Below are 57,413 nucleotides of genomic sequence, written 5' to 3' on the forward strand. Positions count from 1 at the left end.
CCTGCGCCCGCGCCCCAGCCCGCTGCCCCCGCCGATCCGCTGGCGGCCGGTCGGGCCGCGCTGATGCAGCGCGACTATGCGGGCGCCGAGCGGAACGGACGCGCAGCGCTGGCGGCAGCGAAGACGACGCCCGCCAAGGTGGATGCGCAGTATCTCGTGGCGCAGTCGCTTGCCGGCCAGCGTCAGTATCGTCAGTCCGCCGTGGCGTATTACGATGCCTACTCCAAGGCCCCGCATGCCCCGCGCGCGCAGGACGCGCTGCTCGGGGTTGCGGCAAGCATGCTGGCAATGGGCGACAAGCATTCTGCCTGTCAGGCGCTGGACAAGCTTCATGCGGAATTCCCGACGCCGCAACCACGGGTCCGCAGCGCCGCGCAGGCGTTCGCATCCCGCGCGTCCTGCCACTGATCGGGACGCCGACATCTTTTACCGACGCGGAATTCGCGCGTCTCATGGCGGCGGTCGGGCCCTGGGTGCCCGATCGCCCTCATCTGCCGGTTGCAATGGCGGTCTCCGGTGGGGCTGACAGTCTGTGTCTGGCCATCCTCGCTCGGCGCTGGCGGCGCGCCGTCATCGCGTTCGTTGTCGATCACGGGCTGCGGGAGACGTCGCGCACCGAGGCCGACCTCACATGTGCGCGTCTCGCAGCACACGACATTCGTGCTGTTCGGCTCGATATATACGGCCTTTCCTCCGGCGCCGGGCTTCAGGCGCGTGCGCGAAAGGCCCGGTACGACGTGCTCACCCAAGCCTGCGTCAGCCACGGTTGCATAGACCTGCTGCTCGGACATCACGCACGCGATCAGGCAGAGACGGTGCTGATCCGAAAGCGCGCAAAAAGCGGACCGGATGGTCTGGCAGGGATGGCGGTGGTGGCCGAACTGGCTTCGCTCCGCCTTGTGCGGCCGCTTCTTGGAGTTGCACCCGAACGGCTCAGGGCCCGGCTGGTGCAGGATGGAATCGAGTGGGTTGAAGACGCTTCGAACGCGAACCGCAAATTCGAGCGTGTCCGGATCAGGCAGCGTCTGACGCCTGCTCGGGTCCAGCGCGTCTGTTCCATCGCGTCCCGACAGGGACATCTTCGAATGAAACAGGCGGCAGACACCACGCAGGAGCTTGCGAACCACGTCACGGCGCACCCGGCCGGCTGGGTGCTTCTCCCTGCCACGGGCGTGTCGGCGGTCGGCTACAGTTCATTGATTCAGGCGATGACGGGGGCCAGTCATCGCATCAGCTCTGTGAGGATCGCAGACCTCATCAGGGAAGACGGGCGTCCGTTCACGATTGGAGGGGCTCGTATCGTCTCGGCAGGGCGATATTCCGCTGGCTGGATTATGCAGCCGGAACAGAGAGTTGATGCTGCCTTCCGCCCGGCTGCCGGGCGTATGTCGGCGGCGGACACGAAATTTCTGCCGGCCACGATCCGCGCCGTGCTTCCGACGTTCCGTGATTGCGGATTCGAAATTGCGGCATGCCGCGCTGCGACGGATGAATCGCTCTGGGGCTAGGAAAGGCGTGTCTTTGCCCTATGTTAACACTCACCGACTATTTTTGGCCTGATTGGGCCGAGCATGCGGTTCGTGCACTCCGGGTTATGGAACGATTGCCGATATGAACAACTTTGGCCGCAATCTGGCGCTGTGGGTGATAATCATCGTCCTGCTGCTGCTGCTGTTCAACGTGTTCCAGCCAGGCGGCAGCCAGCATGCGTCGCAACAACTGGCCTATTCCGATTTCGTCAGCGATGTGGATCACGGAAGCGTCCGCTCCGTCGTGATCCAGAACCAGAACATCTCCGGCACACTCAAGGACGGCACGTCCTTCGAGACTTATGCGCCGTTCGATCCTGGTCTCGTCTCGCATCTGACGGCGAAGGACGTCGAGGTCACGGCGAAGCCTCTGGATCCGGACGGCAGCCCGCTGCTGCGTTATGTCCTGAACTATCTGCCGATCCTGATGATGTTCGGCGTGGGTTTCCTGATCTTCCGCCAGATGCAGTCCGGCAGCGGACGTGCCATGGGTTTCGGCAAGTCGCGCGCGCGTCTTCTGACCGAGAAGCAGGGGCGTGTGACGTTCGAAGACGTTGCCGGCATCGATGAAGCGAAGGGTGAGCTTCAGGAAATCGTCGAATTCCTGAAGGACCCCCAGAAGTTTACCCGGCTCGGCGGCAAGATCCCGAAGGGCGCGCTGCTAGTCGGCCCTCCGGGCACCGGCAAGACGCTGCTCGCCCGTGCGATCGCCGGTGAGGCGAACGTGCCTTTCTTCACTATCTCGGGCTCGGACTTTGTCGAGATGTTCGTCGGTGTGGGTGCCTCGCGTGTCCGCGACATGTTCGAGCAGGGCAAGAAGTCGGCGCCATGCATCATCTTCATCGACGAAATCGATGCGGTTGGCCGTCATCGTGGCGCCGGTCTTGGCGGCGGCAATGACGAGCGCGAGCAGACCCTGAACCAGATGCTTGTCGAGATGGACGGATTCGAAAGCAATGAGGGTGTTATCCTGATTGCTGCAACCAACCGTCCCGACGTGCTGGATCCAGCGCTTTTGCGCCCCGGCCGTTTTGACCGGCAGGTCGTTGTCCCGAATCCGGATGTCTCGGGTCGCGAGCGCATCCTTCGCGTTCACATGCGCAAGGTGCCGCTTGCATCGGATGTCGACCCCAAGGTGATTGCACGCGGCACGCCTGGCTTCTCCGGCGCGGATCTCGCCAACCTGGTTAATGAAGCGGCGTTGCTGGCGGCCCGGCTGGGCAAGCGCACCGTTGCCATGCTCGAGTTCGAGAACGCCAAGGACAAGGTCCTGATGGGTGCCGAGCGTCGTTCGCTGGTCATGAGCGACGATGAAAAGCGGATGACGGCCTATCATGAAGGCGGTCATGCCCTTTGCGCCATCCTGACGCCGCTTTGCGATCCGGTGCACAAGGCGACCATCATACCGCGTGGCCGTGCGCTGGGCCTGGTCATGAGCCTGCCCGAAGGCGATCGCTATTCGAAGAGCAAGGCCAAGTGCCTTGCCGAACTGATATTGGCGATGGGCGGCCGTGCGGCTGAAGAGATCATCTTCGGCGCGGACAATGTGTGCACAGGCGCCTCGGCGGATATCAAGGCGGCGACCGATCAGGCGCGTCGCATGATCACCGAATGGGGCATGAGCGAGAAGCTCGGCATGATTGCTTATGGCGATAATGGCCAGGAGGTGTTCCTTGGACATTCGGTCACGCAGAACAAGAACGTGTCCGAGCAGACGGCCAGAGAGATCGACGCCGAAATCAAGGCCCTGATCGACAACGCGTATCGAACCGCTCATGCGCTGTTGCTGTCCCATATCGATGATCTTCATCGTCTGGCGAATGCGCTGCTCGAGTATGAGACTTTGTCGGGTGATGAGATCCGTCGCGTTCTGCGCGGTGAAAAGATCGAGCGGATCGTGGTTGACGACCTGGCTCCGGACAGCCGACGTGCATCGGTTCCAGCCACGCCGCCTCGCCCGTCGGGTGGTGCAGGCACAGGAGATTTCGGACCGGCTCCTGCGCCGGGCTGATGCGAGGGAGGCTTCGGCCTCCCTTTTTTGTTGAGCGATGGGCGCAAGCATAAATCGCATGGGCTGGGCATTGGATCAGCGGCGTCCGCGCGATACACCTGCGCCAGGGTTTTCGTCGAAAGGACGGTATGATGGGCGGCAGGCGCGCGTTGTTCGGGACAGATGGTATTCGCGGCACTGCCAATACCGCACCGATGACAGTCGAAATCGCGCAGAAGCTCGGTCAGGCAGGCGGCCTGCGTTTCACGCGCGGCTCCTACCGTCACCGTGTGATCATCGGCAAGGACACCAGGCTGTCCGGTTACATGATCGAATCCGCGTTGGTCTCGGGATTTCTGTCGGCAGGAATGGACGTGACCCTGGTCGGTCCTCTGCCGACACCGGCGATTGCAATGCTCACGCGGTCGCTCCGGGCGGATCTGGGTGTCATGATTTCGGCATCCCACAATCCGTTTGGCGACAACGGCATCAAGCTGTTCGGGCCGGACGGGTTCAAGCTCTCGGATGACGTGGAATGCGAGATCGAAGCGCTCATGGCGCAGGATCTGACGGCTCAGCTCGCTGAACCTTCCGCGATTGGACGTGCCTCACGCCTCAATGATGCGGCTGGACGCTATATCGAGAATGCCAAGGCCTCGTTTCCACGCGGGCGCCGTCTCGACGGTCTGAAAATCGTCATCGATTGCGCCAACGGGTCCGCCTATCGGGTGGCGCCTACAGCATTGTGGGAACTGGGCGCGGAGGTCATCCGCATCGGGTGCACGCCTGATGGCGTGAACATCAATGCCGATGTCGGCTCGACCCATCCCGAAGCGCTGTGTGCAGCCGTAAGAGAGCATAACGCGGATTTCGGTATTGCACTCGATGGCGATGCCGATCGCGTCGTGCTTGCTGACGAGACTGGCAGACTGATTGACGGTGACCAGATTCTCGGGCTGATTGCCCGTTCGTGGGCAGCGCGCGGCGCGCTGCGGACGAGGGACGTTGTGGCGACTGTCATGACGAATATCGGTCTGGAGCGAAACCTTGCCGAGCAGGGCCTGACGCTTCATCGGACGGCAGTCGGCGATCGCTATGTCGTCGAGCGCATGCGCGAACTGGGGGCCAATGTCGGTGGCGAACAGTCAGGGCACATGGTCCTGTCCGATTACGCTACGACCGGTGACGGCCTGCTGGCGGCCTTGCAGGTGCTGGCGGTGTGTGTCGAGGAGAATGCACCCGCGAGCCGGATCTGCCGGATCTTCGAGCCTTTCCCCCAGACGCTGCGTAATGTGCGTTACACGGGGCAGAATCCACTGAAATCGCCGCGCCTCGATCAGGCACGTGCATGGGCCGCAGAGAAACTGGGCGACCATGGACGCCTCGTCCTTCGTGCCAGCGGCACCGAACCTTTGATCCGGGTGATGGTGGAAGCCGATCAGCCGGATCTGGTTGAGGAAGTCGTCAGCGAGATCTGCTCTGTTGTCGAGGCCGTGGGGCGCGCGGCATGAAGGGGCGTATCCTGTCGATTGCCGGGAGTGACTCCGGCGGCGGTGCAGGGATCCAGGCCGACATCAAGGCCATTACGGCGCTCGGTGGCTATGCGATGACTGCCGTCACCGCTCTGACCGCGCAGAACACGCATGGCGTGCACGGCGTGGAGGTCACGCATCCGGATTTCGTGGCGTTGCAGATCCGCACCGCGTGTGACGATTTCGGTGTCGATGCAATCAAGACAGGCATGCTGGTCGACGAGGCGATCGTGGACAGAGTCGCCGATACGATCGAGGGATATTCCGGCGTTCCGCTCGTCGTGGACCCCGTCATGGTCGCGAAAGGCGGCGCGAAGCTTCTGGCGCCGGGCGCAATCGCGGCCCTGTTCGGTCGTCTGATACCGATGGCAACCGTGCTGACCCCCAATATTCCCGAGGCCGAGCTTCTGCTGGGGCGAACGATCCGATCGGTCGATGACATGATTGCTGGCGCTCATGCCCTTCGAGAGCGTGGCGCCAACGCGGTGGTGCTCAAGGGCGGCCACCTCGAATCTGACATGATCACGGACGTGCTGCTCGATGCTGATGGCGTGAAGACATACCCCGCGCCCCGCATCGCTACCCGCCATACCCATGGCACCGGCTGCACACTGGCCAGTGCCATCGCAACGGGGCTCGCGCAGGGACTTGATCTCGATGCGTCCCTGCGGCGTGCACGCTCCTATCTGCGGGCAGCGATTGAAGGGGCCCCGGGTTACGGAACCCTGGCAGGGCCGGTGGACCACGCCGCCGGCATCGATCCGAACCGCTTCGCCTAGGGCGCGTCAGGCAGCGACGGTTTCGGACCTCGTTACTGCTGCGGCTGCCGGCATGACAGGCGCGCCCTCCGCAACATCACGAAGGACATAGCCACGGCCCCATACGGTGCTGATGAGGTGTCCGGCGCCTTTGGCCTGAAGCTTGCGCCGAAGCTTGCAGATGAAGACGTCGATGATCTTCATCTCCGGCTCGTCGATTCCGCCATAGAGGTGGTTCAGGAAGGCGTCCTTGGTCAGGACAATGCCTTTGCGCAGCACGAGAAGTTCAAGGATCGCATACTCCTTGCCTGTCAGGTGAACGGAATTTCCGTCGATCATCACGACCTTGCCGTTCAGATCCAGTTCCAGGTTGCCGACACGGATGTTCGGTTCGCTGAACCCGCGCGACCGACGCAGGACCGCGTTGATGCGCGCCACCAGTTCCGCACCGTCAAACGGTTTGGTCATGTAATCGTCCGCTCCGACAGAGAAGGCCCGCACCTTCGCCTGGGGGCGTGTGAGGCTGGACAGCACCAGCATCGGGACATCGCTCCGCGCCAGCCTGGCCCGGCGGATGACCTCGTATCCTTCGATGTCGGACAGCAGAACTTCCAGAAGCACGACATCGTAATCATAGTGGCGGAGCATCTCGAGCGCGTCCTCTCCCGAGGGCGTCTGGTCAATTGTAAAACCTGCGTTGCGCAGCATGGAGCTGAGGGCGATCGCGGCAAAGGCATCGTTTTCAACGAGAAGGATACGCACGAGGTCAGCTCCAAGGTTGTTGACCATTGGTTACTACCTAAGGTTGTAAACGTCCAGTGCAAAAATATCGTTAAGCGAATCTTTTCGTATCCGGAGCGATCGTGTTGGCAGCCTGTTAACCTCTTCAGCGTAACGTAAGTCTATGAAGCGCGACGGAATTCGTGAAAAATACCGCCTTAACGAAGGGATATCTGCGGAGATCGCGACAATGTCGGCGACGCAGGCGACCGGGCAGGTGGTCTGCGTCTCAGGGTTGTGTGTCACGATCCGCGGAATTGCCTCGCTTCTGGTCATAGGCGATCGGGTCACACTCTGTCCCCTCGGTCATCAGGATGTGCTCGCGGAGGTTGTGGGGTTCAGTCATGACGGCGCGCGTCTGATGGTTTTTGGTGCCGTTGACGGCATCGGTCCGGGCACGCCTGCTACCTTACGTACGGTGACCGGTCGTGACCGGTCGGGGCTTGCCGTTCACGAGGGCTGGCTTGGCCGGGTCATTGATCCGTTGGGACGACCGCTGGATGCCGCGGGCCCCATTGTGCCCGGTCCGAACATGCAACCGCTCAGGCCCTCGCCGCCCGGTCCGATCGAACGGGCAAGACTCGGCCCCCGCATGGATCTGGGGGTTCGTGTTCTCGACGTGTTTACGACATGCCGTGTGGGCCAGCGGCTCGGTCTCTTCGCGGGCTCGGGTGTCGGTAAGTCGTCCCTGATGTCCATGCTTGCGCGACAGGCGAAATGCGACGTTGCCGTCATTGCGCTGGTTGGCGAACGAGGCCGGGAGGTCCGTGAATTCATAGAGGATGATCTTGGTCCCGAAGGGATGGCGCGCAGCGTGGTCGTCGTCGCAACCTCCGATTCCCCACCGCTGATGCGACGGGAGGCTGCCTATGCCGCGTTGTCCGTCGCCGAGTATTTCCGGGACCAGGACAAGTCCGTCCTGCTTCTCATGGACAGCGTGACGCGGTTCTGCCTTGCATTGCGCGAGATCGGACTGTCGTCAGGAGAACCACCGGCGACGAAAGGTTACCCGCCGTCGGTCTTCGCGGAACTGCCGCGTCTGCTCGAGCGGGCAGGCCCGGGACGGCGCGACGGGAACGGCAATGCCGGTCATATCACCGCGCTGTTCACGGTCCTCGTTGAGGGCGGGGACCACGACGAGCCTGTGGCAGACGCCGTGCGCGGTATTCTGGACGGCCACGTGGTCATGGACCGTCGTATCGGCGAGGAAGGCCGCTACCCCGCAGTCGATGTTCTGAAGTCTCTCTCCCGCACTGTGCCGGGATGCCTGTCCGCGGAGGAAGCCTCGCTGACACGTCTGGCGCGCCAATGTCTCGCAACGCACGAGAACATGGCCGACATGATACGGCTGGGTGCCTACAAGCCCGGAACCGACCCTGCGGTCGACGAAGCAGTGCGGGTTTATCCGGCCCTGAATGCAATGTTGTCCCAGGGCAAGCATGAGACCTCGACGATCGAGAGCGGCTTTGGGGCCCTGCAGGATGCCCTGTCGGACAACGCCGGTGCCCTTGCCGCATAAGTCGGGCGAAATTCCGAAATGGTGAGAAACCGTATTGATAATTCAGGAGTGTGCTGTCATGCCTACGCGACCTCTCGATAGCCTGTTGCGTCTGCGCAGACAGGAGAAGGCGGAAGCGGAACGCCATTTCGCCAACGTGCTGTCACTCGAAGTCTCGGCAACGGCCTGTGTTGCGGACGCTGAGGAAGCGTTGTTGTTCGAACAGCGCAAGGCGGCCGATCCGGGTTGCGACGATGCCGTCGTGGAAAGCTTTGCCCGTTGGCTGCCCCGTGGACGGGAAGTTCTGCTGCGTGCGCGCGAACGCGAGCGCGAGGCCTCGCTGGATACCGCCTTTGCGCGCTCGGCAGTCGCGATGGCGCAGGCATCCGTCAAGGCGGTCGAGACCATTATCGCCGAGCGGCAACGCAGCGCGGACATGATCCGCGCGCGCCACGAACAGCAGCGTCTGGACGATCTGTGGCCGGCCAACAGCGCCTTGTGAGTCAGACGGCCGCGCGCAGCAGCGTTCGTATATTGTCTTCCGTTCCCACAAGCGCACAGACGACGGGATGGGACCGGTCTCGGACGAGAGCCACGATGACCGTGCCGTCGTCGGCGAACAGGTCGCTCGGGCAGGTGAAGGTAGGAGGCGTTTGCCCGGTCTCGCTGGCGGCGGCTGCCAGATGTGCCATCAACCGCTGCGTCGCCTTTTCAAGACCGGTCACCACGCCCTGAACGCTGTCGGGATGGGTAGATGCGAACCGGTCCAGCAGCAGTTCCCAGTCTCCGGCGGTAATGAACGCGGGAAGGGCACCTGGTGCTGTTTCGCGCTCGGCACGCAGGATATGGCCATCGTTGGCCAGCGCCACGATGTCGAGATCCGGGAACTGGAAGGGATCGATTCTAACGGTGGTCATGATGGAAAAGCCGTCATGGCAATGGGCCTTATTCCTGTCCGCCCGGGGTTGCCTGCATTTGGCCCGGCGGAGCGCCGATCGCCTGAATCAGCGCCTGCACCTGATCGGGATGAGCATGAAACAGAGCCAGATTGGCGGGGTTGGGCGCGGGCATGCCTGGCGGCGGAGCGCGGCCCTGATCGGTTGCGAGTGTCATGCCGAACGCCGTCATGCCCAACACAAATGAGCGTGCATCGAAGCCGTTCGCACGCAGAATAGGCACGAGACCGGGGATTGCCTCGATCTGGGCGATCGTCTGTTCGAGGCTCATGCCCGTCGAATTGGGCGGCTGGAGACCGGATGAGTGCAAGGCGTTGAGGGTCGCGGCTGCACGCGGCAGAAAGTCGCCTGGCAGGCGATAGGTCATGCCCATCGTGATGTCCCGGCGCATCTGCGGCGTCATGGCGGGAGCCGATTGTGACGGGGCCGGTTGTTGCGGCATGGCCCCGGATCCCTGCACGCCGTCAACCGCTGTTGAGCTGCCCTGCTCACCGTACTGGCCGCCGTAGAAGCCGCCTTGCGGGGCAGGAGGAATGTCCTGCGCCGTTGCGACCAACGGTGCGGCAAGCATCGGCGCGGCTGTCAGGGCCGCAAGCAGTATTGCGCGCATCATGCGATGGCCCATTCGCCGCGGCGCATCAGCGGCGTGCGGCTGCCGTCCGGTGCAATGCCGTCCACATCGATCTCGGCCGAGCCGATCATCCAGTCGATATGGATCAGGCTGTCATTGGCGCCGCGCTCGGCGAGGGCGGCGGCGTCGAGGCCGTCGGTGTCGCGCAGGCACTTCGTATAAGCCTGCCCCAACGCAATGTGGCTTGCGGCATTTTCGTCGAAGAGCGTGTTGCGGAACAGCACGCCGGTCTGGGAAATCGGGGAGGAATGCGGCACGAGCGCCACCTCGCCCAGACGGGCTGCACCTTCGTCAGTCTCGAGAATACGCTTGAGCACGGCTTCACCGCTGCTGGCGCTTGCTTCCACGATCCGGCCGCCCTCGAACATCACGGCGATGTCGTCGATCAGTGTGCCCTGATGGAACAAGGGCTTGGTGCTGCGCACGCGGCCCGAGACACGGGCGCGATGAGGCGTGGTGAAGACTTCCTCGGTCGGGATGTTCGGGTTGCAGGTAATGCCATTTCCGGCAGCTTCCGACCCGCCTGCCCAGACGTGGCCATCTGCCAGTCCGACCACGAGATCGGTGCCGGGGCCCGTGAAATGCAGGCTCTCGAACTGTCGTTCGTTCAGATAGGCGGCGCGCGCGTGCAGGCGCGCATTATGTGCGGCCCAGTCGGCAACCGGATCGGCCACGTCGACGCGGGACGCATGGAAAATGGCGTCCCACAGCTTGGCGACGGCTGCAGTTTCATCGAGATCCGGGAAAACCTGCCGTGCCCACGCAGGCGTCGCGCAGGCCACGATGTTCCAGTTCACGGCGAAGCTCGTGATCAGTTCCATCGCCGGACGATTGACCTTCGAAGCCGCACGGCTGGCGCGCGCGACCCGTTCCGGATCCTGGCCCGCGAGCAGCGTCGGATCGGCACCCGTGATCGCCATGCGCGCAGCACCGCTCCGGAAGGCGGCCGCCATCCCTTCGGCGAGCCAGCCGGCCGCGGTGTCGAAAGCCGCATCTGGCGCGTGCTGGAAGCGCATCAGGGTCGTCGCGTCGTCCGAATAGAACGTCGTTACCAGAGAAGCGCCGGCCTTGTAGGCGTGTTCCGTGATGCACCGGACGAGCGGCACGGCGGCGAGGGGGGCCGTGATGACGAGTTCCTGGCCTTCCGCAAGGTTGAGGCCCGTCCGGACAGCGACTTCGCCGAGCTTGTCGAGCAGTACCGGATCGACCGGGTCCGCAATCTGCATGTCGGAATTTCCGGGCATGGGTCATCTCCTTCAAAACAATGGACAGGATCGTGGGACGTTGCCCGGTGGCGCGCAAGATGGAACACCTGCCTGCACGGGAGGTTCGCATCCGTGGCAGGGGCAGCGACGTCAAAAGAGTGCGGCCAAGAGGCCCGAATTGGAGCATATCTTGCCGGCGGATCGGGGCACGCGCTTTGACGGAAGGATATTCTGATGCTCGGAGATGCCTTGGAAGGGCGCGATGGATGACGCCGATACCCTGATCGTCCGCCGACTGCGTGCAGATGACGCCCACGCCGTGATCACAGCCGCAGTAGCGTCGCGCGCATCGCTCGGTCTCTGGGCGCGGCCGCCTGAAGACTTTGATGCATTTCGGCAATGGTTTGCGGCGCAGGACGGGCCGCGTGCGTGCCCGATGATCGCGACGCTTGGCGATGGCACGGTCGTCGGCTGCATCACGATCAGCGAAATCGTGCGTGGAAGCTTCGAGAGCGCCTATCTCGGCTATTGGGGACATACGCCTGCGCTCGGCCGTGGACTGATGACCAGAGCAGTGTCCCACGTGCTGGCTGAGGCCTTCGGGCCGATGGGTCTGCATAGGCTGGAAGCCAACATTCAGCCTGAAAACCTGCGGTCGATCGCTCTGGTGCGCAGAGTCGGATTCGTGCGCGAAGGCTACTCGGCGCGTTATCTCAGGGTCGATGGTGTCTGGCGGGACCATGAACGCTGGGCGATTCTGAGCGATATGCCTCGACGATGACACGATCTGGAAGGAAACGGGTCGTGGACAATGGCGAAACCCGGAGGGCCCGGAAGAACGGCATGATCACCTCGCTGATGACTCCGGGGCTGCACACATTCTCTGATGACGGTCAGGTCGCACAGACCGCGTATTCCGCGGCTGTCGTCATGCCGAGCGTCCTGCGGCCGAGCATCGGTCACGCCCTGCAGTCGGTTTTCCGACAACGCGACACGGGTCCTGTTCATATCCTGATCGGTGTGGATTGCAGCGCAGCTTCGGCCGATGCGCTGGACACGATCCGCGCGGCCTGCGCGTTGCGACCGTCGGGATGGGTCGTGCAGGTATTGTGGCCGGGTTATTCGACGTCGGAGCGGCACGGTGGCCTGGGTCGGGCCTGCGACGGGGGTGTCCTGCGCTGTGTGCTGTCCCATCTCGCCAATGCCGCGCACGTTGCCTACCTCGATGACGATAACTGGTGGGACCCGCGCCATCTCGCCAGTCTGCTTACCGCCTGCGAAGGGCACGACTGAGCATTTTCAGGGCGCTGGTTCGTCCATCCGACGACGATGCGGCCCGCTGCAGTGGATGTCTGGGAATCGGTCGGCGAGGGAGGGATGTTCGCTCAGAAATTCGGGGGCTTCGTCGATCCGAATTGCCTGATGATCGACAAGCGCCGCTGTGAGGCGGCCCTGGCATGCTGGAACATGCCGCTCGACAACGACGCGACACAGATGACGGCCGATCGTCGCGTCTATGCGCAGCTTCGAACCCAGCCGGGACGCGGCACGAATCTCGCAACTTCGTATTACGTCGCAGGGGCGTCCGACATTCTGGCGCCCGTGCGCGCCGAACTCATGGGAGAGGCCTGGACCCGGGCCGGGGCGCTGGCCGGATAGGCCAGCGCGATCGCCGGTTCAGAATTCGCGACGGGGACGGCGCGGGCCCTGGGGGCGCGGCTGGCGGGTTGCGGCTTCCGCCGCACGCGCCTCGTCCTTGCGCGCAGCCGTGCGGAGTTCCTGCTCGAGCGTCACGATTCGGTTGCGGATGCTCTCACGCAGCGATGGCGACGTGTGAGACTTCATGGACGCGAGCGTTTCCTTGAGGTCGCGAAGCTGCTTCTGCTTCTCCGCCGTATTGCGGCGGATGGGCTGGTTGTCGGAGAACTGGCCGTGATAGGCGCGCATGGGCGAAATCCATTCTTCGGGTACATGACAAGACGGCGCCCCCTGCGCGTCGTGGGGGCGCCGTCTGAACATCCATCAGGATAAGGGCAAAACTTTGCCTCGCAAGCCCGATGCTACAGGTCCTGACCGCCGCTCGGGTCTGCATTGTAACCGGCGGGATGCTCGATCGGAAAACGGATGAGCTGGTAGGGCGGCACGCGCATGTCATGCTTGTCGTTGAACGACGCCAGCCGGTTCCACTGGCCCAGCGTGCAGTAGATGTAGTCGTCCGTTGCACAGATTCCGTCCGGCGAGAGGATGCGCGGATCGCGCACCATCAGTTCGAAACTGCCGTCCGGATCGCGGCGCAGGATGCAGTCGTGCTCGTAGTTGGTGGTGTAGAGCCGCCCGTGCCGATCGAAGCACAGTCCGTCCGCCGTGCCTTTCTCGCCTTCATACCTGACTGCCTCGGCCAGCTTCTCTTCCGGAGTGTCCTGATCAGCGAGCAGATCGACCGGCAGCGAGTAGAGTTTGCGGCTGGTCAGCGGCGCATAGAACAGACGCGTCTCATCCGGGGTGATGGCGATGCCGTCGATGCCGCCCGACACCATCTGCGGGTGATGCGGGATGTAACGGCGCGGGACGCCCTCGATGATGGCCATGAAGCCCTCTTCCGGAAGGGCGGACGGATGCGTCGTCAGCACCCGTCGCTGACGGCCGGTCGCAACGTCGACGATCACGAGGCCGGGTTGCGTCCCGAAGGACGAATCGGTGACGAAGACCGTGCCCTGCGCGCCATGCTTCAACGTGACGCGAAGATCGTTCATGTGGCTGTCCGGCAGCATCACCGGCGTTTTCAGAACGATCTTGTGGACGATCTGGTCCGTCTTCGGATCAATGCAGATGATTTTCGCAGCACCGGCGGGGATGGAATGGCCGGCGAGCTTGCCGTCATCGATCGCCCAGAGCCGGCCTTGCGAATCGCGCGTCATGCCGTGGATCGACATCAGGCGATCGGCCGGCGCACGCCCGGACGGCATGCTGAGATCGGCGCTGGGATAGGGGACGACCTTGCCGCCCTTCAGCTCGCCGAGCGTTGCGCCGGGATGATTGACCGCATGGCGGGGGAAACCCACGAACGTGCGGCCATCCGGCATGACGACGATGCCCGAGGGACCGGGACCGAAGAACTGCGCGACGACTTCGAACGGGCCGCTGGGCTCGGTGCCGTTGTCGGCGTTGCCTTCAGCCCGGGCCGGGGTCACGCCGCCGCCCCCCAGGGCGGCACCGAGAGCGGCAGTTGTGGCGAGCGGTGTGGCGTGAAGGAACGCGCGTCGTTTCAAGGCCGGACCTCATCGTGCAGGAGCATCGCGTGTCAAACTGCGACAACCGGGTGCGGGATCGCAACACTCACCGGATCGTGAGGAAGCCTACCGTCCGAGTATCGTGCGCAGTGTCGTCAACAGACGGTCGCACTCCGCATCGGTTCCAACCGTGATCCGCAGGAAATCCGCGATGCGCGGATGACGCAGATGCCGCACGATGATCGCCTGTTCGCGCAGTGCGGCGGCGAGATCGGCGGCCGGGCGATCGGGATGGTGCGTCAGGATGAAGTTCGTGGCGGACGGCAGCGTCTCGAAGTCAAGTTCCGCAAGGCCCGCGACCAGTTGCTCCCGGCTCGCGATGACCCGCGCCGTCGTCTGCTGCAGCCATGCCTCGTCCTCGATCGCGGCGATGGCGCCGACCTGCGCCAGGCGGTCCAGCGGGTAGGAGTTGAAACTGTCCTTCACGCGGGTCAGACCGTCGATCAGATCCGGATGTCCGATGGCGAACCCGACCCTCAGGCCCGCAAGGGCACGGGACTTGGACAGCGTCTGGACCACGAGAAGATTGTCATGATCACGTACCAGCGGAATCGCCGAGGTGCCGCCGAAATCCACATACGCTTCGTCCACGATCACGGTGCAGTCGGGATGACGGGTGACGAGAGCCCGGATCGCATCGAGGGACAGGGGAATGCCCGTGGGTGCGTTTGGATTGGCAATGACGATCCCTCCGCAGGGCCCGGTGTAGTCGGCAACATCGATGCACAAATCCGGCGTCAGCGGAACCTCGCGCGTCTCGAGGCCGAACAATCCGGCATACACCGGATAGAAGCTGTAACTGACGTCCGGATACAGGACGGGGGCGTCGTCACGGATCAGCGCCCGAAACGCGTGGGCCAGCACCTCGTCCGATCCGTTGCCGACAAACACATGTGCCGGCGAGACATCGTGGTGGCGCCCTATCGTTTCGCGCAGCGCAAGGGCCGTCGGATCGGGATAGAGTCGCAGCGTGTCGCCGGTCTCGGCGCGGATGGCCTCCAGCACACGGGGGCTGGGGCCGTAAGGAAGCTCGTTCGTGTTGAGCTTGATCAGGCCCGACATGCGCGGCTGCTCGCCTGGGACGTAAGGCGAAAGGCCGTGAACGCGGGCATTCCAGAACCGGCTCATGGAAAGAGATCTGCCCGGTCCTGACGGGCAGCCAGGATGCGCGGGCTGGCACCCTCACCGTCAGTTGCGTCCGGATCGGCACCGGCTTCCAGCAGCAGACGTGCCATGTCATCGCGGCCGAACATGATTGCGAACAGCAGCGGCGTGCGACCGACTGTGTTGCGGGCATCGACCGTGGCGCCATGGCTGACAAGCAGGCGTGCCATGGACGGATCCCCCTTGAAGGCGACGCCGGCCAGCGCGGTCGCACCCTTGGCGTCCCTCTGGTCGGGGTCGGCGCCGCGCGTGAGCAGGAGCTCGGCCGCTTCGTGACGGCCGTTATAGGTGGCCACGATCAGGGCGGTGTAGCCGCGGCTGTCCTGCGCGTCGATGGCCATGCCGGCGTCGATGAACTCGGTCAGGAGCGGAAGGTCGCCCTCTCGCGCGGCATCGATGAACAGCGCTGTGATCTGCTCGGGCGTGTAGGTGGGGGTTGGGTCAGGGGGGCTCATGACGCATCCGGGGGTTGCAAGGGGTTCGTGTGCGAAGTCGGCAGCACCGTGACATCGCCGAGGCCAAGGGTAAAGCAACGGCCATGGGGCAGCCCCCTGGCTTCGGCGGCCATCGCGAATCGCACGGGCGGTTCGCCGATCGGTTCGTCGGTCAGGCGGAAAGTCCCGAAATGCATGCCGATTGCATGAACGGCGTCGAGTTCGATGCAGGCTTCGACCGCTTCCTCGGGGTTCATGTGGACACGGCGCATGATCGTCCGTGGCTCGTAGGCGCCGATCGGCAGCAATGCGATGTCCGGAGCGCCGAGCTTTGCGCGGATCGCGGACCAATGGGTGCCGTGACCGCTGTCGCCTGCGAAGAACACGCGAGTGGGCGAGGGCTCGTTCGCGTTTTCCGTCTCGATCATGAATCCGCCCCAGAGCCGCCTGTTGCGATCAAACGGTGTCCGGGCCGATCCGTGACGGGCTGGTGTCACGGTGATGCGCGTGCCGCAAGGCAGGCGTACGTTTTCCCACCAGTCCCGCTCGACCACCTGCGCCAGTCCCGCTTTGCGCAGCAGCGCGCCATTGCCGAGCGGCGTGATTGCGACCGGATCGTCCCGCTGCGCGATGCTCCGCAGGCTCTGCAGGTCCAGATGGTCGTAATGACAGTGGGACACCAGGACGACATCGATGCGCGGCAGTGCCGACAGGGGGCGGCCTGGCGGCACAACGCGTCTGGGCCCCCGGTTGCGAAAGGGAGAGCACCGTTCCGAAAATACCGGATCGGTCAGGATCGTGAGAGGAGGGCGGCCGATTCGACCAATTCTCAACAGGAAGGCGGCATGCCCGAGAAAGGTGATGGCCACTGTCCCTGGGGGCGGAGAGGCCTTCGGGTCACCAGCGGGGGTATGAGTCGGAAGATGATCGGGCCATTTGCCGATCCGGTCGCGCTGCCAGCGCCAGATCGTGCCGAAGCCGTGTGGATGGGGCAGGGGCTCGCCGGAGCGGCGAAAGGAAATCGGATTGAAGAAGCGGCGGCCATCGAAATGATCGGGATTCAGCGGGGGCAACGAAGATCCTTTCGCAGCAAGCCGGACGGAAAATCCGACCGTTCTGTCATATCGTCTAGGGGACGCGGCACCGTCGGGAAAGAGGCGGGGAACCGGCCGCAAACGACGTGTTTCGGCATAGAAACGGACCTGTCGGCCAGTCGAGGAGTCGTGATGTCATTCGGTCTGGCATGTGACGAACGATGAGCGCTTTATGGCGCCGCGATGTCGAGCCGTTGTCCTGGCCGCGTTGCCGCGATCGACGCCTCTTTGTGTCGTGCGTTGCATGTTCCGACGAGCGCTCCGGGGTTGTTCCCCTGTGGGTGCTTGCGGCCCCTGCGAGGGGCATGTGAATGTCGCGCCGAGCGAAAGGCCCGATCTCCCGGCGGTGCGCGCTTAGGCGCCAGCGGGGGATCGTCGGGCCGCGATCGGGTCCGGGGATCTGATCGGCGCAGACATTTCGGAGGATTGATTTCTAATGCGTTCTCTCATGCTCCAGGCCGCATGCGCGCCGGAAGGCGTATCCGGGGCGAGTGATATCGCCACGCTCAGCATCAACACCATTCGCACATTGTCGATGGATGGTGTGCAGAAGGCGAATTCGGGGCACCCGGGAACGGCCATGGCGCTGGCGCCGGTGACCTACACGCTATGGCAGGAGGTGATGAACTACGATCCGGCCGATCCGCTGTGGCCCGCTCGCGACCGGTTCGTTCTGTCCGTCGGCCATGCGTCGATGCTCCTCTACTCGACGCTCTATCTGACCGGCGTGCGCGACATCGCGCATGACAAGGTGCTCGATACCCCGTCGCTCACCATCGACGACCTCAAGCAGTTCCGTCAGCTGAACTCCAAGACCCCCGGGCATCCGGAATACCGCTTCACGGCGGGTGTCGAGACGACCACGGGCCCGCTCGGCCAGGGCTGCGGCAACTCCGTAGGTATGGCGATTGCCCAGAAGTGGCTGGCCGCGCGCTACAACAAGCCGGGCTTCGACCTCTTCGACTACAATGTCTATGTCCTGTGCGGCGACGGCGACATGATGGAAGGCGTCGCCTCCGAGGCGGCTTCCACGGCGGGTCACCTCAAGCTCGACAACCTGCTCTGGATCTACGACAGCAACCAGATCTCCATCGAAGGCTCGACCGATCTCGCCTTCACCGAGAACGTGGCTCAGCGTTTCGAGGCCTATGGCTGGCACGTGCAGGAGCTGCATGACGCGAACGACATCCCGGCGCTGAAGAAGGCGATCGAGGCCGCGAAGGCGGTCAAGGACAAGCCGAGCTTCATCAAGCTGACCACGGTCATCGGCTACGGCGCGCCGCACAAGGCCGGCACGGCCCATGCCCATGGCGAGCCGCTGGGTGAAGAAGAGATCGCCGGCGCGAAGAAGGCCTATGGCTGGCCGTCGACCGAGCCGTTCTTCGTCCCCGATGGCGTGATGGATCACTTCAAGGATGGTGTCGGCAAGCGTGGCGCAGAGAAGAGCGCAGCGTGGAAAGAGTTGTTTGCTCGCTACACGAAGGAATATCCGACGGAAGCGGCCGAGCTCGAGGACATCTTCCATCACCGCCTGCCGGAAGGCTGGGACAAGGCAATCCCGACCTACGAAGCCAGCGCCAAGGGCATCGCCTCTCGCGCCAGCTCGGGCGAAGTCATCAATGCGGTGGCGCTCAATCTGCCGTGGCTGATCGGTGGTTCGGCGGACCTTTCGCCGTCGACCAAGACGAACCTGACGTTCCAGGGCGCAGGCTCCTTCCAGCCGCCGCAATGGAATGGCACGTATGCGGGCCGCAACCTGCATTTCGGTGTGCGCGAGCACGCGATGGGTTCGATCATGAACGGCATCGCGCTGTCGGGCATCCGTGCCTACGGCTCGGGCTTCCTGATTTTCTCGGACTACATGAAGGCGCCGATCCGCCTGTCCGCGATCATGGAAGTGCCGACGATCTACATCTTCACACATGACTCGATTGGCGTGGGTGAAGACGGTCCGACGCACCAGCCGATCGAGCAACTGGCACAGCTGCGTGCAACGCCCGGCATCATGACGATCCGTCCCGGTGATGCGAACGAGGTCGCCGAGGCCTGGCGTACGATCATGCCGCTGACCGAGAAGCCGGCCGTGCTGATCCTCAGCCGTCAGAACCTGCCGACGCTGGATCGGACAAAGTATGCACCCGCTTCGGGCGTTTCGAAGGGCGCGTACGTGCTGGCAAGCTGCGAAGGCAAGCCGGACGTGATCCTCATGGCGTCCGGTTCGGAAGTGGGCCTGGTCGTCGGCGCCTACGAGAAGCTGACGTCCGAAGGCGTGAAGGCCCGCGTGGTGTCGTTCCCGTCCTTTGATCTGTTCGAAGAGCAGTCGGAAGAATATCGCGAGAGCGTGCTGCCGTCGGACGTCATCGGACGCGTGGCAGTGGAGCAGGCGGCCGCCTTCGGGTGGGATCGCTACACCGGTTTCGGTGGCTCGATCGTCGCGATGCATACTTTCGGAGCTTCTGCCCCGCTCAGCGCGTTGCTGACCAAGTTCGGGTTCACTCCGGAAGCAGTTTACGAAGCCGCCAAGAAGCAGGCCGCACGTACGGCCGCCAAGTAAGCGGAAAAGACTATCGAAGAGCCGGAGCGCGGCTCCGGCTCCAGGCTACGGGGGGCCGGTGCTCCGGCATCGCGCTCTCCAAGCCAGGAAGACGGCAAGGGAGCATGTCATGAATGTCGTGACGAAACAGGATGTTGGCACGGTCGCCAACGTATTGCGCGGGATGGAGAAGCACGGGCAGTCCCCGTGGCTCGACTTCATCCAGCGCTCTTTCACTGCCAACGGCAGCCTGCAGAAGCTGGTGGATGAGGACGGCCTGAAGGGCGTCACGTCCAACCCCGCCATCTTCGAGAAGGCAATGGGCTACGGCACGGATTACGACGCGCAGATCAAGGAACTGCTGCAGACCGAAATCCTTTCGCCGGGCGAACTCTACGAGCGTCTCGCGATCGACGACATCCGGGCGACCGCCAAGGTCATGTATCCGGTGTTCGAGGCGACCAAGGGCCTCGACGGCTATGTCAGCCTCGAAGTGTCCCCCTATCTCGCGTTCGACACCAAGGGCACGATCGAGGAAGCGCGTCGCCTGTGGAAGACGGTCGGTGCCCAGAACCTCATGATCAAGATCCCGGGCACGCATGATGGCGTTCCCGCGTTCCAGATGGCAACGGACGAAGGCATCAGCGTCAACGTGACGCTCCTGTTCTCGCTCCAGGCCTACAAGGACGTTCTCGAAGCCTATATTTCCGGTCTTGAATCCCGCCACGCCCGCGGCGAGGACATCTCCAAGATCGCGTCCGTCGCGTCATTCTTCGTCAGCCGTATCGACGGCAAGATCGACGCAGCGATCGACAAGCGCGTTGCAGCCGGCGACAAGGATGCCGAGGCGCTCAAGGCCCTGCGCGGCAAGGTCGCCATCGCGAACGCGAAGGTCGCCTACCAGCATTATCTCGAGGTCAAGAAATCCGACCGCTGGCAGAAACTGGCCGCCGCAGGCGCCCAGCCGCAGCGTCTGCTGTGGGCCTCGACCGGCACCAAGGACAAGGCCTATTCCGACGTCCTGTATGTCGACGAGCTGGTCGGTCCCGAGACCGTCAACACCATCCCGCCGGCTACCTTCGACGCCTTCCGTGATCACGGGAAGCTGCGCGACAGCCTGATCGAGGATGTTGAGGGCGCGAAGCATGTCATGGCCCAGCAGGAGCGTCTGGGCCTCGACCTCCACGGCGTGACCGAGACCCTCGTGAAGGAAGGCTGTGCCTCTTTCTGCGATGCGTTCGACAGCCTCCTTGGCGTGGTCGCCCGCAAGGAAAACGAGATCCTCGCCAAGAAGCTGCTGATCCAGAAGGCCGAGCTGCCGTCCGATATCGAGGAAGCCGTCAAGGCCGAGACGGAGACGTGGCGCAAGTCCGGCGACTTGCGGAAGCTGTGGGCCAAGGACGCGTCGGTCTGGACCGGTGGCGACGAAGGCAAGTGGCTGAAGTGGCTCGACATCGTCGATGACCGCCTGGCACATGTGTCCGAGCTGGAAGCGTTCGCATCCGACGTGAAGGCACGCGGCTTCACCGATGTGCTGCTGCTCGGTATGGGCGGATCGAGCCTCGGTCCGGAGGTCATCGCCGAGACTTTCGGCAAGCATGCCGGGTTCCCGACGCTGCACGTGCTCGACAGCACGGACCCGCAGCAGGTCAAGTCGTTCGAAGGCAAGATCGATCCGGCCAAGACACTCTTCATCGTTTCGTCGAAGTCCGGCGGCACGCTGGAGCCGAACATCCTCAAGGCCTATTTCTTCGAGGCCGCGAAGAAGGTTCTGGGCGACAAGGTCGGCCAGAATTTCGTCGCCGTGACCGATCCGGGCTCCCACATGGAGCAGGTCGCCAAGGGCGATGGCTTCTGGAAGATCTTCTACGGCGAGAAGCAGATCGGCGGTCGTTATTCGGTCCTGTCGAACTTCGGCCTCGTGCCGGCTGCGGCATCGGGTCTGCCTGTCCGTTCGTTCCTCGAGAGTGCCCTGCGTTCGGTCAAGGCCAGCGCGCAGAGCGTTCCGCCGGCATTCAACACCGCGTTCCAGCTCGGAGCGATCCTCGGTGTCGCCGCGACCAAGTTCGGTCGTGACAAGGTGACGATCGTGGCATCCCCCGCGATCTACGATCTGGGGGCATGGCTCGAGCAGCTCCTGGCGGAATCGACCGGAAAGATCGGTCGCGGTCTCGTGCCGATCGACGATGAGACGCTGGGCGAGCCGGCTGTTTACGGTAATGACCGCGTCTTCGCGTATCTTCGTCTGACGGGTGAAACCTCATCCGAGCAGGATGCGGCGATCGCGGCACTTGCGAAGGCAGGGCAGCCTGTCGTCACGATCGATCTCGACACCAAGGAACAGATCGCCCAGGCGTTCTTCCACTGGGAATTCGCAACCGCGGTCGCGGGTGCGGTGCTCGATATCGACCCGTTCGATCAGCCGGATGTGGAAGCATCCAAGATCGAGACCAAGAAGCTGACGACTGCCTATAACGAGACGGGTTCGCTCCCGGCCGAGACGGCATTCGCAACCGACGGGGCATTTTCGTTCTTCGCCGATGCGAAGAATGCCGGTGCCCTGAAGGGCGGCGATACAGTCGCGATCCTGAAGGCCCTGTTCGGGCAAGTGAAGCCGGACGACTACATCGGCATTCTTGCTTATGTCGAACGCGACGAATCGACGCGTGCCTGGATCCAGTCCCTGCGTCTGCGGATCCGCGATGCGCTGAAGGTTGCGACGGCTGCCGAGTTCGGACCGCGCTTCCTGCACTCGACCGGCCAGGCCTACAAGGGCGGCGCCAATAACGGCGTGTTCCTGCAGATCACCGCGGATGACGCGGCCGATCTGCCGGTCCCGGGCGAGAAGTACACGTTCGGCGTCGTGAAGGCGGCACAGGCTCGTGGTGACTTCGATGTCTTGGCCGAGCGTGGCCGCCGCGCCCTGCGGGTTCATATCAAGGGGCCGCTCGACGAGGGGCTTCGAGCCCTGAGCAGCGCAATCGAGAGCGCCATCTGATATTGGGCCATGATCCGCTCCGGGTATCCGGAGCGGATTTTTCAAAAGCACACCGTCCCGACACCTCGAGTGTGTCCGGGCGCATTGATCGGCATCACGGCATGCCAGGAGTAAAAGACATGCAGATCGGCATCATCGGCCTTGGCCGTATGGGCGGCAACATCGCGGTGCGTCTCAGCCGCCACGGCCACGACGTCGTGCTGTTCGACCGCGACCCGAAGGTCGTGTCGGCGGTTCACGGCCGTGCGGTCGAAGGCAAGGCGGTCTCGTCTGACAGCGTCAAGGATCTGGTGAGCAAGATCACGGCCGATCGCAAGATCGTCTGGGTGATGCTGCCGGCCGGCGCGATCACCGAGGCCTGCGTGCAGGAACTGAAGGGGCTGCTTGGCAACAACGACATCATCATCGACGGCGGCAATTCCTACTATAAGGACGACGTCCGTCGCAGCCAGGAGCTGAGCGAGAAGGGCATCCACTACATCGATGTCGGTACGTCCGGCGGCGTGTGGGGCCTCGAGCGCGGCTACTGCATGATGTATGGCGGCACCAAGGACGCGACCGATCATATCGATCCGATCCTCAAGGCGCTGGCACCGGGCAAGGGCGACGTGCCGCGCACGACGGGTCGCGAAGGCGCAACCGGCGTCGATCCGCGTGCCGAGGAAGGCTATCTGCACTGTGGCCCGGCCGGATCCGGCCATTTCGTGAAGATGGTCCACAACGGCATCGAATACGGCATGATGCAGGCATTTGCCGAAGGCTTCGACGTCATGAAGTCGAAGAACGCGGCTCATCTTCCGGAAGCCGAGCGTTTCGACCTGAACATGGCCGACATCGCCGAAGTCTGGCGTCGCGGTTCTGTCGTGTCGTCGTGGCTTCTGGACCTGACCGCGGATGCGATGACCAAGAACGCGTCGCTCAGCGAGTTCTCGGGCGAGGTATCGGATTCCGGCGAAGGCCGCTGGACGATCGAGGCTGCGATCGAAGAGAACGTGCCGGTTCCCGTGATGACGGCATCCCTGTTCACGCGCTTCCGTTCGCGTTCCGGTAACAACTACGCCGAGAAGGTGCTCTCCGCGATGCGCTTCGGCTTCGGCGGCCACGTCGAGAAGAAGTAATTACTGACGTGTCGGGGCCGGACAACCGTCCGCGCCCCGACACCAATTCTTTCAGATTTCCGGGTTGCCGGAAGGATGGGGACCATGGGTGAACTGATTGCGACCACACGTTCGTCGGTTGCAAATGACGAGAGCACACGCTCCGTCAAATGCGCGCCACGCGGCGCTCTGGTGATCTTCGGCGGCGGCGGCGACCTGACCAAGCGGCTTCTGATGCCCGCGATCTACAATCTTGCCTGCGCGGGCCTGCTGGACGAGGATTTCCAGATCATCGCGGTTGACTGGGCGGAGATGACCATTGAGTCACTGCGCGAACAGTTCCAGGATGCGATCAACGACTTCGTGACCAGACGCGGCACTTCGGCCATCGCATTACGCCAGGACGTCTGGGATCACCTACTGGAACGGACGTCCTATCTGCGTGGATCGTTCGAGGAAGCGTCGACCTATACCGCGCTTTCCGAGCGCCTCGGGCACCAGAACGCGGTGTTCTATCTTGCCGTCGCGGCGCGTTTCTTCGGCACGATCGTCGACCATCTGGGCGAATCGGGTCTCGCGCAGGAGGATGATGAGACGTACCGGCGTGTCGTGATCGAAAAGCCGTTCGGCTCCGATCTGGCGTCCGCGCGGGCTCTGAACGTCCGGCTGTTGTCCTCGCTCGAGGAAAGCCAGATCTATCGCATCGATCATTACCTCGGGAAGGAGACGGTGCAGAACATCATGGCGCTGCGCTTCTCCAACGGTATCTTCGAGCCACTGTGGAACCGGCAGAACATCGACCATGTCCAGATCACGGCGGCCGAAGTCGTCGGCGTGGAAAAACGCGGCCGGTTCTACGAGAGCACGGGCGCATTGCGCGACATGGTGCCGAACCACCTGATGCAGCTGCTGGCCATGACTGCGATGGAGGCACCGACCTCGTTCGAGGCCGATGCCGTGCGCGACGAGAAGTCGAAAGTGCTCAGCGCGATCCATGAGGCATCCGTGCATGAGATCGTGCGTGGTCAATATATCAGCGGCATGAAGGGCGAGACGGCGCTCAAGGGCTATCGCGAGGAGCCGGATATCGGCATCGGCAGCCAGACCGAGACGTTCGTCGCCATGAAGCTCGGGATCGACAACTGGCGGTGGGCAGGCGTGCCGTTCTACCTGCGGACGGGAAAGCGCCTGACGCAGCGCAAGACCGAGATCGCCATTCACTTCAAGCAGGCTCCGTTCGCGCTGTTCCGCGACACGCCGGTCGAGCGTCTGACGCCGAATATTCTCATTATCCATATCCAGCCGTCCGAAGGTGTGACGCTGCAGTTCTCGGCCAAGGTGCCGGGCCCGGCGGTGCGACTTGGCGGCGTCCGGATGAACTTCAACTATGCCGACTGGTATAGCGATGGCCCGACGACCGGCTACGAGACGCTGATCTATGACTGTCTCGTCGGCGACCAGACGCTGTTCCAGCGTGCCGACAATATCGAGGCAGGCTGGCGCGTCGTGCAGCCGGCGCTGTCCCACTGGAACTCCGGAGGCGTGCCGATGTCTTTCTATCCCGCAGGCACAGACGGGCCGCGTGAAGCGGACGAGTTGATGCATCGTGACGGGCGCCGCTGGCTGGACCTTTCCAAGTGAGTCTGGATGCCGCAACCGCCCCGGACGTTCGTCGTCCCCAGGCAACGACGATCCGGCTAGTGGTGTCCGACATCGACGGAACGCTGGTCGGGCCCGACAAGGCATTGTCACCTGCCACGCTGGACGCCGCGCGCGCCCTGCGTGCGGCAGGTATCAAGCTCTGCCTTGTCAGTTCGCGTGCGCCGCGGGGCATGGAGATGTATCTCGGCCCGCTCGGCATCGATACGCCACGCGCGGGGCTGAACGGCGGGTTGATCGTCAATCCCGAGGGAGAGATCGTCTCCAGCCTGACACTGGCACCTGACGCCGTGTCCGCCGCATGTGACATGCTGATTGTCCACAAGGTCGATGCATGGTTGTTCCGTGGCCATGACTGGCTCGTTCGCGATCCGGGTGCTGCCTATGTCGAGCATGAGCACAAGGTGACGAAAGTCCCGCCCACGATCGTTCCCGATTTTCGTCCGTACTACGACGGCGTCGGCAAGATCATGGGCGCCAGCACGGAATATGCGTTGCTGGAGCGCATGGAAATCGAGATCGGGGCAATGCTGGCGGGCATGGCGAGCGTGCACCGATCTTCGAATTACTATCTCGACATCACCCATGTGGATGCCAACAAGGGCTATGCCGCACATGAACTTGCGCGCGTGCTCGGCATCAGCATGGACGAGGTGGCGTGTATCGGGGATATGAGCAACGACATACCGATGCTCGAGCGCGCGGGCCTGGGAATTGCGATGGGCAATGCGACCGATCGTGTGAAGTCCCATGCCCATGTCGTCACCGGGCGCAACGATGCGGACGGGTGGGCGCAGGCAATGCGCGAGTTCGTCCTGCCTCGTGCGCCGCGCGACTGAACTATTTGACCGGCTGGGTCGCGACAGCTGCCCGGCCCATTTTTTGATCGGGAGGCGCTGTTGAGCGGCCAGGACGTGACAACCGGCGAAATGATCGTATTGCCGGACAGCGAGGCAATCGCACAACATATGGCGCGCTGGCTTCTGGCGCGTGCGCGGGAGAAGCGCAGCGGCAAGTTCGTGATCGCGCTCTCGGGCGGATCCACGCCGAAGCGGCTTTATGAAATTCTCGGCGCAGCCCCTTACGCGACCGAATTCCCCTGGGCAGACACGCATCTGTTCTACGGCGACGAACGCCATGTCCCGATGAGCGATCCGTCCAACAATTACACCATGAGCAAGACGGCCCTTTTGTCGCATATCGACATTCCGCCGGAAAACGTTCACCCGATGCCGGTCGAAGGCGATGCGGAAGCGGACGCCGCCGCCTACCAACGCGCGCTGCAGGCGGTCTATGGATCCGAGACGCTTGAGCCGGGACGCCCGTTGTTCGACGTCGTCATGCTGGGCCTGGGCGATAACGGCCATACGGCCTCGCTCTTCCCGCGCCAGCCGGTGTTGAAGGAGCGCACGAAATGGGTGGCGACCTGCGTCCCCGACGATGCGCCGCATACGCGCCTGACGCTGACCTATCCCGCCATTCATTCCAGCCGTTACGTCGTGTTCATGCTGGCCGGACAGGGCAAGGCCGAGACGTTCGCGCGCGTGCGAAAGGCTGATCCCGCCGAGCCGGCATCGGCCATCACCACGGAAGGGCAGCTGATCTGGCTGCTCGACACCACGGCTGCGAGTGCTGTCCAATGAATACGCCAGCTACCGCAGATGAGCTGCGCGCCCAGCGCAAGCAGGAAGCCGCCCGCCATGCGGCGAGCTTCGTGGAGCCGGGAATGGTTGTGGGCCTCGGGACAGGGTCGACGTCCGCCTTCTTCATCGACGAGCTCGGTCGTCGCTGGAACCGGGAAGGGCTCCGTTTCAAGGGCATTCCGACGTCCGAACGCAGTGCACAGCAGGCGCGCGAGCTCGGGATCGAACTGACCGATTTCAGCGAGCAGACCAGGATCGATCTTGCGGTCGACGGTGCGGATGAAGTGCTTCGGGGGCGTCTGACCCTGATCAAGGGGCTTGGCGGCGCGCTTTTGCGCGAGAAGATCGTGGCGCATGCCGCCGATCGCTTCGTCGTCATCGTCGATGACAAGAAGCTGGTCGACAAGCTGGGCACCACGGCACCCGTACCGATCGAGGTGACGCCGTTCGGGTGGGAATGTGCGGCAGAACGCCTCGGGCGTCTGGGAGCGCGCGCGCCCAAGCCGCGCATGGACCGCAACGGCCAGCTCTACGTGACCGATGGCGGAAACATGATCATCGACTGCCATTTCGGCCCGATCGAAGATCCGCTCTATCTGTTCACGGAGATCGCCAAGATCGTGGGCGTGATCGAGAGCGGGATGTTCCTTGACGATGTTTCGGAAGTTCTGGTGGCAACGGAGCATGGCATCGACCGGCTGACCGCCACCGAACGGAGGGTCTGAGCATGGCCTGCTACATCGTCTTTACCAAGGAAAGCGTGCAGGATCAGTCGGAGCTCGATACGTATCAGGCCAATGTCGGCCAGACGTTCGCAGGACATCCGGTCAAGATCCTGGCGGCCTACGGGCGTCAGGAAACGTTGGAAGGCAAGGGCCCAGAAGGCGTCGTGATCGTCGAATTTCCAAACGCGCAGGCCGCGCACGACTGGTATGACGGCCCGGGTTATACCCAGGTCCGCCAACATCGCTTCAAGGGCGCGACGTATCGCGCGACACTGGTCGAAGGACTGTAAGTTTCCGGACACGTCCTGCATGACGCGGGACGTGGCGAGGCTGGCCAACGCAGTGCTCCGCCGCGGCGGCCCGTGTGAAAGAGCGGATCGCAACAACAGGAGCACCGGCCCTGTGGCTGCTTGTTCCGCTCTCGCGCGGCAATATTACAGATGAACCGGCTCTGCATGCCGAACAGCCAGCAGGCAGTGGAATGCATCGGGTTACCGTCTTCGCGGCATCCCGAGGCGATCAATCCGCAACCGGAACCTCAGAGCGTTCAGCGTGAGGCGGTCTGCCATCCCAGCCCGACGATCGCGACCATGCGGTGGCCCGAGGCTTCTTCCCGCAGAACAATGACATTGCGCGATTCGAGAAACGCGAGCTGGCGGCGCGCACGCCCGAGAGAGTGTGTCCCGTAGGCACGGGCGAGTGCCGCATCGTCGGGGCAGGGCGCCTCGCTGCGGGCGGCGTGAGCGAGCAGGAGGAAGACGGTCTGCACGTCCTCCGGCAGGGACCATGCGATCGCCTCGGCCGCGCGCCAGTCGTCATCCTCGCTCTCTGCCGGGATGCCGCTGCGGATGGTGGCCAGGCGCCTGCGGAAGGCGGGCAGATCGAGCACCGAGCGGCCCAGCCCCTCGATCCGCGCCCGAAGCAGAACGTCTTGGTAGAGTGTCGCCACGGGCCGGAAATCCGCGTCCGGTTCCTCGGCCACGAGGCGGATCAGCGCATCGATCCGGGCCGGGTCGACGGGTGTCGGCTCCGGGGCATCGACTGCCGGGCCATCGTCCTGCGCTTCAGGACCGCGCGTGCCGGCGGCAGCCAGCTGTGCGAGCAGGTCCGGCGCCGGGACCGCGCGCGGGCGAGGGGAGGCGCTGAACGTCGCGGCAGGTTCGAGGATGACGTCACGCAGCTCTTCGCCGGTCGTAGGCGCCAGGGGCAGGAGGGATGGCCCGGTGGCATTGCTCGCGGTCTCGACGGTGCCGATCGCGACGTGAACGGGGGTGCGGCTCAGAGCCGGGCCGAGCGCCACGAACTGCCCGCGTCGCAGGTCACGGAATGCCTCGGCCTGACGCCGTTCCATGCCAAGCAGGTCGGCGGCCCGCACCATGTCGATATCGAGAAAGGTACGCCCCATGAGGAAATTGCTAGCTTCCGCCGCCACGTTCTTGGCGAGCTTGGCCAGGCGCTGGGTTGCGATGACGCCGGCAAGGCCACGCTTGCGCCCGCGGCACATCAGGTTCGTCATCGCGCCGAGCGACAGCTTCCGGGCCTCGTCGGTCGTATCACCGCCTGCGACGGGCGCGAACAACTGCGCCTCGTCCACGATGACCAGAACCGGATACCAGTGCGCGCGCGGGGCATCGAACATGCCGCCGAGAAAGGCTGCGGTGGCGCGCAGCTGCTGATCCGGCTCGACGTTCTCCAGATTGAGCACGACCGAGGCCCGATGGGCACGCATCCGCTCGCCGGCGGAGCGCAGGGTCGCTTCCGTATGGTCGGCGGCATCGATCACCAGATGGCCGAAATGTGCGGCAAATCCGGTGAAGTCCCCTTCGGGGTCGATCACGGCCTGCTGCACCAGGCGTGCCGTCTGTTCGAGCAGGCGCCGAAGCAGATGCGATTTGCCGGAGCCGGAATTGCCCTGGACCAGCAGGCGTGTGGCCAGCAGCTCCGGCAGATCGACCAGGAGGTCGGCAGAGTCGCGCTTGCGGCCCAGCGAAACCGCGCTGGAGGGCGCGTGCGGCGCAGGCTCCGGCGTATGCGGCGAGTGGAGCGGGACGACGGAGGTCATGATCGCCCCGAGGTGCCATCTGGCTTGCCGCTTGGCAAACGATTCTCGCGTGCGAGCCAGTCGGCCGCCGCGTTCCCGGCCGCGAACCCGGTCGAAAGACAGGCCTGAAGCAGATAGCCGCCGGTGGGCGCCTCCCAGTCGAGCATCTCGCCGCAGACGAAAAGCCCTGGCCGATCACAGACCATGAGATCGGGCGTCAGGGCGTCGCGCCGCAGGCCGCCCGCGACAGAGATTGCGCGATCCAGCGGTGCGAGGCCTGCGATCGGCAGCGGGATCTGTTTGACGGCCAAGGCAAGGGCACGTGGGTCGGCATCAGTCGTCGCATCGGAGACGAGCGCCCGCCCCAGCCGATCCAGGCCCAGCGCCTTGCGCAGCCGGTTGGAGCGGCTCTCCCTCGGGCGGGTCCGGGCAAGGCGCGCCGCGATGTCCTCGACATCTAGGTCCGGTCGCAGGTCGAGCGAGAGCGTGCAGTGCCCGGTCCGATCGAGAGCCTTCCGGATGGCCGGGACCAGATGGTAGAGCGGCGCTCCTTCGATCGACTGCGCGCCGATCATCAGATCGCCTCGCGTCTCGGTCGCATCACAGCGCAGCGCGATCCGCTTGAGGGGCGTGCCGGCAAACTCGGCGAGGCGGGCCTGCGGCCAGTCGGGGATTGCACCGCAATTGGCGGGTCGGAACGATCTCACCTGCGTCTGCGGAAACAGTTTCGTCCAGTGTCCGTCAGCGCCCAGACGCGGCCAGCTCGCGCCGCCAAGGGCCAGCACGATCGCATCGGCCTCCAGTTCGCGTGTGCCTTCCGGCATGTCGATGATCGCGCGTCGATTGTCCCACGCCTTGAAGCAGGTGCGTGTCTGAATGCGCACGCCGAGCTCGGATAGTCGCGCCAGCCAGGCGCGAAGGAGGGGCGAGGCTTTCATCGCGACCGGGAAGACATGGCCCGAGCTTCCGGTAAAGCAGGGCTGTTCGAGGGATTCCGCCCAGGCGATCACGTCCGCCGGCTTGAATGCCTCGATCATCGGCGCCAGCCATGATGCGGCCTCACCGTATCGGGCAAGCAGGTCGGGCAGTGGCTCGGCATTGGTCAGGTTGAGGCCCGAGCGGCCCGCCATCAGCAGTTTGCGGCCGACGCTGGGCATCTGGTCGATGACCGTCACGCGGCAGCCGGCCAGACCCAGACGTTCGGCCGCCATCAGCCCCGCCGGGCCCGCGCCCGCCACGATGACGGCGGGACGTTTCTCTTGCGGAAAGTCGGGCAACTTTATGGCGTCGTCAGGCATTGTCCAAGCATAGCAACAAATGCGCCGCTCCGAATGTGCCGACATGCATATCGTATGATCGACGCTTTCGGTGCACGCTCAACAGGAGGCCCGCCATGCTCGGATATGCTGTCGGCGGTATCCCCGTGCCGCCCATTCCTCCCGAGGATCCCCCCTTTCCGGCTCCCGGCCCGGTGCCTGATCCGGATCAACCGATCCCCGATGGAGAGCAGCCGCCGCCGCTCGAACCTGAACCACCCTACCGGATGCACTGGTCCGGACGCAGGCCCACCGACCGGTTGCCGATCCACTACTGACCACTCCCTCCCGGCCGCGTCCGGGAGGGGTTCACCTCTCAGGAGGCTTCCTGCGAGAAGAACCTTGATAGGCTGGTCCGGCCACGCAGACGAAATATCGAGGGCATTGTAGTCTCCCGAACGATGTCATTAGTTCCTTATGGAAAATGACACCTCATAAGACGCCTGGTTTGCGGACCGCGTCTGTTCATCGATATGGACGGCTGGGTCTGCGGGCATCAGTCAGTTGACGAGATAGACGACGTCCGGAGCTGTCGCCCGGTTTGCATAGATCAGCCGGTTGTCCGCCTTTGTATGAAAGGCTTTGCTTTCGAACTGCAGCATGATGATGCCGGTGCCGGCTTTCATGGCAGCGATGGTCGGAAAAACTCCGCCTTCAGGCCGCAATGTTACGGATGTTCCATTCAGGGATACAGACAGGTCTCTGGCAATCTGAAGCGCATAGGCGCGCTTTTCTCCGACAGAAAGCATGCCATCCCGGTTTGTGTCGATCCGGGCGATGACCTGGTCGGCAACGTCCACACCGGGCGTCAGGCGCAGCCGCAGCATCACATGATCCCGACCCGGATCAATCACCGTTGCCTGAAGATATTCATCCAGCCGGTGAGCCGAGGCGGGACTTATGCCGATCGAGGTCGCCCAGAACACTGCGACGGCGCTGCGCAAGGTTTTCATGGCGTGGTGTACCGGGTGCCATAATTGTCGGTCGGATCGCGATAGACTGTGTGCACATGCATGGTCGGATCGCCGCCGACCCCCTGGGGTGAGAACTCGATCAGAAGACGGGGGCCCTGAATACGGTAATAGGACGAGCCGTTGCGTCCCGGCGCGTGCGTCGTGGGGCCGCTCCAGGCGAACCACGTCTCATCCAGATCCTGCCGGATTTCCTGCAACCTTGGTGCTGCGTAAGCATCGTTGATGATTCCGGCCCATTCGCCGATCAGGTCCAGCATGAGCTGTTTCTGCCGGGATGTCATGGATGACCCCTTGAGCCCTTCCGGCACGATGGTCTCGCCATCATGTCCGGGGCCCATGACCAGGTCATCGACTGTGTAAGGCAGGATCGCCTTCCGGCGCTGGGCCGTATCGAAAGCATCGAGCAGGGCGAACGCCTTGTCGTTTTCTGCCGCCAGCACGCGGATCGTCTTTCCGTCCGCCTGATAGACGGCCGGCTGTGCTCCGGTCAGCGTCGGAGTCATGGTTCCGTGTGCGCCGTCCATCACGATATTCAGGCCCAGATGGTGGCCGCCGAACTGCACCATCCAGGGGGCCTGTTCCGATGGCGCTCCGAAAATCGCAATGGTGTAGACCGCTTTCCCGGAGGCGAACGGCGTTCCGCTATCCGCCAGCGCCTGATCTCCACCCATGATGTCGAGAACCTTCTCATAGCCTTTCCGGCTGAGAAGCATCTGGAGCAGATGCATCGTGGCGTCTTGTTGTGCGGCCGTGAGGTGGCCCAGCTGAAGGCCCGGGCGGGGCACGTCGCTGACCGGGTAATTCGACCGGATCGACTGGCCGTATTGTTCGCCGATGAAGCCTCCCGGCGGTCCCATGCCCGGTCCGTGCGCTGCCGGCAGTTTAGCCCCTGCATCGGTGACGGGTTTGGCGGGCGCACCCGGCGCTGTTCGCCTGAAACGTGCCAGCCGCGCCGTTTTTTCTGCAACAAAGGGAAACTGCACATGCGGCCTGTCGGATGCGTCGAACGTGGCCAGGAAGGACCGGGCGGCGGTAACGATGATGCGTGTCTGGCTGGCCGACATTGTCTCTCCCGATGACGCTGGAGCTTGCGGCGGCTGGGCAGATGCAAGGCAAAGCGGGAGACCGCCTGCGGCAAGAAGCAACGGAATTGCCGCTCTGTATGCTCTCTTCATCGGACCTCGCATGTCTGGAATGATGTCGATATCACTGCTGCCGATACCTCGCGTGCGAACGACTGCACGATCCCGGGGCCGCCGACCAATGGGTTTCCATCCGGCGCCTTTCGCCGTCAGATAAGGGCATGCCGTGCGGGATCCGGTGCCATGGCGCCATTCACCGCGCGACAGACGATGCAACAACACGCCGGGCACACGCGATGCTTCTTCTGCAATTTGTCATGGCTGGATTGGCAAGTTTTTTCAGAGCTCGAAATATTGCGGGTGTCGCAGGCGTCACGATGCTGGCGATCATGGCGCCCGCCACGGCTCAGGCCACAAGCTGCTCGGACCTCGCGCATGTGGCCATACCCGACGCCACGTTCACGAAGGTGGAAACGGTCGACGCGGGTGCGTGGCAGATGCCGAAGGACCAGCTCAGCCGGATCATGTCGGCACCGGGCATGAACCTTGCGGGCCATGCGGCGTCGGATCGAAATGTCGCATTCTGTCGCGTTGCGGCGGTCCTGCATCCGTCGTCGGATTCACAAATCCGCGTCGAGGTCTGGCTTCCCTTGCAGAACTGGAATGGTAATTTCCTGGGCGTCGGCAATTTCGGCTGGGCCGGATCGCTGATGTATTACAGCATGGTGACGGGTGTCAGCGAAGGCTATGCGGTTGCCAGCACGGACACGGGCCATGACAGTTCGACCCCGGACGGACAGGGCGGCCGTTTCACGCTCGGGCATCCCGAAAAGCTGATCGATTATGCTTATCGCGCCGATCATCTGATGACGGAAGCGGGCAAGACTCTGGTACGCTCGTTCTACGGCCGCGCCGTCTCCCATGCCTACTGGATCGGATGTTCGCTCGGTGGTCTGGAAGGGCTGATCGAAGCGAAACGCTATCCGCTGGATTACGACGGCATTGTCGCGGGCGCACCGCCGAACCCGATCGTGAATTTCAATGCGGAGCAGCTCTGGGCCGGCTGGATGAGTTATCATGACCCGGCGCTCAGGGTCTCCCGCGACAAGTTCCAGCTTCTGAACCGGGCTGTCATGGCAGCCTGCGCGACAGCCGTCGGCCGGACACAAGGATTTCTCGATGAGCCGGATACGTGCACCTTCGAGCCGCGCCAGCTTCTGTGCAAGGGGCGCGACAGCGCTGACTGTCTGACGGCATCCGAGGTGCAGGCGGCCGAGGCCATCTAGCGCGGGCCGGTCAATCCACGAACTCGTCAGGTGATCTTTCCCGGGCCGGCGAAGGGGAGTGAGGATGGCTTCTCCGCCGACGGCCGTGCGTTCCCGGTCGCACTGGACCTGTTCAAATATGCGGCGTTCCAGAACCCCGGCTGGGACTGGACGACGCTGAACTGGGATACGGATGTTGCAAAGGCCACGGCAAAGCTCGGCCCGCTGCTGCATGTCGACGACGATCTGACGCCGTTCTTCCGTCATGGCGGCAAGCTGCTGATGTATATCGGCTGGAACGACGGCCATAATCCCGAAGAACTCATCGGGTATTATCGGTCCCTGATGAGGCGCGCGGGCCCCTGCATCACGGAGCGATATGCGCCTCATCACCATTCCGGGAATGGCGCACTGCTATGGCGGCGCCGGATGCGATACATTCAGCAAGCTCGACGCGATCAATGACTGGGTCAGTCGCAGCCGGCCGCCCGAGCGGATCGTGGCGTCGCGGATAGGCAACGGCCAAACCGTCCGCTCCCGGCCCTTGTGCGCCTATCCCGCCGTGGCGCGCTATGACGGGCATGGTGACATGGATGCGGCTGCCAGTTTTACCTGCGTGCCGGTGCCCGGACAGGTCTCCGAGAAGTGAAACTTTTTGCGGCGCAGAACTCCTAAGACGGGATAGCCGAATTTCAGAGGAGGCCGGCCCTGCCGGAAAACAGTCCGTAATGTCTCAGTCGCCTGTCAGGTCTTCTCCGGAGCTGCCCTCGCAGGTGGTGGAACAACTCGAACAATATTCGCCCCTTATCGCGTTCATCATGGCGATCGCGACATTCATGCAGAACCTCGATGGCGCGATCATCAACACGTCGCTGCCGGCGATGGCCCGGTCGTTCGGCGTCAGGACGCTGGACCTGTCGCTGGGCGTTACCGCCTACATGCTGGCATCCGCTGCCGTCTCGCCGATTTCCGCGTGGCTTGCCATGAAGTTCGGCGAAAAGCGCGTGATGTGGATGGCGATCCTGCTGTTCACGCTGTCGTCGTTTCTCTGCGGCATCGCGCAGGGGCTCGCGGAATTCGTCTGCGCGCGGATCGGGCAGGGGCTGGCGGGCGCCGTGATGATGCCGGTGGGGACGTCGATCATCCTGCGATACACGCCCAAGGGCGACCTGATGAAAGCACAGTCGGTCACTGTCTGGCCGGCTCTGACGGCGCCCATCATCGGCCCTGTTCTGGGTGGGTATCTGACGCAGACGGTCGGATGGCGCTGGAATTTCTGGCTCAATATCCCGGTTGGCCTGATCGCGGTTCTGGCTGTCCTGCGGGCCGTGCCGTCGGAGCCGCCCGAGGGTGCGTCGCGTCTGGATATCAAGGGTCTTGCCCTGTGTGCCGTCGGCCTGACCTGTCTGCTCTCCGGCTTCCAGCGCTCGGCGGAGAGCGGTGTAGAGCGTATTGTGGCGTTTGGCCTGATGATCGTGGGTGCGATCATGGGCACGCTGGCCGTTCGTCATCTGCAGCGTCATCCCACACCCATCCTGTCGCTTGAGCCCCTGAAGCGGGCGAGCCTTCGCTATTCCTCGCTGTATCCGGGCCTTTTGTTCCGTGGCGTGTTTTCGTCCGCCCCGTTCCTGCTGCCGTTGTTCTTCCAGTTGGGTTTCGGTTTCTCTCCGGCGCGGGCCGGCACGTGGCTTCTGGCCTATTTCTGCGCCAATCTCGGCATCAAGCCGTTCACGTCCCGGATCATCCGATGGGGCGGTTTCCGGAACGTGCTGTTCTTCAACGGCTTCCTGGTCGCCCTGTCCCTGGTGCCGTTCGTTTTCATGACGCCGCAGACGCCGGATGTCCTGCTCGCCCTTGCGCTCGCTTTCGCGGGCATGACGCGATCCATGCAGCTGACGAGCCTGTCCACGGTCGCCTTTGCCGATGTGCAGGGGCAGGAGCGCAGCCGGGCTGCCAGCGTCATGTCCATCCTCGGGCAGACGGGCTCCACGGCCGGCGTCGCATTCACGGCATTCTGTCTGGCCACGCTGGAATCGCTGCATGGGCGCACGGCCGTCGGTCTGGCCGACCTTCACATCGTGTTTCTGATCACGGCACTTATCGTTGTGATCGGAACGGCGGGTTTCAGCAGGATGCCGGCAGATCTCGGCCAGGAGGTGTCCGGTCACATGCGACGCAACCCGCTGCAGGCCAGATGACGCTGATCGTTTTCGCGCGCTGACGCATCGCGCAGGCGCCTGACGGCCGCCGAGAACGAGTGGCGTGTAACCGCGTTGCCGGAGCAGACCGATTGCCATCACGGAGTCTGCATCATGGCCGACTATGAGCTTTACTACTGGTCCGTCCCGTTTCGGGGTCAGTTCGTGCGTGCGGTACTGGTTCATGCGGAACGGACTTGGGTGGAAGCCGGCGACGGCGCGATCTCCGGCCTGATGGAAGGTGCGGTTTCAGACATGCCGGTGCCGTTCATGGGGCCGCCGCTTCTGATCGACCGGAAGGCGAAACTCGCGATCTCACAGACGCCAACCATTATTCTGTATCTGGGAGAGACGCTCGATCTTCTGCCGGCAACGCCCGGCCTGCGTGCGCTCACCATGAAGATCGTGGCCGACGCGAACGATGTGATTGATGACATCACGCTGGATGGCGGGCGCGAGATGTGGACGGAGAAACGCTGGCAGGATTTTGTCCCGCGCCTGAAAAAATGGATGTCGCTTTGGGAGGAAACAGGGCGGCGGCACGGCCTGACGGCCGAGGCAGGTTATCTGCTTGGCGAGACGGCGCCCGGCATCGCCGACGTCGTGACGGCGACGCTGTGGTCGACCATGACGGAGCGGTTCGAGGCAATTGCGCACATTCTGGAAGAGACCGCCCCGCTGACGGCGGCGTTGTCCCGCAGGATCAGTCAGTTGCCGCCACTGGCCGCGCTCTCTGCCCGGGCACGCAAGGACTACGGCGACGCCTATTGCGGCGGCCAGATCGAGGCGTCCCTGCGCAAGGTGCTGAAGGCCTGAAGCGTTCGATGGCGTTGGAAGCCGATGTATCGCAAATGAGGTCGCTGAACGCGCAGAAGCGCGTCGGTCCGGACGATATCCGGCTTCGGTATTCGTTTTGTGGGGAATATCTTGGCGGACTCGAAAGGATTCGAACCTTCGACCTTCGCCTTCGGAGGGCGACGCTCTATCCAGCTGAGCTACGAGTCCGTTGCGCTGCTCTTAGCCAATCTGCGAGACGAGCGAAAGCCCTGTTTCGTGGCAATCGGCAACCGAGGGGCCGTAACCCGTATCACCATGGAGCTAGGGATCGCCAGCCATCCAGGCTGCGGCGGCAATGTCGCCGCCTGAGGGAAGGGGGACGTCCGGGTCTGTGATCCAAGCAATGACGTCGGCGGTGGCGACGGGGCGGTCGCGCAGAAGGAGATGATGGCCGCCGAGGATCAGGTCGTGACGCGCATGCGGCGTCTCACGCCATAGTCGGGCCATCGGCCCGGCCGGAACAAGCTGGTCGTGATCGCCATACAGGATCAGCATCGGTGCCGGCGCGCGAGGCACTGTGCGGCTCGCGTCATTCATCAGCCGCACGAGACCTGCGAGACTGTCGAGGCGGGCCGCATGCAGGGTCAGCGGATCGAAATAGAGGCGTCGCATGGCGGCGAGATTGTCGCTCGGCACGACATGCACGGGCAGATCCTCGCCCGTGAACGCCCAGTGCGGCGCAATCGAGGCCAGCGTGTTCACTACCGCCCGCGATCCCCAGTCGAAGGGCCAGATCGCGGGCGAGACGAGGATCGTGCCGGCAATCGGCGGTCTCGACCTTTGCGAATCGAGCATCAGCGCGATGGCGCCGCCCATGCTCTCACCCATGACATAGAGCGGCATGTCGGGCATCCGGGCGTGGATGAAGGCGGCCTCCTCGGAAGCGTCGCGCACCATGCGGGCGGCCGAGCTCCAGTCTCCGCGCAAGGGGGCCGCGCCAAACCCGCGCTGGTCGGGAGCGATGGTCGTGATCCCGGCGGCCGCCATGTGGGGCGCCGGCCATTCCCACGCATCGCGGCTGTCGCCGAATCCATGGAACGCCAGCACGACCGCATGAGGGGATCGGGCCTGCCAGACGCGCAGGGGAATAGGTGCGCCGTCGGACAGCGTGATGGTCATGCTTGGCGGCACCAAGGCGGCCTCATGGTCGCGCGGCAGCGGTTTCGGGCCGGTCTGGGCGGCGCAGGCGGACAGGATCGCGCTCAGGGCGCAGGCGATGGCCGCACGAATGCGCGGCCGCGCGCCTGCCTGCCGGGAGCGGGAAGTCACCGCATGTCTCATGCGCCGGTTTGAATGCGTGCGGAAACCCCGTATCATCAGACCGATCATGCGCTATTTCCCGAACGTCGCCAAAGTCCGCCCCCTCTCATGAGCAAGCCGCATCTGGTCCTTCTGGACGGGTCGGGGTTCATCTTCCGCGCGTTCCATGCCTTGCCGCCCATGAGCAATCCGGCCGGTGTGCCGGTGAATGCCGTGTTCGGCTTTACCAACATGCTCACGCGGCTGATGCGCGATCATGTCGGCACGCATCTGGCCTGTATCTTCGATGCGGGCCGCACGACGTTCCGCAACGATCTCTATCCCCGCTACAAGGCGCACCGGCCCGAGCCGCCGGAAGATCTGCGGCCGCAGTTCTCCCTGATCCGTGACGCGGCGAAGGCCTTCAATGTGCCGTCGATCGAGCTCGAGGGCTACGAGGCGGATGACCTGATCGCGACCTATGCGCGTGCGGTCGTCGAGGCCGGCGGCTGCTGCACGATCGTCTCGTCGGACAAGGACCTGATGCAGTTGGTGCGGCCGGGCGTCGAACTGCTCGATCCGATCAAGCAAAAACCGATCCGCGAGCCCGAGGTCATCGCCAAGTTCGGCGTGGCGCCCGAGCAGGTCATCGATGTGCAGGCCCTGATGGGCGATCCGACGGACAATGTCCCTGGCGTTCCGGGCATCGGGCCGAAAGGGGCGGCGACACTCGTTGCCGAGTTCGGCTCGCTCGATGCGATTCTGGAAGCGGCGCCCGGCATGAAGGCATCCAAGCGGCGCGATGCGCTGATCGCGCATGCCGAGGATGCCCGGATTTCACGCACGCTGGTGACGCTGGTGCAGGACGTGCCGCTGCCGACGCCGATCGAGGATCTGGGCGTGCGCGATCCGGAACCCGAAACGCTTCGGACGTGGCTGGACGAAATGGGATTCCACTCGACGATCCAGCGCATGGGACTTGGCGCGCTGGCGAGCAGGGCAAGGACCGACGGCACGCCACCGGCCACGGACGTCGTGGCTGCCGAAATCGAGGCCGGGTTCGGCCCTTACGAGACCGTGCTGAGTCTCGAAGCTCTCGATGGGTGGATTGCGAAGGCGCGCTCTGCGGGCGCGTTCGCGATCGATACCGAAACGGATGGTCTCAATCCGCGCCGCGCCAATCTGCTCGGGTTCTCCATGGCCACGGCCCCGGGCGAGGCGGCCTACGTGCCGCTGCGCCATGAAGGCACGCTGGAACACCCTGCTTCCGGGCAGCTGGAAGCGGCTGATGCGTTGGCCCGTCTGGCGCCTCTGCTCGCGGACCGGTCCGTCCTGAAGATCTTCCAGAATGCGAAGTTCGATCTGGCCGTGTTCGAACGCGCAGGCGTTCCGGATATCGCGCCGATCGACGATACGATGCTGATTTCCTATGCGCAGTCGGCCGGCGCGCACGGGCAGGGCATGGATGAGCTGTCGCGGCTGCATCTGGGCCATGACCCGATCAGCTACGACGCCGTGACGGGGACGGGGCGCGCGCGTATTCCGTTCGCGCAGGTGCCGCTGGATCGCGCAACAGAATATGCGGCCGAGGACGCGGATGTGACGCTGCGCCTGTGGCAGGCCCTGCGTCCATCGTTGCGCGTGAACAAGGCGCTGGCGCTGTATGAGGACATGGAGCGTCCGCTGATCGGCGTGCTCGCGGGCATGGAATCGCTCGGCGTGCGCGTGGATGCGGTCGAGCTGCGACGGATGTCGGCCGATTTCGGACAGCGCATGGCAGCGCTGGAGACGGAAATTCACGCGCTGGCCGGGCGGAGTTTCAATCTCGGCTCGCCCAAGCAGCTTGGCGAGATCCTGTTCGACGAAATGGGGCTGACTGGCGGCAAGCGAATGAAATCCGGTGCCTGGGGCACGGATTCGTCGGTTCTGCAGGAACTGGCCGATCAGGGACATGATCTGCCGAGCCGCATCCTCGCCTGGCGCCAGATCGCGAAGCTGAAATCGACGTACGCCGACGCGCTGGTCGAGCAGATGGATCCGGGCTCGGGCCGCGTGCACACGTCGTTCCAGATGGCGGTCACGTCCACCGGCCGCCTGTCGTCGAACGACCCCAATCTGCAGAACATTCCGATCCGGACCGAAGAAGGCGGGCGGATCCGGCGTGCTTTCGTCGCGGCAGAAGGCTACACGCTGCTGTCGGCGGATTACTCCCAGATCGAACTTCGGCTGCTGGCCCATGTCGCCGATCTTCCCGCACTGCGGGATGCGTTCGAGAAGGGGCAGGACATTCATGCCCGTACGGCGTCCGAGGTGTTCGGTATCCCGATCGAGGGCATGGATTCCCTGACGCGGCGTCGGGCGAAGGCGATCAATTTCGGTATCATCTACGGCATCTCGGCCTTCGGGCTCGCGCGCCAGCTCGGCGTGCCGCAGATCGAGGCACGACGGTATATCGATGCGTATTTCGCCCGCTATCCCGGTATTCGCGATTACATGGAACGCACGCGTGACCAAGCGCGGGCGCACGGCTTCGTCACAACGCCGTTCGGGCGCCGCTGCTACGTGCCGGGCATCAACGAGAAGAATGGCGCCCGTCGCTCCTATGCCGAACGGCAGGCGATCAATGCGCCGCTGCAGGGCGGGGCTGCGGATATCATCAAGCGCGCGATGGTGCGTCTGGCCCGCAAATTGCCGGATACCGGCATGGATGCGCGCATGCTGTTGCAGGTGCATGACGAATTGCTGTTCGAGGTGAGACCGGACGCGGTAGAGGATTTCGCGCGTCTGGTTCGCAACGAAATGGAAACGGCGGCGACCCTGAGCGTCCCGCTGGTGGTGGAGACGGGCATCGGGCCGAACTGGGCCGAGGCGCACTGAAGGATGATGGCGCAATGACGCAGCAAGCCCATATGAAGAAGCCACCACGGCTGGGGTGGATCGCCATCGGCGTTGCCGCTGTGGCCGGCATGTTCGGCTTTGCCGGATTTGAGGTCGCGCAGCACACCGGACCGAGCGTGTCGTCCAACGGCAACGAGGTCGGCGGGACGTTCCGCCTGATGGATCTCGGCGGCGAGGGTACTGTCACCGAAGGCGACCTGCGCGGGCGCTGGCTGCTGATGTGGTTTGCTGATGCGTCCTGCCCGACGGAGCGGTGTGCGCCCGTCTATCGCGCGATGAGCGATGCTGCGGCGAAATTCCACGGACAGGCACATGTCGCCCCCGTGGTGGTGACGCTCAATCCCATGGAGGACGACAGCAATGCCCGGCGCGACGCGATCCTGAAATACGGATCGCGCCTGATCGTGCTGACCGGCTCGCCTGCGGAAGTCTACGCCGTGGCGCAGGAATTCCATGCAGGCGTGCACAAGATTCCGCTCGGGCAGAACTCGTTCCGCATGGGCCCGGAGCCTGACCGCATCGTCATCATGGATCCGGTTGGCGCCTATGCCGGGACGATCGACACGACCGCCACGTCAGACCAGATCGTTGCGCGCCTGGAGGCGCTTTCGAAGTCGCAATGAGTGTGCTGCGTGCCGTCGCCGCGGGCGTTCTCCTTTCATGGACGGCCGGCGCGTGGGCGGCCGATCCGGCCTCGGCCGCCTATGACGCAACCGGCGAGACGCGCGGCAGTCCGCATCGCGGCGGCACGCTGAGGCTCACGGCCGATGGATCGGCCGGGACGCTCGATCCGCAGATCAACTACAACACGCAATACATGCAGCTGTTTTCCTGCGTGTACGATCAGCTCGTGACCTATCGCAAGGCGCGGGGCCGTGATGGTGATACGATCGTGCCCGACCTTGTCGAGGCGCTGCCGACCGTCAGCCCGGATGGTCTGACATGGACCATGCGCCTGCGGCCGAACGTGCTCTTTTCGGACGGGCGGACGCTGCGCGCCCAGGATGTCGTGGCGTCATTCCGGCGGATATTTAAAGTCGGCAGCCCGACGGCCAAGACCTATTACGGCGCGATTGCAGGGGCCGATGCCTGTCTCGATCACCCGGGCACATGCACGTTGCCGGGCGTCGAAGGAGATGATGCGACAGGCGCGATCACCATCCGCCTGTCACGTCCGGACGGCGAATTTCTGCAGAAGCTGAGCTTCCCGCACGCGACGATCCTGCCTGCCGATACGCCCACGCATGATCTGGGGAATACGCCTGCACCGACCACCGGCCCGTATCGCATCGTCTCGTATGACCCGAACGCGGGCATGATGCTGGATCGCAATCCCCATTTTCATGTCTTCAGCGCGCATGCGCAGCCTGACGGTTTCGTCGATGCGATCGACTATCGCTTCGGCCTGTCCGACGAGGCGCAGGTGAGTGCGGTCGAACGCGGTGTGTTCGACTGGATGCTCGATCCGAAACCCGCCGACCGTCTGGGGGAACTTGGCGCCGAACATACCGCACAGACCCATATCGAGCGCCTGTTCGGCATGTATTATCTGTCAATGAACATGCACGAAAAGCCGTTCACCTCGGCTCTCGTGCGACAGGCGGTGAACGACGCCGTGGACCGCCATGTCATGACGATCCTGGCGGGTGGTGGTGCGATTGCCGATCCGCTGTGTCAGATGGTGCCAGCGGGGCTGCCCGGCTCGGATGCGCCTTGTTTCTATGGCCGCGACGCCAGTCTCGAGCACCCCCGCGCCGCCTGGGCAGGTCCGGACATGGCGCGTGCACGCGGCCTGATCGCACGAAGCGGAGAGGCGGGCGCGCACATCACCCTCGTCGTGTCCAACCGGGCATCGGAACTGAACATGGGCGTGTATATCAGGAATCTTCTGCAATCTCTGGGATTCGTCGTGGATGTGCGTCCGGTCTCGGAAGCCCTGGTGCTCAGCTACACGCAGAATTCCGGCAATCACATCCAGATCAGCCTCGCGCGGTGGTTCGCGGATTATCCGTCCGCCTCGAACTTTCTCGACGATCTTTTCGGATGCGAGAATTTCGTGCCGAATTCGGACGCGTCGGTGAATTCGTCCGGATTCTGTGATGCGCACGCTCAGGATCTGATGACGCGCGCGAGCCTGGAGCACGATCCGGCACGATCGGCAGCGCTTTGGGCGGACGCAAACGCAGCGATCATGCGCGCGGCACCGGCCGCGCCGCTCATCCAGATGCACCTGGTGGACCTCGTTTCCGCGCGGCTTGGAAATTATTTCTACACCGATCTCTATCACATGTTGTTTTCGGGCGTGTGGGTGCAATGAGCGCATGGCGCGCCCTTGTGCGGCGGCTGGATGCGCGGATCGCAGCCAGCGTGCTCGCCGTCATGGTCGTCGCCTGTCTGGCGGCCCCACTTTATGCTGCCTGTGTCGCACGGACCGATCCATTCATGTCCAATATCGGCGGCAGTTTTTCCGAACATGGCGTCACGCGCGATATCATGCAGCCGGATGACAATCCGCTGCATCTGGGGCTGACGCCGATCGGCCCGCAATGGCACGCGCAGTATCTGCTGGGCGCGGACGGGCAGGGACGGGATGTCGCAACGCGCGTGCTCTACGGCGGGCGATCCTCGCTCCTGATCGCGGCGGCCAGTGCGGCCCTGTGCATGCTGGGCGCCAGTATTCTCGGGATCTGTGCCGGATATTTCGGCGGATGGACCGACACGCTGATCTCGCGTCTGCTCGATATCTTCTGGGCGGTGCCGGTCTATCTGTTCGCGATCTCGATTTCGATCGTCACCATCAGCCATGCCCTGCGCATCGGCCCCTTCAGCATCGCTGCCGACAATCTGCTGCTGCCGATCGGCATTATCGCGACCGTCTACCTGCCATATGCCGCCCGTCCCATCCGGGCGCGGGCGCGGTCGATCGCGCGCACCGATTACGTGCTTGCCGCGCGCGGCTATGGCGCGTCGCACAGTCGCGTCATCCTGCGTGAGGTGCTGCCCAATCTGTGGGACCTGATCGTGACATTGGCGCCGCTGGTCATCGCGCTGACGCTGCTGGCGGAATCGGCGCTGTCGTTCCTGTCGCTGGGCGTGCAGGCGCCGGCGGCGTCCTGGGGCACCATCATTCTGGACGGGGAAGGGCTGCTGTATCGCAGGCCGGCGATTGCGATCGCTCCCGGTATCGCCATCGTCACGGTCGTGCTGTGCCTCAACGTGCTGGGCGACGCACTGCGCGCCGTGCTCGATCCGAAAGCCGGGGGCCGCGTCTGATGCGCAGCGTGGCACTGCGTCTCGGGCAGGGGGCCTGCGTGCTGGTCGGCATCTCGATGCTGGTCTTCGCGGTCTTTTTCGCGACCCCCGGCGCCGATCCGACCGCGCGGATTGCCGGGCGTGGGGCCAGCCCCCAGATTCTGGCCCGCATCCGTCACGATTACGGTTTCGATCGCGCGCTGCCGGTCCAGTACATCCGCATGATGGACAAGCTGTTCGTTGCCCGCGACCTGACCTCGTTCGTCGATCATGGAGAACGGGTCGTGCCGGAAGTCTTCGCGGCTGCTCCCGTCACGCTCAGTCTCGTGGGCGGGGCTGCGATCATCTGGGTCGGATTGTCCGTGCTGATCGGTGTCGTGTGTGCGCTGTGGCCGAACGGCATTGTCGACCGGGTGCTGATGGGGCTGTCGGTGCTTCTGCTGTCGATCCCGGTCTTCTGGCTGGGCGAGGTCGTGAACCTTGTGACGCAGAGCCGCTACCACGACACGATGCTGTTCTCGTGGGTGCCGCCGCTTGGTTACGTGCCGTTTCTGCAGAGCCCGTCAGGATGGTTTCGATCCCTGCTGCTGCCGTGGCTGGTGTTGTCGAGCAGTTTCGCAGGCCTGTATGCGCGGGTTCTGCGTGCCGAACTCATGGCGGCTTCCGGCGAGGACTATATGCGCACGGCGCGTGCCAAGGGTCTCTCGCCGCTGCGGATCATGCTCAACCATGGCCTGCGGATGTCCTGGCTCGGCTTCGTGTCGCTGTTCGGGCTCGACGTGGCCCAGCTTATCGGGGGCGGTGCCCTTCTGACGGAAGTCGTGTTCGCCCTGCCGGGTGTCGGGCATCTGACGTATCGGGCGCTGACCGATCTCGATCTGCCGCTTATCATGGCGACGGTCCTGTATTCGGCGGCCTTCGTGGTGATCGCGAACGCGCTGGTCGATCTCGTCTATCTGGCGCTCGATCCACGCCTTCGGACCGGCACGCGGCATGGCTGAGCCCATTCTCCAGGTCCGGGATCTGTGCGTGCGGCTGTCCGGCCGGCTGATCCTCGATCATGTGTCGTTCGACGTGCTGCGCGGTCGCACGCTTGGCGTGGTCGGTGAATCCGGATCGGGCAAGAGCGTGACCGCATCGGCTCTGATGGGCCTGGTTCCGATCGCGTCGGGATCAGTGAAGTTCGGCAGCCGTGAGGTTGCGGGTCTTTCCGAACGCGCATGGCGCGCGCTTCGCGGGCGACAGATCGCCATGGTGTTTCAGGACCCGATGAGCGCGTTTCTGCCGGTGCGCAGCGTCGGTGCGCAGATCGACGAGCAGATCCGTGCCCATGAGCGGCTGTCGCGTACGGATGCACGCGCACGGACCGTGCAGCTCCTGCAGCGCATGGAAGTGCCGGACGCCGCGCAGATGGCGCGTCGCTATCCGCACCAGCTCTCGGGCGGGCTGCGCCAGCGCGCGATGATCGCCATGGCGCTGTCCTGTCGTCCCGATCTGCTGATCGCCGATGAACCGACGACAGCGCTCGATGTCACGGTTCAGGCACAGATTCTCGCACTCCTGCGCGAGGTCTCGCAGCGCGATGCGGGTGTCATGCTGATCACGCACGATATGGGCGTGGTCGCGCAGAGCTGCGCCGATGTCGTCGTCATGTATGCGGGTGTCATCGTGGAACGCGGATCGGTCGAGACGATCCTGCAAGCACCGTTGCATCCCTATACCCAGGCGCTGATGGCCGCGACGCCCGAGATCGACGGTCCGCGGCCAGCCCGGCTGGCGACCATTCCCGGTCAGCCGCCAAGTCCTGCATCCCGGCCGCAAGGCTGCGTCTTTCAGCCACGATGCGGCTATGCGCATGAGGCCTGTGGCCGCCGGCCGCCGCTGCGCTCCCATGCCGGGCGGGATGTCGCGTGCGTCCTGTATGAGGGTGCGGCATGAAGCCGGTTCTCGACGCGCGGGACGTCTCGGTCCGTTATCATCTTCGTGGCCGACGGGTCCTGCAGGCGGTGGACGGCGTGTCCCTGTCGGTCATGCCCGGAGAGGCGCTGGCGCTGGTCGGCGAGTCAGGGTGCGGCAAGTCCACGCTCGGGCGGTGTCTCGTGCGCCTGCAGCGGCCGAGTTCGGGCGCGATCGCCATCGACGGCATCGATATCGCACGCATGTCGGAGCGCGCGCTGCGTCCCTACCGACGACGCATGCAGATGGTGTTTCAGGACTCGCAGGCAGCCCTGAACCCGCGCCGGACGGTCGCGGCAAGTCTTGCGGCACCCCTGCTCGCCCAGGGTGTGTCCCGAGCCGAAGCGGCAGCCCGCGTGGCAAAGCTGCTGGAGCTGGTCGGACTGCCCGAAGAGGCAGGCAGTCGCTTCCCGCATGCTTTTTCCGGAGGGCAGCGACAGCGGATCAATATTGCCCGCGCGCTGGCGCTCGACCCGGCGCTCGTCGTGGCGGACGAACCGGTCGCAGCCCTCGACGTGTCGGTTCAGGCGCAGATCATCAATCTGTTCTCGGACCTGCGGGCCCGGCTCGGGCTCGCGATGCTGTTCATTTCCCATGACCTCGCCGTCGTCCGGCAGCTCAGCGACCGGATGGCCGTGATGTATCTGGGATCGGTCGTCGAGGAGGGGCCGACGGAGGCCCTGCTTCGCATGCCCCGTCATCCCTACACGGCCGCGCTCATGGCTGCCGTGCCGACGCGGGACGGCGCAGCGCCCGCGGTTCTTGCAGGCGATGTGCCGAGCCCTCTCGACCCGCCATCCGGCTGTCGCTTCCACACGCGCTGCCCTTTTGTGCGTGAAAGATGCCGTAGCGAGCGTCCGGCACTTGTCGCAGACGTGGACGGTCGCACCACGGCCTGTCATTTCCCGATCCAGTCGTAATACCGGGGAAAAGCCACGCATTTCACGAGCTGTATCACGGTTAATTAACGAATAGGCCGCTAATAGTTCGGTAATTCATTAATTGACGAATTAATAATTACAATTGACGCCTATCAACATTGTGTTGCCGAAGAGCAGGTTGATACAGCGGTTTGACCATCAACAGGTGAAACCGGAGTGAAACAACATGCTGGAATTTAGCCTTCAGAGCTTTGGCATCTTTCAATCCGGTTTTATTGCCTCTCTCTGGCCATTCGGCGCATCGAGTTCTCACAATACACATGACATCTGGGGCTCGACTGTAATCGGCGGCTTCGGTGACTTCGGACATGGCGGCCAGAACGGTCATGGTGGCGGTCAGCCCGTTCCGGGCAATTGCTGGAACTGGGGCGGTTCATGGAATTGTGGCGGCTCCTTCGGCTGGGGCGACGACCACCGTGGCCATGATCACGGGAACCACCACGACCACCACCACGACCACCATCACGACAAGCCCGGTCACTGCGGCGGCGAGACGTGCTTCCTTGCCGGCGCGATGATCGAGACGCCCGAAGGAACCGTTGCGGTCGAAACGCTTCGTGCCGGTGACGAAGTGGTGGCGTATCGCGATGGCATGCCCGTCAGCGAGACGCTGGTCTGGGTCGGTCGCGCATCCATGGTGACGCACGGCGCTCCGTCCGATCGCAGTGGTCACGCTGTCCTGGTCCGCCGCGATGCAGTCGCACCGGGCATGCCGGATCGTGACCTGCGCGTTACGGCAGAGCATTGCTTCCTGTTCGACGGCCGGTTCGTGCCCGTCCGCCTGTTGGTCAACGGCACCACGATCGCCTTCGACGCCGATCTGGCCGAATACGAGTATTTCCATATCGAGACCGCGACGCACGCCGTCATCCGCGCCAACAACATGCTGACCGAGAGCTATCTCGATACCGGCAACCGGATGCTGTCGAACGCAGGTGACAATGTCGTGACGCTGCGCGGCCCGGCCCTGTCGTGGACGGCCGATGCCGCAGCACCGCTGGACACGTCCCGCGCTTTCGTCGAGCCGCTGCACGAGGCGATCCGGACCCGCGCCGCGACGCTCGGTTTCGTCGGCGCGTCCGACGTGATGACGACCGATGACGCCGATCTGCGTCTCGAGACGCAGGATGGTCGCGTGATCCGTCCGACGCGCGTCGTCAACGGTCGTGCGGTGTTCGCGCTGCCGGCCGGCGTCGAGAGCGTCGATGTCCTGTCCCGTGCGAGCCGTCCGTGCGATGCGATCGGTCCGTTCGTGGACGATCGCCGCGAGCTGGGCGTGCTGGTCGGCGCCGTCAAGCTGTTCGACTCGGACGCGACGAAGGCCACGTCCCTGCACCTCGAGGACGCGGGCCTTGCCGGCTGGCACGGTGTCGAAGCCCCGACGATGCGCTGGACGACGGGCCGTGCGACGCTCCCGCTGGGTGCCCGCGCGCCGCACGCTGTCGGCACGCTGGTGGTCGAGGTCGTCTCGGCCGGCCCGTATGTCGTGGAAGCCGACGCGGCGCCGCTCGCCTACGCCTGCTGATTGCCGACAAGATGACGCGCGATCCCGCTGAGGGTCGCGCGTCTTGCCTGATGGTCGAAGACGGGAGCTCCGACCATCAGCTCATCGGGCCGATGCCGCTCGATAAATGACGCGATCCGGTCTGTGACGCGTTCCGCCGTCCCCACGAATGTATATCGCAGCGTATGGTCGATCAGGCCTTGTTCGGGCGGTCCCCATGATACGGTCCGTGGCGCAGGGAAGGCCATCGGACGTCCGCGACGCAGCGCCACGAAATACTGCTGCAGCGATGTCGCGGCATGTTGCGCCTCGGCCTCCGTATCCCCGATGATCGCGTTGACGCCCACCATGGCGTAAGGCGCCGAGAGCCGGTCCGAAGGCTCGAATCTCTGTCGGTAGAGTGCCAGCGCGTCTTCCATCAGGTCCGGTGCGAAGTGGCTCGCGAATGCGAAGGGCAACCCCATGATGGCTGCCAGATGCGCCGAGAACAGCGACGATCCCAGCAGCCATACGGGGATATCGAGACCTGCTCCCGGCACGGCCACGACGCCCTGTCCAGGCACCGCCGCATCGAAATAATGAAGCAGCTCCGCCACGTCCTGCGGGAAGCGGTCAGCGGAGGCCGGATCGCGTCTCAGCGCGCGCATGGTCGCCTGATCGGAGCCCGGCGCGCGTCCGAGGCCCAAGTCGATCCGACCGGGATAGAGCGATTCCAGCGTGCCGAAGGCTTCCGCCACGGCGAGCGGCGCGTGGTTCGGCAGCATGATTCCGCCCGCGCCGACGCGGATCGTTTTCGTCGCGCCCGCGACATGCCCGATCACGACGGCGGTCGCCGCTGACGCGATTCCCGGCATCGCGTGATGCTCCGCCAGCCAGTAGCGTCGGAACCCGAGGGCCTCCGCGTGCCGCGCCAGATCGGCGCTGCGATGCAGGGCGTCGGCTGCGGTGCCGCCTTCGGTGATGAGAGAGAGATCAAGGACGGAAAGCGGGATCATGTCGTCTGCCGTGCTGTTGGTCGACCTACAGATGGGGCGATCGCATGCCCTGCGCCAGTCCGGCTCGCATGGCGTGCCGACGGCGTCCGGAACTGGATGGCAAATGGGAAGATGGGCAGGCGCAGATGCGTTGCGGGCGCGGGCCGAGGTCAATGGCGTTCATATATAAAGTGCGGGGGTCGACCCGCGCGGTCTGATCGCAGCACAAGGTGCCCTTCGGCTTTTTTCTTCTTGTGCATCATCATCGCACATTTGTGTTTGAGCATGCTGCGGTGAATGCATGGCACGCCGTGCGGGTGCGTTCTGCATCGTCCGCTTCATGGCGTCGGCTTTAGAGTATTCAGTCACCCATCAAGCCAGCAATGACCAGAAATGATCTAGGCTCCTTGGCGATCAGCAATGGCAGATCACCAACAGGCGGCGGACTGGCACGGGCGAGGCGCTTGAGGTCGAAAGCGGAAACTTCTCATGGTGGCATGAGGAACCAGCGCCTGTCCGACTGCGAAAGCCTTCGGGCCCAGCGAACCGCAAGATTATGCCAGGAGCATGCTTGTGGCGGCGGCTCCCAAGCCTTGGACCGGGCGCCATTAAATCCGCTCCGCCGTGCCTGCTACGGTCCGGCCGTCAACGGAGGCCGGACGCCCGATTTTCCCAACGTGTTACGCGGGATCTCCGTAGGCACATGGCCCGGCGGTCCTCCCGTGAAAGGATAGCGCCCTGCGGCGTTACAGGCCGCCGATATCGCGGCGATACACCGCGTCGGACCAGACGATGCGGCCCGCAGCCTCGTAGGCACGCGCGCGGGCCGTGGCGGCGTCAGGCGCCGTTGCGCTGACCGCCAGTACGCGACCGCCGGCCGCGACGAGCGTGCCGTTCGCATCCAGTGCCGTGCCGGCGTGGAAGACGCGCACGCCCGGCACGGCTTCGGCTTCCGCAATGCCGGAGATCGGGCCGCCCTTGATCGGCGCGTCAGGATAGCCCCGCGCGGCCAGGATGATCGAGATCGAGGCATCGTCGGAGAACGTGACGGGGGACGCTCCCAGCGTATCGGCCGCCAGATCGCGCAGTGCCGGAAGGAGGTCCGATGTCAGGCGCGGCAGGAGCGTCTCCGCTTCCGGATCGCCGAAACGGACATTGTATTCGATCAGTTTCGGACCTTCATCGGTCAGCATGGCGCCTGCGAAGATGACGCCGCGGAACGGCGTGCCGCGCTTCGCCATCTCGGCCAGCATCGGACGCACGAGGATGTCGAGCGCGTGCTCCTGTGCCGCGCGATCAAAGCCCGGCGGCGGGGAGATCGCGCCCATTCCGCCCGTGTTCGGGCCGGTGTCACCATCGCCCAGCCGCTTGTGATCGCGCGCAGCCCCGATGAGCGTGCAGTCCGTTCCGGCGCAGAAGGCGAACAGCGAAATCTCGGGGCCCATGAGGCATTCCTCGATCACGACCGAGGCGCCTGCGTCTCCGAACGATCCGTCCGTCAGCATCATGTCGATCGCGGCTTCGGCCTCTGCGACGGTCTGGGCCACGACGACACCCTTGCCCGCCGCGAGACCGTCCGCCTTGATGACGATCGGCGCGCCACGACGCTGCACGAACGTCTGCGCGGCACCTGCGTCCGTGAAACGCTCCCACCGGGCCGTCGGGATGCCGGCGGCGTCGCAGACTTCCTTGGTGAATGTCTTGCTGCCTTCGAGCTGCGCCGCGGCGCGACTGGGCCCGGCGCAGGGGATGCCGATCTCCGCGCAGGCATCGGCAAGACCCGCGACCAAGGGGGCTTCCGGGCCGGGGACCACCAGATCGATCGCATTGTCTTTCGCGAATGTCGCAAGTCCCGCGATATCCGTGACCGGGATCGGCACAAGCGTGCCCAACGCGGCCATCCCCGGATTTCCTGGTGCGATGAACAGGGCCGAGAGGTCCGGCGATCGTGCAAGGCTCGCCGCCAACGCATGTTCACGGCCCCCCGAGCCGACCAGAAGCACCCGCATGTTCCACCCTTCCGCTTTTCAGAGAGGCGCTCCCTAGCATAGGACTGCACCATGGACGAACGCCCCGATTCACAGCCCGCCAGCAATGTGCCCGACTACACCGTCTCCGAGCTGTCGGGCGCGATCAAGCGGACCCTTGAACAGGGCTTCGCGCGGGTGCGGGTACGGGGCGAGATCACGGAGTGCAAACGCTACCCCTCGGGCCATATCTATTTCTCGCTCAAGGACGAGGCCGGCAAGATTTCCGCCGTCGTCTGGCGCGGCAGCGTCTCCCGCCTGGGACTGGCGCCCGAGAACGGCACGGAGGTGATCGCAACGGGCCGCGTCTCGGCTTACGGCGAGCGGTCGAGCTACCAGCTCGTCGTGGACCGGCTGGAGTTTGCAGGCGAGGGCGCGCTGCTGGCGCGTGTCGAGGCACTGCGCAAGATGTTGCTGGCGGAAGGGCTGTTCGATGCCGACCGCAAGCGGCCGCTGCCGTTCCTGCCGCGTCGTGTCGGTGTCGTGACGTCCCGCCAGGGCGCGGTGCTGCATGATATCCGCACGACCATTGCCCGCAGGCTGCCGCGCGAAGTGCTGCTGTGGGCGGTCGCGGTGCAGGGCGAGAGCGCTGCCGAGCAGATTGCCCGCGCGATCGAATCCGCAGGCCGGATGACGGATCCGGATCTGCGTCCAGATGTATTGATCGTCGCCCGGGGCGGTGGATCACTCGAAGATCTCATGGCGTTCAACGACGAACGCGTAGTGCGCGCGGCGGCGGCCTCGCCCATTCCGCTGATCTCGGCGGTCGGTCACGAGACGGACACGACGCTGATCGATTTCGCATCCGACCGCCGGGCGCCTACACCGACCGCCGCCGCGGAACTGGCCGTGCCGCTGCGCACCGAGCTGTCCGCCGATCTGGTCCACCGGGCGGCGCGGCTGGCGAGCGGGCTTGTCCGCGCGATGCAGACCGCGCGGTCGCGGCTTGATCGGGCTTCGGCACGGATTCCCGATCTGCCCAGCCTCGTCGGCACGCTGCGGATGCGTCTGGACGATCGCTCGCAGCGTCTTGACCTCGCGTTGCCGGCGCGGCTGCGGGACGCGCATGCCCGGCTGGTGATGATTGAGCGTCGCCTGCCGGGGCCGGATACGCTGATCGAGCGGCGCCGGGCGCGGCTGTCGCTCGCGGGGCCCGCACTTCGGGCGGGTCTGCGCCAGCTGCTCGAGCGCCGCCATCGTGCGCTGGCAGGGTTGTCGCTGCCGCCGTCCCTGCCGTCTAGCGCCATCCGTTTGCAGCGTGCGCGCCTTGATGGCGTGGTGGGGCGGCTGGAGGCGGTGTCCCCCCGGGCGGTGCTGGCGCGTGGTTATGCGCTGGTGGAAAGTCGCGGCCATCCGGTCACGCAGGCTGCCCAGCTCAAGCCCGGCGCCAGGGTGCGTCTGCATTTCGCGGACGGTGCGCGCGATGCCCAGATTGTCCGGGAGAAGGCGGAGGGACAGGGCGCACTGGATCTGTAAAGGTTTTTCGGCAGGGCCCCATAAATCCGCCGCGCGGACGCTGTTTACCAGTGAGGGCCAACGGTAGCGTCTGGCAGCCGACATGGCCGCGAATCATCTTGTGACTGTCCGATCAGCCAAGTGGTCTTGCTCCGTCCGGCATTGCGCCACGCGCCGCATTTCGACGCACCGCCGTAACGTTTCGTGCGTTACGGAGCCGAGCGGGTCGCACATGGCGCTGCCGGGCAGGTCGTGGCACTGTCGCCATCAATGATGAGAAGGAGCAGCCTGGTGCGAATGAGACGACCGGATGGGCGGACGGCGGTGCTGACGCTGCTGGCGACAGTGGCGCTGGCCGGCTGCGCGGACGAACCGCAGCCGAAGCCGACACCCGTTGCACAGGCGCCCCGTCCGAAGATCCCGCCGCAGGATTTCGCGCCAGGACTGGCTGCGCCCGAGCCGCCGCCTGCCAACGAGGCGCAGTTGACCAACGATCCATCCGCGCCGCTCGATACGCCGCTGTGCGGATCGGCCTTGCGGGAGGCAGCGCAGGCCGGGTCCGCGATCTATGACAGCGCGCTCGTCAGCGGCAGTGCCTGTACCCGCAACGCCTGCTTCGAACCGTTGACCGGCACGTTCATCGCGGCCGACGGCAGCCGGAGCGTGTGCCGATGAAACGCGGTGCGGCCGCGTTGTCGGGACTGGCATTGGGGATCACGGCCGTATCGGCGCATGCGGCGGAACGGCAGTTCGATCTGTCCGGCAGTTCAATCGTGTTCGGCAGCCCATGCGCGCGCGAGGTCATCGTCACGCCGTCGGCAATCGTGCCGGCAGGACATGTGCGGATCGTCGCGACCGGAGACCGTCAGGCTGATCTGGATCGTCTTGCCAGCGCCAGCGGCGCGGCCGCGTCGTTCGGGGCGAGCGAGACCTGTCCGGAAGACAATCGGCCGCGAACGCTTCATGTCGAGGTGCAGCTTCCGACGGCGATGCCCATCACTGTGCGCGATGCAGGCGCCGAGACGTATCGGCTCGGTGCGTTCTCCGCGCCGCTGACCGTCGATACGAAAGGCTCGACGGATGTCATGGCAGAGGCGGCAACGCAGCTGACCGCGAAAATCACGGGTTCCGGCGACGTACGGCTGGGCATGCTCGACGGTCCGGCCGACATCGACACGCACGGATCAGGCGACGTCAGTATCAGTACGGTGAAAGCGCCGTCCGTCATGGCCTCCCAGTCCGGATCCGGCGGCCTGACCATCGGTCGCGCCACGGTGGATCACATGACACTGGATCATGGCGGGAGCGGCGACGTCCAGATCAGCGATGCTGCGATCGGCACGTTGAGCGCACGGAACGGCGGGTCGGGCGATATCACCATTGCAGGTGGCCGGATCGAAACCGTCACGCTCGATTCCGGTGGCTCGAGCGATGTCTCGGTCGCTGCCGCCATCGGCACTCTGCGGCTGGCAGCAGATGGCAGCGGCAGCATTACCCTGCCGCATGTCGCACGGCGCGAGTCGGTTCGGACCAGCAGCAACGTTTCCCTGAATATCGGGCCGTAACAAGATCCGATTGGCGTGGCCGTCGCTCGGTAAGGTGTCGGTCCTGTCCAAAAGAAAACCCCGCCACCGGATGACCGATGGCGGGGTTTTTTATGCCGTCTCTGGCGCGCCGCTGATCAGCGGCGCCACCAGCCTGCACGCGGCGTGGCCGGCTTTTCGTCGTCCACATTGATAGGCGCCACTGCTGCGCTGTTTTCGGCCGGCTGCGCTTCTGTCGCCGTCTCCGCTTCGACGGCCGGAGCCGTTTCCGTAGCGGAAGCCGACTTGCGAGGGCGGCCCCGTCCTCGGCGCACCGGCGCGGCCGGTTCGGCCTTCGGCGCTTCAACGACGTCCGTCACTGCGACGGCCGGTGCGGCTTCCTCGGCCTGGAGACTTTCGACTTCGGCCGCTGCCTTGGCCGCTGCCTTCGGGCGGCGTCCGCGCCGGCGCGGCGCGGGTGCCTCTTCCGCAACAGCCACGGGGTCGGCAGCAGGCTCCGCAGTCACGGCCGCGTCCTCGAAGGGCGCTTCCGAAACGACGTCTGGCGTCGGCTCGTCCTGTGGCGCTGCCGCCTCCTGCGCCTCGGTTACGGTCGCCGCGTTCGCCGAACGTCCCCGGCGTCGCGGACGGCGTCCGCGACGCGGCGCCTCGCTTTCCGGAGCGGCATCGTCCGTGCTGACCGTCTCGGCGACGACATCTTCAACGACCGCCTCCGGTTCCGGCCGCGGAGCAGGAGCCGCTTCGATCGGAACCGTCCGTGTGCGCGGCGTGGGTGCTTCCGCCTCGGCGGTCTCGGCGAGTTCGATCGCATCGAAGATGTCGAACCGGCCGCCGAACGGATCGGCGGGCGTCGGGCCGACCCAGGCGCGGCGCTCGGGTTCCGGACGCGGCTGGTGGCGGTCGCGGGGCGTGCGTTCCTCGTGCGGGCGACGCTCCTCGCTGCGCACGCGACGCAGACGGGTGCGACGACGGCCCGGAGCCACGAGACCGGGCGCGGCCTCCTCGCCATCTTCCTGCCCCTCGGCGTCCTGCGTTGCCTGCTCGTCAGCCTGCTCGGCCGCGCTCCAGCTGCTTTCCTCGCCTTCGACCTGCGGTGCGCCGTCCTGCCGCAGATCGGCAGACTGGTTGTCCCGGCGACCACGGCGGCGACGGCGACGGCGACGACGACCACCTTCGCTCCGATCCTCGGACGCGCCTTCGGCGGGCGTGGTTTCGACCTCATCGTCCACCTGTGCCGCAACGTCGGCCGGGCCGTCCGTGGTGGCAAGCGTCTCGATCGGGATCGCGGCGGGTGCGGGCTCGGACGCTTCACGCGACACGCTGGTCTGTGCCTGCAGGCGGTCGATCCGCAGTTCCGACGGCATCAGGGTTTCGTCGGCCTGGAACGACACATGCATCCGATGATGCCCTTCGATGTCGTTCAGCCAGCTGCGCTTGTGGTTGAGGATATAGAGCGCAACGCCGCCCGCGACATGCACGAGAATTTCGGATGCGCGCTGCTTGGCGCCTTCCTCGTCGATCGCACGCAGGACATGAAGCGCCGCGCTCTCGACGCCGCGGACATAGCCCGTTCCCTGGCAGTGCGGGCAAGGGGACAGCACGGATTCCGCGATGGAGGGGCGCAGACGCTGCCGCGACATCTCGAGCAGGCCGAAATGCGAGATGTGGCCGATCTGGATGCGTGCACGGTCGGAGCGCAGGGCATCCTTCAGCTTCTTCTCGACCTGCGCGTTATGCCGGCGGCTCTCCATGTCGATGAAGTCGATCACCACGAGGCCCGCGAGATCGCGCAGGCGGAGCTGGCGTGCGACTTCCTCGGCCGCCTCGAGGTTAGTGCGCAGCGCCGTTTCCTCGACATTGCGCTGGCTGGTGGAGCGGCCGGAGTTCACGTCGATCGCAACCAGCGCTTCGGTCTGGTTGATGACGAGATAGCCGCCGGACTTGAGCTGGGCCGTGGGCGAGAACATCGCGTCCAGATGGCCTTCGACCTGATAGCGCGCGAACAGGCTCAGGCCCTGATTGTTCCAGAGTTTCACCTTCTGCACGTTATGCGGCATCAGCATGCGCATGAACTCGCGCGCGCTCTTCCAGGCCGCTTCGCCGTCGATCACGATCTCCTCGATGTCCTTCGAGAACAGATCGCGGATCGCGCGCTTGATCAGGCTCGCTTCCTCGTAGACTAGCGTCGGTGCAATCGAGGACAGCGTGTGGGAGCGGATGTCGTCCCAGAGCTGCAGCAGATATTCGCAGTCGCGCGTGATTTCGGGCGCGGGCCGCTGTGCCCCGGCCGTGCGCACGATCATCGCCATGCCGCGCGGCAGGTTCAGCTCCGCGATGGTCTCGCGCAGGCGCTTGCGATCGGAATCGGAGGTGATCTTGCGGGAGACGCCGCCG

General features: G+C 64.5%; 52 protein-coding genes and 1 tRNA gene (1 of these 53 running past the window's edge). 35 read left to right on the forward strand and 18 right to left on the reverse strand.

The genetic code is table 11. The features are described from left to right. The 5 genes from B8446_RS07175 to thiD form a co-directional block, all read left to right on the forward strand. The coding region (locus tag B8446_RS07175; RefSeq protein ID WP_048848678.1) for a tetratricopeptide repeat protein at nt 1-408 on the forward strand (408 nt) is incomplete at its 5' end. A gap of 44 nt (nt 409-452) precedes the next feature. After that, nucleotides 453-1,508, forward strand: coding sequence for a tRNA lysidine(34) synthetase TilS (gene tilS, locus B8446_RS07180; RefSeq protein ID WP_048848679.1), 1,056 nt, complete (start codon nt 453-455; stop codon nt 1,506-1,508). A 103-nt stretch (nt 1,509-1,611) separates the two neighbouring features. Continuing rightward, nucleotides 1,612-3,540: an ATP-dependent zinc metalloprotease FtsH gene (gene ftsH, locus B8446_RS07185; RefSeq protein WP_048848680.1), complete on the forward strand. Its 1,929-nt coding sequence runs from the start codon at nt 1,612-1,614 to the stop codon at nt 3,538-3,540. A gap of 131 nt (nt 3,541-3,671) precedes the next feature. Then, nucleotides 3,672-5,030: a phosphoglucosamine mutase gene (gene glmM, locus B8446_RS07190; RefSeq protein WP_048848829.1), complete on the forward strand. Its 1,359-nt coding sequence runs from the start codon at nt 3,672-3,674 to the stop codon at nt 5,028-5,030. Then, nucleotides 5,027-5,830, forward strand: coding sequence for a bifunctional hydroxymethylpyrimidine kinase/phosphomethylpyrimidine kinase (thiD, locus tag B8446_RS07195; protein WP_048848681.1), 804 nt, complete (start codon nt 5,027-5,029; stop codon nt 5,828-5,830). Before glmM ends, thiD begins: the two co-directional genes overlap by 4 nt. Nucleotides 5,831-5,836: 6 nt before the next feature. Here thiD and B8446_RS07200 read toward each other — a convergent pair whose 3' ends face one another. Then, nucleotides 5,837-6,571 carry a response regulator transcription factor gene (locus B8446_RS07200; RefSeq protein WP_048848830.1) on the reverse strand — a complete coding sequence of 245 codons (735 nt, stop codon included), beginning with the start codon at nt 6,569-6,571 and terminating at the stop codon, nt 5,837-5,839. 142 nt (nt 6,572-6,713) lie between these two features. Between B8446_RS07200 and B8446_RS07205 the strand changes: the two genes are divergently transcribed. Both B8446_RS07205 and B8446_RS07210 read left to right on the forward strand, forming a co-directional pair. After that, on the forward strand, nt 6,714-8,108 hold the full coding sequence (locus tag B8446_RS07205) for a FliI/YscN family ATPase (RefSeq protein WP_048848682.1): 1,395 nt from the start codon (nt 6,714-6,716) through the stop codon (nt 8,106-8,108). Nucleotides 8,109-8,166: 58 nt separating this feature from the next. Continuing rightward, the gene (locus B8446_RS07210; RefSeq protein WP_148505891.1) at nt 8,167-8,589 is read left to right on the forward strand and encodes a flagellar export protein FliJ; all 423 of its coding nucleotides are present in this window, start codon (nt 8,167-8,169) and stop codon (nt 8,587-8,589) included. 1 nt (nt 8,590) lies between these two features. On the opposite strand, the gene B8446_RS07215 is transcribed toward B8446_RS07210, so the two are convergent. The 3 genes from B8446_RS07215 to B8446_RS07225 are packed head-to-tail and all read right to left on the reverse strand — an operon-like array spanning nt 8,591 to nt 10,918. Continuing rightward, the gene (locus B8446_RS07215; protein ID WP_048848684.1) at nt 8,591-9,004 is read right to left on the reverse strand and encodes a hypothetical protein; all 414 of its coding nucleotides are present in this window, start codon (nt 9,002-9,004) and stop codon (nt 8,591-8,593) included. A gap of 28 nt (nt 9,005-9,032) precedes the next feature. Continuing rightward, nucleotides 9,033-9,656, reverse strand: a complete 624-nt coding sequence (locus tag B8446_RS07220) for a hypothetical protein (RefSeq protein ID WP_199484065.1) — start codon at nt 9,654-9,656, stop codon at nt 9,033-9,035. Further along, nucleotides 9,653-10,918 carry an aminopeptidase gene (locus tag B8446_RS07225; protein ID WP_048848685.1) on the reverse strand — a complete coding sequence of 422 codons (1,266 nt, stop codon included), beginning with the start codon at nt 10,916-10,918 and terminating at the stop codon, nt 9,653-9,655. Before B8446_RS07225 ends, B8446_RS07220 begins: the two co-directional genes overlap by 4 nt. Before the next feature lie 223 nt (nt 10,919-11,141). Here B8446_RS07225 and B8446_RS07230 point away from each other — a divergent pair, with 223 nt between their 5' ends. The 3 genes from B8446_RS07230 (at nt 11,142) to B8446_RS16575 (ending at nt 12,538) form a co-directional block, all read left to right on the forward strand. Further along, on the forward strand, nt 11,142-11,660 hold the full coding sequence (locus B8446_RS07230; protein WP_048848686.1) for a GNAT family N-acetyltransferase: 519 nt from the start codon (nt 11,142-11,144) through the stop codon (nt 11,658-11,660). A gap of 62 nt (nt 11,661-11,722) precedes the next feature. Next, the gene (locus B8446_RS16570) at nt 11,723-12,172 is read left to right on the forward strand and encodes a glycosyltransferase family A protein (protein WP_241767683.1); all 450 of its coding nucleotides are present in this window, start codon (nt 11,723-11,725) and stop codon (nt 12,170-12,172) included. An 84-nt stretch (nt 12,173-12,256) separates the two neighbouring features. Then, a complete protein-coding gene (locus B8446_RS16575; RefSeq protein ID WP_241767684.1) occupies nt 12,257-12,538 on the forward strand; it encodes a hypothetical protein in 282 nt (93 codons plus the stop codon). 18 nt (nt 12,539-12,556) lie between these two features. On the opposite strand, the gene B8446_RS07240 is transcribed toward B8446_RS16575, so the two are convergent. The 5 genes from B8446_RS07240 to B8446_RS07260 form a co-directional block, all read right to left on the reverse strand. Then, on the reverse strand, nt 12,557-12,826 hold the full coding sequence (locus B8446_RS07240) for a hypothetical protein (RefSeq protein WP_048848687.1): 270 nt from the start codon (nt 12,824-12,826) through the stop codon (nt 12,557-12,559). A gap of 113 nt (nt 12,827-12,939) precedes the next feature. After that, the gene (locus tag B8446_RS07245; RefSeq protein ID WP_048848688.1) at nt 12,940-14,148 is read right to left on the reverse strand and encodes an SMP-30/gluconolactonase/LRE family protein; all 1,209 of its coding nucleotides are present in this window, start codon (nt 14,146-14,148) and stop codon (nt 12,940-12,942) included. 87 nt (nt 14,149-14,235) lie between these two features. Continuing rightward, a complete protein-coding gene (hisC, locus tag B8446_RS07250; RefSeq protein WP_048848689.1) occupies nt 14,236-15,297 on the reverse strand; it encodes a histidinol-phosphate transaminase in 1,062 nt (353 codons plus the stop codon). Further along, nucleotides 15,294-15,788, reverse strand: a complete 495-nt coding sequence (locus B8446_RS07255) for an ankyrin repeat domain-containing protein (protein ID WP_048848690.1) — start codon at nt 15,786-15,788, stop codon at nt 15,294-15,296. Before B8446_RS07255 ends, hisC begins: the two co-directional genes overlap by 4 nt. Then, nucleotides 15,785-16,840: an MBL fold metallo-hydrolase gene (locus B8446_RS07260; protein WP_048848691.1), complete on the reverse strand. Its 1,056-nt coding sequence runs from the start codon at nt 16,838-16,840 to the stop codon at nt 15,785-15,787. The genes B8446_RS07255 and B8446_RS07260 overlap by 4 nt, the downstream gene beginning before the upstream one ends. Nucleotides 16,841-17,309: 469 nt before the next feature. Between B8446_RS07260 and tkt the strand changes: the two genes are divergently transcribed. The 8 genes from tkt to B8446_RS07300 all read left to right on the forward strand — a co-directional run bounded on the left by tkt (nt 17,310) and on the right by B8446_RS07300 (nt 27,806). After that, on the forward strand, nt 17,310-19,415 hold the full coding sequence (gene tkt, locus B8446_RS07265) for a transketolase (RefSeq protein WP_241767698.1): 2,106 nt from the start codon (nt 17,310-17,312) through the stop codon (nt 19,413-19,415). Nucleotides 19,416-19,524: 109 nt separating this feature from the next. Continuing rightward, nucleotides 19,525-22,392, forward strand: a complete 2,868-nt coding sequence (locus B8446_RS07270) for a bifunctional transaldolase/phosoglucose isomerase (protein ID WP_048848693.1) — start codon at nt 19,525-19,527, stop codon at nt 22,390-22,392. 119 nt (nt 22,393-22,511) lie between these two features. Beyond that, the gene (gnd, locus tag B8446_RS07275; protein WP_048848694.1) at nt 22,512-23,510 is read left to right on the forward strand and encodes a phosphogluconate dehydrogenase (NAD(+)-dependent, decarboxylating); all 999 of its coding nucleotides are present in this window, start codon (nt 22,512-22,514) and stop codon (nt 23,508-23,510) included. Between the two features lie 84 nt (nt 23,511-23,594). After that, complete coding sequence (zwf, locus tag B8446_RS07280; RefSeq protein ID WP_048848695.1) at nt 23,595-25,130, forward strand: glucose-6-phosphate dehydrogenase; 1,536 nt, start codon at nt 23,595-23,597, stop codon at nt 25,128-25,130. Further along, nucleotides 25,127-25,987: a Cof-type HAD-IIB family hydrolase gene (locus tag B8446_RS07285; protein WP_241767685.1), complete on the forward strand. Its 861-nt coding sequence runs from the start codon at nt 25,127-25,129 to the stop codon at nt 25,985-25,987. The genes zwf and B8446_RS07285 overlap by 4 nt, the downstream gene beginning before the upstream one ends. Before the next feature lie 60 nt (nt 25,988-26,047). Beyond that, nucleotides 26,048-26,791, forward strand: coding sequence for a 6-phosphogluconolactonase (pgl, locus tag B8446_RS07290; RefSeq protein WP_048848696.1), 744 nt, complete (start codon nt 26,048-26,050; stop codon nt 26,789-26,791). After that, entirely contained in the window at nt 26,788-27,516 is a 729-nt protein-coding gene (gene rpiA, locus B8446_RS07295; RefSeq protein ID WP_048848697.1) for a ribose-5-phosphate isomerase RpiA, read from the forward strand. Before pgl ends, rpiA begins: the two co-directional genes overlap by 4 nt. A 2-nt stretch (nt 27,517-27,518) precedes the next feature. Next, the gene (locus tag B8446_RS07300; protein ID WP_048848698.1) at nt 27,519-27,806 is read left to right on the forward strand and encodes a DUF1330 domain-containing protein; all 288 of its coding nucleotides are present in this window, start codon (nt 27,519-27,521) and stop codon (nt 27,804-27,806) included. Nucleotides 27,807-28,063: 257 nt separating this feature from the next. Here B8446_RS07300 and B8446_RS07305 read toward each other — a convergent pair whose 3' ends face one another. Together B8446_RS07305 and B8446_RS07310 are read right to left on the reverse strand one after the other, a co-directional pair. After that, nucleotides 28,064-29,578 (reverse strand): ATP-binding protein, encoded by a 1,515-nt coding sequence (locus B8446_RS07305; protein ID WP_148505893.1) that lies wholly within the window; start codon nt 29,576-29,578, stop codon nt 28,064-28,066. Then, nucleotides 29,575-30,855: a TIGR03862 family flavoprotein gene (locus B8446_RS07310; RefSeq protein ID WP_048848699.1), complete on the reverse strand. Its 1,281-nt coding sequence runs from the start codon at nt 30,853-30,855 to the stop codon at nt 29,575-29,577. The genes B8446_RS07305 and B8446_RS07310 overlap by 4 nt, the downstream gene beginning before the upstream one ends. A 95-nt stretch (nt 30,856-30,950) precedes the next feature. Here B8446_RS07310 and B8446_RS16025 point away from each other — a divergent pair, with 95 nt between their 5' ends. Then, complete coding sequence (locus tag B8446_RS16025) at nt 30,951-31,151, forward strand: hypothetical protein (RefSeq protein ID WP_148505894.1); 201 nt, start codon at nt 30,951-30,953, stop codon at nt 31,149-31,151. A gap of 222 nt (nt 31,152-31,373) precedes the next feature. Here B8446_RS16025 and B8446_RS07315 read toward each other — a convergent pair whose 3' ends face one another. Together B8446_RS07315 and B8446_RS07320 are read right to left on the reverse strand one after the other, a co-directional pair. Further along, nucleotides 31,374-31,826 (reverse strand): hypothetical protein, encoded by a 453-nt coding sequence (locus B8446_RS07315; RefSeq protein WP_048848700.1) that lies wholly within the window; start codon nt 31,824-31,826, stop codon nt 31,374-31,376. Further along, nucleotides 31,823-33,022: a DUF3500 domain-containing protein gene (locus B8446_RS07320; RefSeq protein WP_048848834.1), complete on the reverse strand. Its 1,200-nt coding sequence runs from the start codon at nt 33,020-33,022 to the stop codon at nt 31,823-31,825. The genes B8446_RS07315 and B8446_RS07320 overlap by 4 nt, the downstream gene beginning before the upstream one ends. Nucleotides 33,023-33,306: 284 nt before the next feature. On the opposite strand from B8446_RS07320, the gene B8446_RS16580 reads away from it, so the two are divergent. The 5 genes from B8446_RS16580 to B8446_RS07335 all read left to right on the forward strand — a co-directional run bounded on the left by B8446_RS16580 (nt 33,307) and on the right by B8446_RS07335 (nt 37,208). After that, a complete protein-coding gene (locus B8446_RS16580) occupies nt 33,307-34,215 on the forward strand; it encodes a tannase/feruloyl esterase family alpha/beta hydrolase (protein WP_241767686.1) in 909 nt (302 codons plus the stop codon). Between the two features lie 30 nt (nt 34,216-34,245). Beyond that, complete coding sequence (locus tag B8446_RS16585) at nt 34,246-34,659, forward strand: tannase/feruloyl esterase family alpha/beta hydrolase (RefSeq protein ID WP_264921689.1); 414 nt, start codon at nt 34,246-34,248, stop codon at nt 34,657-34,659. Continuing rightward, nucleotides 34,598-34,843, forward strand: a complete 246-nt coding sequence (locus B8446_RS16710) for a tannase/feruloyl esterase family alpha/beta hydrolase (RefSeq protein WP_264921688.1) — start codon at nt 34,598-34,600, stop codon at nt 34,841-34,843. Before B8446_RS16585 ends, B8446_RS16710 begins: the two co-directional genes overlap by 62 nt. A 79-nt stretch (nt 34,844-34,922) precedes the next feature. Next, nucleotides 34,923-36,392 (forward strand): MFS transporter, encoded by a 1,470-nt coding sequence (locus B8446_RS07330; protein WP_048848701.1) that lies wholly within the window; start codon nt 34,923-34,925, stop codon nt 36,390-36,392. Nucleotides 36,393-36,506: 114 nt separating this feature from the next. After that, on the forward strand, nt 36,507-37,208 hold the full coding sequence (locus B8446_RS07335) for a glutathione S-transferase (RefSeq protein WP_048848702.1): 702 nt from the start codon (nt 36,507-36,509) through the stop codon (nt 37,206-37,208). Between the two features lie 112 nt (nt 37,209-37,320). Here B8446_RS07335 and B8446_RS07340 read toward each other — a convergent pair. Then, nucleotides 37,321-37,397 (reverse strand) — tRNA-Arg (locus B8446_RS07340). A gap of 93 nt (nt 37,398-37,490) precedes the next feature. Continuing rightward, nucleotides 37,491-38,498, reverse strand: a complete 1,008-nt coding sequence (locus tag B8446_RS07345; protein WP_158507536.1) for an alpha/beta fold hydrolase — start codon at nt 38,496-38,498, stop codon at nt 37,491-37,493. Nucleotides 38,499-38,597: 99 nt separating this feature from the next. Here B8446_RS07345 and polA point away from each other — a divergent pair, with 99 nt between their 5' ends. The 8 genes from polA (at nt 38,598) to B8446_RS07385 (ending at nt 49,040) form a co-directional block, all read left to right on the forward strand. Then, nucleotides 38,598-41,345, forward strand: a complete 2,748-nt coding sequence (polA, locus tag B8446_RS07350) for a DNA polymerase I (RefSeq protein WP_048848703.1) — start codon at nt 38,598-38,600, stop codon at nt 41,343-41,345. A gap of 14 nt (nt 41,346-41,359) precedes the next feature. Next, nucleotides 41,360-41,989 (forward strand): SCO family protein, encoded by a 630-nt coding sequence (locus B8446_RS07355; protein ID WP_048848704.1) that lies wholly within the window; start codon nt 41,360-41,362, stop codon nt 41,987-41,989. Continuing rightward, nucleotides 41,986-43,683 (forward strand): ABC transporter substrate-binding protein, encoded by a 1,698-nt coding sequence (locus tag B8446_RS07360; RefSeq protein WP_048848705.1) that lies wholly within the window; start codon nt 41,986-41,988, stop codon nt 43,681-43,683. Before B8446_RS07355 ends, B8446_RS07360 begins: the two co-directional genes overlap by 4 nt. Further along, on the forward strand, nt 43,680-44,639 hold the full coding sequence (locus tag B8446_RS07365; protein ID WP_048848706.1) for an ABC transporter permease: 960 nt from the start codon (nt 43,680-43,682) through the stop codon (nt 44,637-44,639). The genes B8446_RS07360 and B8446_RS07365 overlap by 4 nt, the downstream gene beginning before the upstream one ends. Next, nucleotides 44,639-45,619 carry an ABC transporter permease gene (locus B8446_RS07370; protein ID WP_148505897.1) on the forward strand — a complete coding sequence of 327 codons (981 nt, stop codon included), beginning with the start codon at nt 44,639-44,641 and terminating at the stop codon, nt 45,617-45,619. Before B8446_RS07365 ends, B8446_RS07370 begins: the two co-directional genes overlap by 1 nt. Continuing rightward, a complete protein-coding gene (locus B8446_RS07375; protein ID WP_048848707.1) occupies nt 45,612-46,556 on the forward strand; it encodes an ABC transporter ATP-binding protein in 945 nt (314 codons plus the stop codon). The genes B8446_RS07370 and B8446_RS07375 overlap by 8 nt, the downstream gene beginning before the upstream one ends. Continuing rightward, complete coding sequence (locus B8446_RS07380) at nt 46,553-47,494, forward strand: ABC transporter ATP-binding protein (protein WP_048848708.1); 942 nt, start codon at nt 46,553-46,555, stop codon at nt 47,492-47,494. Before B8446_RS07375 ends, B8446_RS07380 begins: the two co-directional genes overlap by 4 nt. Before the next feature lie 187 nt (nt 47,495-47,681). Further along, nucleotides 47,682-49,040 (forward strand): Hint domain-containing protein, encoded by a 1,359-nt coding sequence (locus B8446_RS07385; protein WP_053053758.1) that lies wholly within the window; start codon nt 47,682-47,684, stop codon nt 49,038-49,040. Here the strand turns inward: B8446_RS07385 and B8446_RS07390 are convergent. Continuing rightward, nucleotides 49,028-50,014, reverse strand: a complete 987-nt coding sequence (locus tag B8446_RS07390) for an LLM class flavin-dependent oxidoreductase (protein WP_048848709.1) — start codon at nt 50,012-50,014, stop codon at nt 49,028-49,030. The two genes, B8446_RS07385 and B8446_RS07390, sit on opposite strands and share 13 nt — an antisense overlap. A gap of 725 nt (nt 50,015-50,739) precedes the next feature. After that, nucleotides 50,740-52,002, reverse strand: coding sequence for a phosphoribosylamine--glycine ligase (gene purD, locus B8446_RS07395; RefSeq protein WP_048848710.1), 1,263 nt, complete (start codon nt 52,000-52,002; stop codon nt 50,740-50,742). Nucleotides 52,003-52,053: 51 nt separating this feature from the next. Between purD and xseA the strand changes: the two genes are divergently transcribed. From xseA to B8446_RS07410, 3 genes are all read left to right on the forward strand, one after another. Next, nucleotides 52,054-53,496 carry an exodeoxyribonuclease VII large subunit gene (gene xseA / locus B8446_RS07400; RefSeq protein ID WP_048848711.1) on the forward strand — a complete coding sequence of 481 codons (1,443 nt, stop codon included), beginning with the start codon at nt 52,054-52,056 and terminating at the stop codon, nt 53,494-53,496. Between the two features lie 276 nt (nt 53,497-53,772). After that, a complete protein-coding gene (locus B8446_RS07405) occupies nt 53,773-54,150 on the forward strand; it encodes a hypothetical protein (RefSeq protein ID WP_048848712.1) in 378 nt (125 codons plus the stop codon). Further along, nucleotides 54,147-55,040, forward strand: a complete 894-nt coding sequence (locus B8446_RS07410; protein WP_048848713.1) for a GIN domain-containing protein — start codon at nt 54,147-54,149, stop codon at nt 55,038-55,040. The genes B8446_RS07405 and B8446_RS07410 overlap by 4 nt, the downstream gene beginning before the upstream one ends. Nucleotides 55,041-55,156: 116 nt before the next feature. On the opposite strand, the gene B8446_RS07415 is transcribed toward B8446_RS07410, so the two are convergent. Continuing rightward, on the reverse strand, nt 55,157-57,413 hold the 3' portion of the coding sequence (locus B8446_RS07415; RefSeq protein WP_048848714.1) for a ribonuclease E/G. The gene runs 614 nt beyond the window's last position; only the last 2,257 of its 2,871 coding nucleotides appear in the window; its start codon lies off the right edge, out of view; the stop codon is at nt 55,157-55,159.

The organism is Tanticharoenia sakaeratensis NBRC 103193 (assembly GCF_000963885.1).
GTDB lineage: Bacteria > Pseudomonadota > Alphaproteobacteria > Acetobacterales > Acetobacteraceae > Tanticharoenia > Tanticharoenia sakaeratensis.

Coding starts and splice junctions, on each gene's coding strand:
- tilS (WP_048848679.1), top strand. CDS start 453: ATGGCGGCGGTCGGGCCCTGGGTGCCCGATCGCCCTCATCTGCCGGTT.
- ftsH (WP_048848680.1), top strand. CDS start 1,612: ATGAACAACTTTGGCCGCAATCTGGCGCTGTGGGTGATAATCATCGTC.
- glmM (WP_048848829.1), top strand. CDS start 3,672: ATGGGCGGCAGGCGCGCGTTGTTCGGGACAGATGGTATTCGCGGCACT.
- thiD (WP_048848681.1), top strand. CDS start 5,027: ATGAAGGGGCGTATCCTGTCGATTGCCGGGAGTGACTCCGGCGGCGGT.
- B8446_RS07205 (WP_048848682.1), top strand. CDS start 6,714: ATGAAGCGCGACGGAATTCGTGAAAAATACCGCCTTAACGAAGGGATA.
- B8446_RS07210 (WP_148505891.1), top strand. CDS start 8,167: ATGCCTACGCGACCTCTCGATAGCCTGTTGCGTCTGCGCAGACAGGAG.
- B8446_RS07215 (WP_048848684.1), bottom strand. CDS start 9,004: ATGACCACCGTTAGAATCGATCCCTTCCAGTTCCCGGATCTCGACATC.
- B8446_RS07220 (WP_199484065.1), bottom strand. CDS start 9,656: ATGATGCGCGCAATACTGCTTGCGGCCCTGACAGCCGCGCCGATGCTT.
- B8446_RS07225 (WP_048848685.1), bottom strand. CDS start 10,918: ATGCCCGGAAATTCCGACATGCAGATTGCGGACCCGGTCGATCCGGTA.
- B8446_RS07230 (WP_048848686.1), top strand. CDS start 11,142: ATGGATGACGCCGATACCCTGATCGTCCGCCGACTGCGTGCAGATGAC.
- B8446_RS16570 (WP_241767683.1), top strand. CDS start 11,723: ATGATCACCTCGCTGATGACTCCGGGGCTGCACACATTCTCTGATGAC.
- B8446_RS16575 (WP_241767684.1), top strand. CDS start 12,257: ATGTTCGCTCAGAAATTCGGGGGCTTCGTCGATCCGAATTGCCTGATG.
- B8446_RS07240 (WP_048848687.1), bottom strand. CDS start 12,826: ATGCGCGCCTATCACGGCCAGTTCTCCGACAACCAGCCCATCCGCCGC.
- hisC (WP_048848689.1), bottom strand. CDS start 15,297: ATGAGCCGGTTCTGGAATGCCCGCGTTCACGGCCTTTCGCCTTACGTC.
- B8446_RS07255 (WP_048848690.1), bottom strand. CDS start 15,788: ATGAGCCCCCCTGACCCAACCCCCACCTACACGCCCGAGCAGATCACA.
- tkt (WP_241767698.1), top strand. CDS start 17,310: ATGCTCCAGGCCGCATGCGCGCCGGAAGGCGTATCCGGGGCGAGTGAT.
- B8446_RS07270 (WP_048848693.1), top strand. CDS start 19,525: ATGAATGTCGTGACGAAACAGGATGTTGGCACGGTCGCCAACGTATTG.
- gnd (WP_048848694.1), top strand. CDS start 22,512: ATGCAGATCGGCATCATCGGCCTTGGCCGTATGGGCGGCAACATCGCG.
- zwf (WP_048848695.1), top strand. CDS start 23,595: ATGGGTGAACTGATTGCGACCACACGTTCGTCGGTTGCAAATGACGAG.
- rpiA (WP_048848697.1), top strand. CDS start 26,788: ATGAATACGCCAGCTACCGCAGATGAGCTGCGCGCCCAGCGCAAGCAG.
- B8446_RS07300 (WP_048848698.1), top strand. CDS start 27,519: ATGGCCTGCTACATCGTCTTTACCAAGGAAAGCGTGCAGGATCAGTCG.
- B8446_RS07305 (WP_148505893.1), bottom strand. CDS start 29,578: ATGACCTCCGTCGTCCCGCTCCACTCGCCGCATACGCCGGAGCCTGCG.
- B8446_RS07310 (WP_048848699.1), bottom strand. CDS start 30,855: ATGCCTGACGACGCCATAAAGTTGCCCGACTTTCCGCAAGAGAAACGT.
- B8446_RS16025 (WP_148505894.1), top strand. CDS start 30,951: ATGCTCGGATATGCTGTCGGCGGTATCCCCGTGCCGCCCATTCCTCCC.
- B8446_RS07315 (WP_048848700.1), bottom strand. CDS start 31,826: ATGAAAACCTTGCGCAGCGCCGTCGCAGTGTTCTGGGCGACCTCGATC.
- B8446_RS07320 (WP_048848834.1), bottom strand. CDS start 33,022: ATGAAGAGAGCATACAGAGCGGCAATTCCGTTGCTTCTTGCCGCAGGC.
- B8446_RS16580 (WP_241767686.1), top strand. CDS start 33,307: ATGCTGGCGATCATGGCGCCCGCCACGGCTCAGGCCACAAGCTGCTCG.
- B8446_RS16710 (WP_264921688.1), top strand. CDS start 34,598: ATGGCGCACTGCTATGGCGGCGCCGGATGCGATACATTCAGCAAGCTC.
- B8446_RS07330 (WP_048848701.1), top strand. CDS start 34,923: ATGTCTCAGTCGCCTGTCAGGTCTTCTCCGGAGCTGCCCTCGCAGGTG.
- B8446_RS07335 (WP_048848702.1), top strand. CDS start 36,507: ATGGCCGACTATGAGCTTTACTACTGGTCCGTCCCGTTTCGGGGTCAG.
- polA (WP_048848703.1), top strand. CDS start 38,598: ATGAGCAAGCCGCATCTGGTCCTTCTGGACGGGTCGGGGTTCATCTTC.
- B8446_RS07355 (WP_048848704.1), top strand. CDS start 41,360: ATGACGCAGCAAGCCCATATGAAGAAGCCACCACGGCTGGGGTGGATC.
- B8446_RS07360 (WP_048848705.1), top strand. CDS start 41,986: ATGAGTGTGCTGCGTGCCGTCGCCGCGGGCGTTCTCCTTTCATGGACG.
- B8446_RS07365 (WP_048848706.1), top strand. CDS start 43,680: ATGAGCGCATGGCGCGCCCTTGTGCGGCGGCTGGATGCGCGGATCGCA.
- B8446_RS07370 (WP_148505897.1), top strand. CDS start 44,639: ATGCGCAGCGTGGCACTGCGTCTCGGGCAGGGGGCCTGCGTGCTGGTC.
- B8446_RS07375 (WP_048848707.1), top strand. CDS start 45,612: ATGGCTGAGCCCATTCTCCAGGTCCGGGATCTGTGCGTGCGGCTGTCC.
- B8446_RS07380 (WP_048848708.1), top strand. CDS start 46,553: ATGAAGCCGGTTCTCGACGCGCGGGACGTCTCGGTCCGTTATCATCTT.
- B8446_RS07385 (WP_053053758.1), top strand. CDS start 47,682: ATGCTGGAATTTAGCCTTCAGAGCTTTGGCATCTTTCAATCCGGTTTT.
- B8446_RS07390 (WP_048848709.1), bottom strand. CDS start 50,014: ATGATCCCGCTTTCCGTCCTTGATCTCTCTCTCATCACCGAAGGCGGC.
- purD (WP_048848710.1), bottom strand. CDS start 52,002: ATGCGGGTGCTTCTGGTCGGCTCGGGGGGCCGTGAACATGCGTTGGCG.
- xseA (WP_048848711.1), top strand. CDS start 52,054: ATGGACGAACGCCCCGATTCACAGCCCGCCAGCAATGTGCCCGACTAC.
- B8446_RS07405 (WP_048848712.1), top strand. CDS start 53,773: ATGAGACGACCGGATGGGCGGACGGCGGTGCTGACGCTGCTGGCGACA.
- B8446_RS07410 (WP_048848713.1), top strand. CDS start 54,147: ATGAAACGCGGTGCGGCCGCGTTGTCGGGACTGGCATTGGGGATCACG.